The sequence below is a fragment of the Rhodopseudomonas sp. genome (assembly GCF_013377015.1).
In the GTDB taxonomy this organism is placed as follows: domain Bacteria; phylum Pseudomonadota; class Alphaproteobacteria; order Rhizobiales; family Xanthobacteraceae; genus JARJEH01.
In genome coordinates this window covers 669,228-725,730 of record NZ_JACABA010000002.1, presented here as the reverse complement: position 1 = coordinate 725,730, position 56,503 = coordinate 669,228, and the positions used below count along the sequence as shown (strand labels likewise).

At 64.0% G+C, this 56,503-nt stretch carries 52 protein-coding genes, 1 tRNA gene and 2 pseudogenes (1 of these 55 running past the window's edge); 42 read left to right on the top strand and 13 right to left on the bottom strand.

From position 1 onward, the window contains the following. The 6 genes from secY to rplQ form a co-directional block, all read left to right on the top strand. Window positions 1–1,202 carry the 3' portion of a preprotein translocase subunit SecY gene (secY, locus tag HXX15_RS11880; protein ID WP_296516258.1) on the top strand. Its footprint begins 130 nt before the window's first position, so the window shows 1,202 of its 1,332 coding nt (coding positions 131–1,332); its start codon lies beyond the left edge, outside the window; its stop codon occupies window positions 1,200–1,202. Next, window positions 1,199–2,110, top strand: a complete 912-nt coding sequence (locus HXX15_RS11875; RefSeq protein ID WP_296516257.1) for an adenylate kinase — start codon at window positions 1,199–1,201, stop codon at window positions 2,108–2,110. Before secY ends, HXX15_RS11875 begins: the two co-directional genes overlap by 4 nt. Before the next feature lie 181 nt (window positions 2,111–2,291). After that, the gene (rpsM, locus tag HXX15_RS11870; protein ID WP_296516256.1) at window positions 2,292–2,660 is read left to right on the top strand and encodes a 30S ribosomal protein S13; all 369 of its coding nucleotides are present in this window, start codon (window positions 2,292–2,294) and stop codon (window positions 2,658–2,660) included. 113 nt (window positions 2,661–2,773) lie between these two features. After that, entirely contained in the window at window positions 2,774–3,163 is a 390-nt protein-coding gene (gene rpsK / locus HXX15_RS11865) for a 30S ribosomal protein S11 (protein ID WP_006021048.1), read from the top strand. A 94-nt stretch (window positions 3,164–3,257) separates the two neighbouring features. Further along, the gene (locus tag HXX15_RS11860; RefSeq protein ID WP_296516254.1) at window positions 3,258–4,289 is read left to right on the top strand and encodes a DNA-directed RNA polymerase subunit alpha; all 1,032 of its coding nucleotides are present in this window, start codon (window positions 3,258–3,260) and stop codon (window positions 4,287–4,289) included. A 117-nt stretch (window positions 4,290–4,406) separates the two neighbouring features. Next, the gene (gene rplQ, locus HXX15_RS11855; protein ID WP_296516253.1) at window positions 4,407–4,820 is read left to right on the top strand and encodes a 50S ribosomal protein L17; all 414 of its coding nucleotides are present in this window, start codon (window positions 4,407–4,409) and stop codon (window positions 4,818–4,820) included. 194 nt (window positions 4,821–5,014) lie between these two features. On the opposite strand, the gene HXX15_RS11850 is transcribed toward rplQ, so the two are convergent. Then, window positions 5,015–6,028: a zinc-binding alcohol dehydrogenase family protein gene (locus HXX15_RS11850; protein ID WP_296516252.1), complete on the bottom strand. Its 1,014-nt coding sequence runs from the start codon at window positions 6,026–6,028 to the stop codon at window positions 5,015–5,017. Between the two features lie 217 nt (window positions 6,029–6,245). Here HXX15_RS11850 and HXX15_RS11845 point away from each other — a divergent pair, with 217 nt between their 5' ends. The 15 genes and pseudogenes from HXX15_RS11845 to blaOXA all read left to right on the top strand — a co-directional run bounded on the left by HXX15_RS11845 (window position 6,246) and on the right by blaOXA (window position 23,037). Further along, a complete protein-coding gene (locus HXX15_RS11845; protein WP_296516251.1) occupies window positions 6,246–7,640 on the top strand; it encodes a DegQ family serine endoprotease in 1,395 nt (464 codons plus the stop codon). After that, complete coding sequence (locus tag HXX15_RS11840) at window positions 7,637–8,962, top strand: replication-associated recombination protein A (RefSeq protein ID WP_296516250.1); 1,326 nt, start codon at window positions 7,637–7,639, stop codon at window positions 8,960–8,962. The genes HXX15_RS11845 and HXX15_RS11840 overlap by 4 nt, the downstream gene beginning before the upstream one ends. 365 nt (window positions 8,963–9,327) lie before the next feature. Further along, window positions 9,328–9,657, top strand: a pseudogene (locus HXX15_RS11835) (PAS domain-containing protein); the annotation flags it as partial. Window positions 9,658–9,783: 126 nt separating this feature from the next. Further along, window positions 9,784–11,487 (top strand): cache domain-containing protein, encoded by a 1,704-nt coding sequence (locus tag HXX15_RS11830; RefSeq protein WP_296516916.1) that lies wholly within the window; start codon window positions 9,784–9,786, stop codon window positions 11,485–11,487. A gap of 156 nt (window positions 11,488–11,643) precedes the next feature. After that, window positions 11,644–12,264, top strand: a complete 621-nt coding sequence (locus HXX15_RS11825; protein ID WP_296516249.1) for a hypothetical protein — start codon at window positions 11,644–11,646, stop codon at window positions 12,262–12,264. 10 nt (window positions 12,265–12,274) lie between these two features. Continuing rightward, on the top strand, window positions 12,275–12,694 hold the full coding sequence (locus tag HXX15_RS11820) for a secondary thiamine-phosphate synthase enzyme YjbQ (protein ID WP_296516248.1): 420 nt from the start codon (window positions 12,275–12,277) through the stop codon (window positions 12,692–12,694). A gap of 258 nt (window positions 12,695–12,952) precedes the next feature. Further along, complete coding sequence (locus tag HXX15_RS11815) at window positions 12,953–13,588, top strand: class I SAM-dependent methyltransferase (RefSeq protein WP_296516247.1); 636 nt, start codon at window positions 12,953–12,955, stop codon at window positions 13,586–13,588. A 277-nt stretch (window positions 13,589–13,865) separates the two neighbouring features. Further along, window positions 13,866–14,543, top strand: a pseudogene (locus HXX15_RS23175) (SIR2 family protein); the annotation flags it as partial. Window positions 14,544–14,579: 36 nt separating this feature from the next. After that, a complete protein-coding gene (locus HXX15_RS11810) occupies window positions 14,580–16,295 on the top strand; it encodes a hypothetical protein (RefSeq protein ID WP_296516246.1) in 1,716 nt (571 codons plus the stop codon). Window positions 16,296–16,901: 606 nt separating this feature from the next. Next, complete coding sequence (locus HXX15_RS11805) at window positions 16,902–18,515, top strand: RluA family pseudouridine synthase (RefSeq protein ID WP_296516245.1); 1,614 nt, start codon at window positions 16,902–16,904, stop codon at window positions 18,513–18,515. A 191-nt stretch (window positions 18,516–18,706) separates the two neighbouring features. After that, window positions 18,707–19,024 (top strand): hypothetical protein, encoded by a 318-nt coding sequence (locus tag HXX15_RS11800; protein ID WP_296516244.1) that lies wholly within the window; start codon window positions 18,707–18,709, stop codon window positions 19,022–19,024. Window positions 19,025–19,055: 31 nt separating this feature from the next. Further along, entirely contained in the window at window positions 19,056–19,841 is a 786-nt protein-coding gene (locus tag HXX15_RS11795) for an ATP12 family protein (RefSeq protein ID WP_296516243.1), read from the top strand. 59 nt (window positions 19,842–19,900) lie between these two features. After that, window positions 19,901–21,691, top strand: coding sequence for a flagellar hook-length control protein FliK (locus HXX15_RS11790; RefSeq protein ID WP_296516242.1), 1,791 nt, complete (start codon window positions 19,901–19,903; stop codon window positions 21,689–21,691). Continuing rightward, window positions 21,688–21,951: an EscU/YscU/HrcU family type III secretion system export apparatus switch protein gene (locus tag HXX15_RS11785; RefSeq protein ID WP_296516241.1), complete on the top strand. Its 264-nt coding sequence runs from the start codon at window positions 21,688–21,690 to the stop codon at window positions 21,949–21,951. Before HXX15_RS11790 ends, HXX15_RS11785 begins: the two co-directional genes overlap by 4 nt. A 267-nt stretch (window positions 21,952–22,218) precedes the next feature. Continuing rightward, a complete protein-coding gene (gene blaOXA, locus HXX15_RS11780; protein WP_296516240.1) occupies window positions 22,219–23,037 on the top strand; it encodes a class D beta-lactamase in 819 nt (272 codons plus the stop codon). A gap of 47 nt (window positions 23,038–23,084) precedes the next feature. On the opposite strand, the gene HXX15_RS11775 is transcribed toward blaOXA, so the two are convergent. Next, a complete protein-coding gene (locus tag HXX15_RS11775) occupies window positions 23,085–23,510 on the bottom strand; it encodes a DUF4260 domain-containing protein (protein WP_296516239.1) in 426 nt (141 codons plus the stop codon). 295 nt (window positions 23,511–23,805) lie between these two features. Here HXX15_RS11775 and HXX15_RS11770 point away from each other — a divergent pair, with 295 nt between their 5' ends. The 3 genes from HXX15_RS11770 (at window position 23,806) to HXX15_RS11760 (ending at window position 26,246) form a co-directional block, all read left to right on the top strand. Further along, entirely contained in the window at window positions 23,806–25,338 is a 1,533-nt protein-coding gene (locus HXX15_RS11770; protein WP_296516238.1) for an acyl-CoA carboxylase subunit beta, read from the top strand. Between the two features lie 62 nt (window positions 25,339–25,400). After that, complete coding sequence (locus HXX15_RS11765) at window positions 25,401–25,658, top strand: DUF2442 domain-containing protein (RefSeq protein WP_296516237.1); 258 nt, start codon at window positions 25,401–25,403, stop codon at window positions 25,656–25,658. A 423-nt stretch (window positions 25,659–26,081) separates the two neighbouring features. Beyond that, window positions 26,082–26,246 carry a Flp family type IVb pilin gene (locus tag HXX15_RS11760; RefSeq protein WP_296516236.1) on the top strand — a complete coding sequence of 55 codons (165 nt, stop codon included), beginning with the start codon at window positions 26,082–26,084 and terminating at the stop codon, window positions 26,244–26,246. Between the two features lie 92 nt (window positions 26,247–26,338). Here the strand turns inward: HXX15_RS11760 and HXX15_RS11755 are convergent, their stop codons facing one another. The 3 genes from HXX15_RS11755 to HXX15_RS11745 all read right to left on the bottom strand — a co-directional run bounded on the left by HXX15_RS11755 (window position 26,339) and on the right by HXX15_RS11745 (window position 29,267). Beyond that, window positions 26,339–26,641, bottom strand: coding sequence for a HigA family addiction module antitoxin (locus HXX15_RS11755; RefSeq protein ID WP_296516235.1), 303 nt, complete (start codon window positions 26,639–26,641; stop codon window positions 26,339–26,341). 154 nt (window positions 26,642–26,795) lie between these two features. Beyond that, on the bottom strand, window positions 26,796–27,656 hold the full coding sequence (locus HXX15_RS11750) for an SDR family oxidoreductase (RefSeq protein ID WP_296516234.1): 861 nt from the start codon (window positions 27,654–27,656) through the stop codon (window positions 26,796–26,798). A gap of 369 nt (window positions 27,657–28,025) precedes the next feature. Next, window positions 28,026–29,267 carry a glycerophosphodiester phosphodiesterase family protein gene (locus HXX15_RS11745; protein ID WP_296516233.1) on the bottom strand — a complete coding sequence of 414 codons (1,242 nt, stop codon included), beginning with the start codon at window positions 29,265–29,267 and terminating at the stop codon, window positions 28,026–28,028. A gap of 407 nt (window positions 29,268–29,674) precedes the next feature. On the opposite strand from HXX15_RS11745, the gene HXX15_RS11740 reads away from it, so the two are divergent. From HXX15_RS11740 to HXX15_RS11730, 3 genes are all read left to right on the top strand, one after another. Next, window positions 29,675–30,730, top strand: coding sequence for a lipase (locus HXX15_RS11740; protein WP_296516232.1), 1,056 nt, complete (start codon window positions 29,675–29,677; stop codon window positions 30,728–30,730). Between the two features lie 260 nt (window positions 30,731–30,990). After that, window positions 30,991–31,542, top strand: a complete 552-nt coding sequence (locus HXX15_RS11735) for a hypothetical protein (protein ID WP_296516231.1) — start codon at window positions 30,991–30,993, stop codon at window positions 31,540–31,542. 66 nt (window positions 31,543–31,608) lie between these two features. Beyond that, window positions 31,609–32,418 (top strand): DUF1295 domain-containing protein, encoded by an 810-nt coding sequence (locus HXX15_RS11730; protein WP_296516230.1) that lies wholly within the window; start codon window positions 31,609–31,611, stop codon window positions 32,416–32,418. An 85-nt stretch (window positions 32,419–32,503) separates the two neighbouring features. On the opposite strand, the gene HXX15_RS11725 is transcribed toward HXX15_RS11730, so the two are convergent. Beyond that, window positions 32,504–32,767 carry a hypothetical protein gene (locus HXX15_RS11725; protein WP_296516229.1) on the bottom strand — a complete coding sequence of 88 codons (264 nt, stop codon included), beginning with the start codon at window positions 32,765–32,767 and terminating at the stop codon, window positions 32,504–32,506. 283 nt (window positions 32,768–33,050) lie between these two features. Between HXX15_RS11725 and HXX15_RS11720 the strand changes: the two genes are divergently transcribed. The 11 genes from HXX15_RS11720 to HXX15_RS11670 all read left to right on the top strand — a co-directional run bounded on the left by HXX15_RS11720 (window position 33,051) and on the right by HXX15_RS11670 (window position 47,893). Further along, on the top strand, window positions 33,051–33,227 hold the full coding sequence (locus HXX15_RS11720; protein ID WP_296516228.1) for a hypothetical protein: 177 nt from the start codon (window positions 33,051–33,053) through the stop codon (window positions 33,225–33,227). 10 nt (window positions 33,228–33,237) lie between these two features. Continuing rightward, entirely contained in the window at window positions 33,238–36,726 is a 3,489-nt protein-coding gene (locus HXX15_RS11715) for an indolepyruvate ferredoxin oxidoreductase family protein (RefSeq protein ID WP_296516227.1), read from the top strand. Window positions 36,727–36,810: 84 nt separating this feature from the next. Then, entirely contained in the window at window positions 36,811–37,959 is a 1,149-nt protein-coding gene (locus HXX15_RS11710) for a thiolase domain-containing protein (RefSeq protein ID WP_296516226.1), read from the top strand. Continuing rightward, window positions 37,959–38,351, top strand: coding sequence for an OB-fold domain-containing protein (locus tag HXX15_RS11705; RefSeq protein WP_296516225.1), 393 nt, complete (start codon window positions 37,959–37,961; stop codon window positions 38,349–38,351). Before HXX15_RS11710 ends, HXX15_RS11705 begins: the two co-directional genes overlap by 1 nt. A gap of 63 nt (window positions 38,352–38,414) precedes the next feature. Beyond that, window positions 38,415–39,275, top strand: coding sequence for a MaoC/PaaZ C-terminal domain-containing protein (locus tag HXX15_RS11700; RefSeq protein WP_296516224.1), 861 nt, complete (start codon window positions 38,415–38,417; stop codon window positions 39,273–39,275). 10 nt (window positions 39,276–39,285) lie between these two features. Next, window positions 39,286–40,164 (top strand): SDR family oxidoreductase, encoded by an 879-nt coding sequence (locus HXX15_RS11695; RefSeq protein WP_296516223.1) that lies wholly within the window; start codon window positions 39,286–39,288, stop codon window positions 40,162–40,164. A gap of 80 nt (window positions 40,165–40,244) precedes the next feature. After that, window positions 40,245–41,195, top strand: coding sequence for a dihydrodipicolinate synthase family protein (locus HXX15_RS11690; protein WP_296516222.1), 951 nt, complete (start codon window positions 40,245–40,247; stop codon window positions 41,193–41,195). Window positions 41,196–41,346: 151 nt separating this feature from the next. Next, window positions 41,347–42,147, top strand: a complete 801-nt coding sequence (locus HXX15_RS11685; protein ID WP_296516221.1) for an NUDIX hydrolase — start codon at window positions 41,347–41,349, stop codon at window positions 42,145–42,147. Beyond that, window positions 42,144–43,037, top strand: coding sequence for a DMT family transporter (locus tag HXX15_RS11680; RefSeq protein ID WP_296516220.1), 894 nt, complete (start codon window positions 42,144–42,146; stop codon window positions 43,035–43,037). The genes HXX15_RS11685 and HXX15_RS11680 overlap by 4 nt, the downstream gene beginning before the upstream one ends. A gap of 163 nt (window positions 43,038–43,200) precedes the next feature. Further along, window positions 43,201–45,903, top strand: a complete 2,703-nt coding sequence (locus HXX15_RS11675; protein ID WP_296516219.1) for a PAS domain S-box protein — start codon at window positions 43,201–43,203, stop codon at window positions 45,901–45,903. Between the two features lie 304 nt (window positions 45,904–46,207). Further along, window positions 46,208–47,893 carry a cache domain-containing protein gene (locus tag HXX15_RS11670; RefSeq protein WP_296516218.1) on the top strand — a complete coding sequence of 562 codons (1,686 nt, stop codon included), beginning with the start codon at window positions 46,208–46,210 and terminating at the stop codon, window positions 47,891–47,893. A gap of 87 nt (window positions 47,894–47,980) precedes the next feature. On the opposite strand, the gene HXX15_RS11665 is transcribed toward HXX15_RS11670, so the two are convergent. The 3 genes from HXX15_RS11665 to HXX15_RS11655 all read right to left on the bottom strand — a co-directional run bounded on the left by HXX15_RS11665 (window position 47,981) and on the right by HXX15_RS11655 (window position 48,956). Further along, the gene (locus tag HXX15_RS11665; protein WP_296516217.1) at window positions 47,981–48,331 is read right to left on the bottom strand and encodes a GrlR family regulatory protein; all 351 of its coding nucleotides are present in this window, start codon (window positions 48,329–48,331) and stop codon (window positions 47,981–47,983) included. A gap of 116 nt (window positions 48,332–48,447) precedes the next feature. Beyond that, complete coding sequence (locus HXX15_RS11660; RefSeq protein ID WP_296516216.1) at window positions 48,448–48,696, bottom strand: hypothetical protein; 249 nt, start codon at window positions 48,694–48,696, stop codon at window positions 48,448–48,450. 11 nt (window positions 48,697–48,707) lie between these two features. After that, window positions 48,708–48,956 carry a hypothetical protein gene (locus HXX15_RS11655; RefSeq protein ID WP_296516215.1) on the bottom strand — a complete coding sequence of 83 codons (249 nt, stop codon included), beginning with the start codon at window positions 48,954–48,956 and terminating at the stop codon, window positions 48,708–48,710. Window positions 48,957–49,239: 283 nt separating this feature from the next. On the opposite strand from HXX15_RS11655, the gene HXX15_RS11650 reads away from it, so the two are divergent. After that, window positions 49,240–51,705, top strand: coding sequence for a hypothetical protein (locus HXX15_RS11650; protein ID WP_296516214.1), 2,466 nt, complete (start codon window positions 49,240–49,242; stop codon window positions 51,703–51,705). A 91-nt stretch (window positions 51,706–51,796) separates the two neighbouring features. Then, window positions 51,797–52,015, top strand: coding sequence for a hypothetical protein (locus HXX15_RS11645; RefSeq protein WP_296516213.1), 219 nt, complete (start codon window positions 51,797–51,799; stop codon window positions 52,013–52,015). Window positions 52,016–52,047: 32 nt separating this feature from the next. Here the strand turns inward: HXX15_RS11645 and HXX15_RS11640 are convergent, their stop codons facing one another. Further along, entirely contained in the window at window positions 52,048–52,758 is a 711-nt protein-coding gene (locus HXX15_RS11640; RefSeq protein ID WP_296516212.1) for a Crp/Fnr family transcriptional regulator, read from the bottom strand. 148 nt (window positions 52,759–52,906) lie between these two features. After that, a tRNA-Arg gene (locus HXX15_RS11635) sits at window positions 52,907–52,983 on the bottom strand. Window positions 52,984–53,203: 220 nt separating this feature from the next. Between HXX15_RS11635 and HXX15_RS11630 the strand changes: the two genes are divergently transcribed. After that, window positions 53,204–53,650, top strand: a complete 447-nt coding sequence (locus HXX15_RS11630) for a hypothetical protein (RefSeq protein WP_296516211.1) — start codon at window positions 53,204–53,206, stop codon at window positions 53,648–53,650. Between the two features lies 1 nt (window position 53,651). Here the strand turns inward: HXX15_RS11630 and HXX15_RS11625 are convergent, their stop codons facing one another. Together HXX15_RS11625 and HXX15_RS11620 are read right to left on the bottom strand one after the other, a co-directional pair. Continuing rightward, a complete protein-coding gene (locus HXX15_RS11625) occupies window positions 53,652–54,152 on the bottom strand; it encodes a hypothetical protein (protein ID WP_296516210.1) in 501 nt (166 codons plus the stop codon). A 64-nt stretch (window positions 54,153–54,216) separates the two neighbouring features. Beyond that, window positions 54,217–55,344 (bottom strand): S-(hydroxymethyl)glutathione dehydrogenase/class III alcohol dehydrogenase, encoded by a 1,128-nt coding sequence (locus HXX15_RS11620; RefSeq protein WP_296516209.1) that lies wholly within the window; start codon window positions 55,342–55,344, stop codon window positions 54,217–54,219. 101 nt (window positions 55,345–55,445) lie between these two features. Here HXX15_RS11620 and HXX15_RS11615 point away from each other — a divergent pair, with 101 nt between their 5' ends. Further along, window positions 55,446–56,321 (top strand): DMT family transporter, encoded by an 876-nt coding sequence (locus HXX15_RS11615; protein ID WP_296516208.1) that lies wholly within the window; start codon window positions 55,446–55,448, stop codon window positions 56,319–56,321. Window positions 56,322–56,503: the final 182 nt, after the last annotated feature.

Below are 56,503 nucleotides of genomic sequence, written 5' to 3'. Positions count from 1 at the left end.
CGCTGCCCGGCATCGATCCCAACATCTGGGAGCAAGTGTTCAAGTCGCAGGCCGGCGGCATTCTCGGCATGTTCAACATGTTCGCCGGCGGCGGCATCCACCGCATGGCGATCTTCGCGCTCAACATCATGCCGTACATCTCGGCATCGATCATCGTGCAGCTGCTGACCACGGTGTCGCCGCAGCTCGAGGCGCTGAAGAAAGAGGGCGAGTCGGGCCGGAAGACCCTCAACCAGTACACCCGCTATCTGACCGTGATTCTGGCCGCGTTCCAGTCTTACGGCATCGCCGTTGGCCTCGAAGGCGCCGGCAATGTCGTCGCCGATCCCGGCCTGTTCTTCCGGCTGTCGACCGCGATCACCCTGACCGGCGGCACCATGTTCCTGATGTGGCTCGGCGAGCAGATCACTTCGCGCGGCATCGGCAACGGCATCTCGCTGATCATTCTGGCCGGCATCGTCGCCGAATTGCCGTCGGCTCTCGCCAGCATGCTCGAGCTCGGCCGCCAGGGCGCGTTGTCCACCGGCCTGATTCTGATCGTGATCGCGATGTCGGTGGTGGTGATCGCCTTCATCGTGTTCATGGAGCGGGCGCAGCGCCGGTTGGTGATCCAGTATCCGAAGCGCCAGGTCGGCAACAAGATGTTCGAGGGCCAGTCCTCGCATCTGCCGCTGAAGCTGAACACCTCGGGCGTGATTCCGCCGATCTTCGCCTCGTCGCTGCTGCTGTTGCCGACCACGGTGGCGAACTTCAACGCCGGCAAGGGGCCGGAATGGTTTCAGTGGATCACCACCCAGCTCGGCCACGGCCGTCCGCTGTTCCTGATCATGTACCTGTCGCTGATCGTGTTCTTCGCGTTCTTCTATACGGCGATCGTGTTCAATCCGACCGAGACCGCCGACAATCTGAAGAAGCATGGCGGCTTCATCCCGGGCATTCGCCCCGGTGAGCGCACCGCGGAATATATCGACTATGTGCTGTCGCGAATCACGGTGCTCGGCGCGGGCTATCTGGCGATCGTCTGTCTGATCCCGGAGATCCTGATTTCCTACGCGTCGGTGCCGTTCTATTTCGGCGGAACTTCGCTCCTGATCGTCGTCAGCGTGACGATGGATACGGTGGCCCAGGTTCAGGGCTACCTGCTGGCGCATCAATATGAAGGGTTGATCAGGAAGTCGAAGTTGAGGGGCCGCAAGAAATGAGATTGATCCTTCTCGGGCCGCCGGGGGCGGGCAAGGGAACACAGGCGCAGCGTTTGGTCGAGCGATTCGGCATCGTCCAGCTCTCGACGGGAGATATGCTGCGAGCTGCGGTCGCCGCCGAAACGCCGGTCGGGCTGAAGGCCAAGGATGTCATGGCCAGCGGCGGGCTGGTGCCCGACGAGGTCGTGATCGGCATCATTTCCGACCGGATCGACCAGCCGGACGCCGCCAACGGATTCATCCTCGACGGCTTTCCGCGCACCGTGCCGCAGGCTGAGGCGCTCGATGCGCTGTTGAAGAAGAAGCACATCAAGCTCGACGCCGTGGTTGAATTGCGCGTCAACGAGAGCGCATTGCTGCAGCGGGTCGAGACCCGTGTCGCGGAGATGAAGGCGCGCGGCGCAGAGGTTCGCGCCGACGACAACGCCGAGGCGCTCGCGAAGCGGCTGGCGGCCTACCGCGCCCAGACCGAGCCGCTGATCAACTATTATTCGGAGCGGCGCAAGCTGTTGACGGTCGATGGCATGATGTCGATCGAAAACGTCACCAAAGAGATCAATCGGATTCTGTCGGCCGTCACGACGGCGGATGCCGCCAAGAAGGCCGCCGGCAAGACCCTGGCCGCCAAGCAGGCGTCGTCGGCGGTCAAGGGCGCCAAGAAGCCAGTCGCGCCGAAATCAGCCGGCAAGGCCGCCAAGAAGGCTGCGAAATCCGCTGTTGGCGCCAAAAAGACAGCAAAATCAGCCCGGAAAGCCGTCAAACCAGCGGCCAAGGCTGCGAAAAAGCCGTCAGATAAGACCGCGACCCGCAAGGTCGCCAAGGCTGCCAAAGTGAGCAAGGCGGCCAAGAGGCCCGGCAAGGTCGGAAAGAGCGCCAAAAAGGTCACGAAAAAGCGAGCTAAAGCCTAGAGTCGGTTGACGAAACGAGTTGGAATCCTTTAATAAGGCCGGTATCCCGTCGGATAGTTTTTGACGATGCCGGGCCCCAAGTGACCAAGGGGAAGGGCGTCGTGTTCGCGTTTGCGGACATGAGCCCCGAAAATTGCGACAAACAGCCGGCCAAAATGGTTCGGCGACAGGAGAGAAGTCCGTGGCCCGTATAGCCGGTGTGAACATTCCGACCAACAAGCGCGTGCTGATCGCGCTGCAATACATCCATGGCATCGGCCAGAAGAACGCGGCCGAGATCATCGAGAAGGTGAAGATTCCCGCGGAGCGCCGCGTCAATCAGCTCAGCGACCAGGAAGTCCTGCAGATTCGCGAAGTAATCGACCGCGACTACATGGTCGAAGGCGATTTGCGTCGCGAGACCGGCATGAACATCAAGCGCCTGATGGACCTCGGCTGCTATCGCGGCCTGCGTCATCGTCGCGGTCTGCCGGTGCGCGGCCAGCGTACCCATACCAATGCGCGCACGCGCAAGGGTCCGGCCAAATCGATCGCCGGCAAGAAGAAGTAATTTTGCGAACAGCGGATGGCGGGCGGCGAGGAATCGCCGCTCGCTATCTGCAATTCGTTTTGGTGTAGCCGCTGGCACTACGGCGGCGTTGAGATCACAGGAAAGGTTTTGAAATGGGCAAGGAAGCCACACGCGTCCGCCGTCGCGAGCGCAAGAACATTGCATCCGGCATCGCGCACGTGAATTCGTCGTTCAACAACACGACCATCACCATCACCGACGCGCAGGGCAACACCATTGCCTGGTCGTCGGCCGGCACGATGGGTTTCAAGGGTTCGCGCAAGTCGACTCCCTATGCGGCGCAGGTCGCAGCCGAGGACGTCTCCAAGAAGGCGCAGGAGCACGGCATGCGCACGCTGGAAGTCGAAGTCGCGGGTCCGGGTTCGGGCCGCGAATCGGCGCTGCGCGCTTTGCAGGCCGCGGGCTTCACGGTGACCTCGATTCGCGACGTCACCACGATCCCGCACAATGGCTGCCGTCCGCGCAAGCGCCGGCGCGTCTGATTTTTGTACCGCTGGCGGCGATTCCGCCGGCGCCTATTTCGATGCTATCGCGCGGACTGCTCCGCGATCTCCAAAGCCAGAGATTCCTATTGGCATGGGTGAAACAGTGACGATCCAGAAGAATTGGCAAGAGCTCATCCGACCGAACAAGCTCGTGGTCACCCCGGGCACCGATCCGACCCGCTTCGCGACCCTGGTCGCCGAGCCGCTCGAGCGCGGCTTCGGCCAGACGCTCGGCAATGCGCTGCGCCGCGTGCTGCTGTCGTCGCTGCAGGGCGCGGCGGTACAGTCGGTGCATATCGACGGCGTGCTGCACGAGTTCTCCTCGATCGCCGGCGTGCGTGAAGACGTCACCGACATCGTGCTGAACATCAAGGACATCTCGATCAAGATGCAGGGCGAAGGCCCGAAGCGCATGGTCGTGAAGAAGTCCGGCCCCGGCGCCGTGACCGCCGGCGACATCCAGACCGTCGGCGACGTCGTGGTGCTCAATCCCGACCTGCAGATCTGCACCCTCGACGAGGGCGCCGAGATCCGCATGGAATTCACCGTCGCGTCGGGCAAGGGCTACGTCGCCGCCGACCGCAACCGTCCGGAAGACGCGCCGATCGGCCTGATCCCGGTCGACAGCCTGTTCTCGCCAGTCCGCAAGGTCTCCTACAAGGTCGAGAACACCCGCGAGGGCCAGATCCTCGACTACGACAAGCTGACCATGACGATCGAGACCAACGGCGCGATCTCGCCGGATGACGCGGTGGCCTATGCCGCCCGCATCTTGCAGGATCAGCTCAACGTCTTCGTCAACTTCGAAGAGCCGCGCAAGGAAGTCACCCAGGAGATCATCCCGGATCTGGCCTTCAACCCGGCCTTCCTCAAGAAGGTCGACGAGCTCGAGCTGTCGGTGCGTTCGGCGAACTGCCTGAAGAACGACAACATCGTCTATATCGGCGATTTGGTGCAGAAGTCGGAAGCCGAAATGCTGCGGACCCCGAACTTCGGCCGCAAGTCGCTCAACGAAATCAAGGAAGTGCTGGCCCAGATGGGTCTGCATCTCGGCATGGAAGTGCCGGGCTGGCCGCCGGAGAATATCGACGAGCTCGCCAAGCGCTTCGAGGATCACTACTAGGCTTGAATTGCGCGATGGCCGGATCATCCGGCCGTTGCTACCGGGCGAACGCAGGCAGCCCACCTGAGCAAAAAGTCCGACGAACCGTCGCGACAGTTTGAATACGAGGATTTTATCATGCGTCACGGCAAGGTTCATCGGAAGCTCAACCGCACCGCGGAGCATCGCAAAGCGATGTTCGCCAACATGTGCGCGTCGCTGATCAAGCACGAGCAGATCGTCACCACGCTGCCGAAGGCCAAGGAGCTCCGCCCGATCGTGGAGAAGCTGGTCACGCTCGGCAAGAAGGGCGGTCTGCATTTGCGCCGTCAGGCGATCAGCGAAATGAAGGACCAGGATCAGGTCCGCAAGCTGTTCGACGTCATCGCCAAGCGCTACGCCGACCGCCAGGGCGGCTACACCCGGATCATCAAGGCCGGCTTCCGCTACGGCGACAACGCGCCGATGGCGGTGATCGAGTTCGTCGACCGCGACGTCGATGCCAAGGGCCTCGATTCCGGTCCGGCGCAGGGCAGCGCCGCTGCGGCGTAAGCTCCGCCTCTATCGAGTTTCTGAAAGAGCGGCGCCGCAAGCGCCGCTTTTTTGTTATTCAAGCGGATCCTCTGAATCGTCATCCCCGCGCAAGCGGGGATCCAGTATTCCAGAGCGTCAGCGATCGACCACCAGCGCTCTGCAAGACTGGGTCGCCCGGTCAAGCCGGGCGACGACGGCTTTGGTTTGTGGACCTACCAGCCTTCCAGCACGATCTTGCCGACCGACTTGCCGGTTTCCAGCAGCGCGTGGGCGCGCTTCAGATTTGCGGCGTTGATTATCCCAAAAGTCTGCTCCAGCGTGGTACGCAGCACGCCCTTGTCGATCAAGTCGGCGACATCGTTCAACAGATGATGCTGCGCGATCATGTCGGCGGTCTCAAACGTGCTGCGGGTGAACATCGCCTCCCAATGCAGCGAAGCGGCCTTGCCCTTCAGCAGCATCGCGTTCAGCGTCGCCGGATCGTCGATCAGCGCGACTTTGCCCTGCGGCGCAAGGATTTCCACCAGCGCCGGAAAATGCTGGTCGGTGCCGGTCAGGCTGGCGATCAGCGCCACCGGCGGCAGTTTCAGCGCTTCGATCTGCGGCTGCATTGGCATGGTGTGATCGATCACCGCATGGGCGCCGAGTTCGAGGCACCATTTGGTCGTCTCCGGCCGCGACGCGGTGGCGACGATGGAGAGCCCGGTGAGCCGTCGCGCCAGCTGGATCAGGATCGAGCCGACGCCGCCGGCGCCGCCGACGATCAGCAGCGTGCGCGGGTCATGGCTCTTGCCGGGCGCCACGCCGAGCCGGTCGAACAGCAACTCCCACGCGGTGATCGAGGTCAGCGGCAGGGCGGCGGCCTGCGCGAACGACAGCGATGTCGGCTTGCGGCCGACGATGCGCTCGTCGACCAGATGAAATTCCGCATTGGTGCCCGGGCGGTTGATCGCGCCGGCGTAGAACACCTCGTCGCCGGGCCGGAACAGCGTCACGTCGGAACCGACCGCGTCGACGATGCCGGCGGCGTCATAGCCGAGAATCTTGGTCTCGCCTTCGGGCGGCGCGGCGCGCTTGCGGACCTTGAAATCCACCGGATTGGCCGAGATCGCCTTCACCGCGACGCGGAGATCGCGGGCTCGCGGCTCCGGCTTTGCGGTCTCGATATCGATCAGCGCATCCGGCGCCTCGATCGGGAGCGATTTGGTATAGCCAACGGCCTTCATTCGGCGGTTCTCCTGAATACGGCGGCGGTCCGCCGCGCCGCCAATAGGTGTCGTTCCGCCGGCCAATTGCAAGCATCCGGCCGAACAAGATATGGTCGCGGCGAGGTGATTTGGCCGCCCGTTGGGGCGCAAAACGGCTACAATCCAGCCTTCGTAATTGCTTCCGGTCGCGCGCGGCGATCCCTATATCCATTCTGTCCCAATCCGGAATCCTGTCATGACAGTCCTACGAATCTTGTCGGCCATGGTGCTCACACTGGCGGCGTCGCTGTCCGCATCCGCGCAGGACCGCCGCGTTCCGGTCTCGCCGACCGAGCTGAAGCTCAGCTACGCGCCGATCGTGCAGCGGGTGCAGCCGGCGGTGGTCAACGTTTATGCCGCCAAGGTGATCCAGAATCGCAACCCGCTGCTGGAGGACCCGATCTTCCGCCGCTTCTTCGGCGGCGGTGGCATCCAGCCGGAACAGATGCAGCGCTCGCTCGGCTCCGGCGTGATGGTCGATCCGTCGGGTCTCGTCGTCACCAACAACCACGTCATCGAAGGCGCCGACCAGGTCAAGGTGTCGCTGTCCGACAAGCGCGAATTCGAGGCCGAGATCGTGCTGAAAGACAGCCGGACCGATCTGGCGATCCTGCGCCTGAAAGACAGCAAGGAGAAATTCCCGACGCTGGATTTTTCCAACTCGGATGAGTTGCTGGTCGGCGACGTGGTGCTGGCGATCGGCAATCCGTTCGGCGTCGGCCAGACCGTCACTCACGGCATCGTCTCGGCGCTGGCGCGCACGCAGGTCGGCATCACCGACTATCAGTTCTTTATCCAGACCGACGCCGCGATCAATCCGGGCAATTCCGGCGGCGCGCTGGTCGACATGACCGGCAGACTGGTCGGCATCAACACCGCGATCTTCTCGCGCTCCGGCGGCTCGCAGGGCATCGGCTTTGCGATTCCCGCCAACATGGTCCGCGTCGTCGTGGCCTCGGCGAAGAGCGGCGGCAAGGCGGTGAAGCGGCCATGGCTCGGCGCGCGGCTGCAGGCGGTGACGCCGGAGATCGCCGAAACGCTCGGCCTCAAGCTGCCGAGCGGCGCACTGGTCGCCAGCGTGACGGCGGGTAGCCCGTCGGCACGGGCCGGGCTGAAACTGAGCGACCTGATCGTGGCGATCGACGGCTTTCCGGTCGACGATCCGAATGCGTTCGACTATCGCTTTGCGACGAGGCCGCTCGGCGGCACAGCCGAGATCGACGTGCAGCGCGGCGGCAAGCCGATCAAGCTGGCGATTCCGCTGGAAACCGCGCCCGACAGCGATCGCAACGAGATCGTGCTGACATCGCGCTCGCCGTTCCAGGGCGCCAAGGTCGCCAATATCTCGCCGGCGGTCGCCGACGAGTTGCGGCTCGATCCCAGCGTCGAGGGCGTGGTAGTCACCGATCTCGCCGATGACGCCGCCGCCGCCTCCGTCGGCTTCCAGAAGGGCGATATCATTCTGGCGGTCAACAACCGGAAGATCGCCAGGACCAGCGATCTGGAGCGCGCCACCAGCGAAGCGGCGCGGATCTGGCGCATCACGCTGGTGCGTGGCGGCCAGCAGATCAACGTCACGCTCGGCGGATGAGCCCGAAACGCCCGCACGAATCCACCAACCTGTTCGCCGCCGCTGGCCTCGAGCGCGAGGCGCCGCATCCGCTGCCCGACCGGCTGCGCCCGCGGCAGCTGTCCGACGTGGTCGGCCAGGATCACATCCTCGGCCCCGACGGCGCGCTGACGCGAATGCTGGCAACCCGCACGCTCGGCTCGCTGATCTTCTGGGGCCCGCCCGGCACTGGCAAGACCACGGTGGCGCGGTTGCTGGCCGACGCCACCGAGCTGCACTTCGAGCAGATCTCCGCGGTGTTCTCCGGCGTCGCCGATCTGAAGAAAGTATTCGACGCCGCGCGCGCCCGCCGCGAGATGGGCAAGGGCACGCTGCTGTTCGTCGACGAGGTGCATCGCTTCAACCGCGCGCAGCAGGATTCGTTTCTGCCGGTGATGGAAGATGGCACCGTGGTGCTGGTCGGCGCCACCACCGAGAATCCGTCGTTCGAGCTCAACGCCGCTTTGCTGTCGCGTGCCCGGGTGCTGGTGTTTCATTCGCTCGACGCCGCCGCGATCGAAAAGCTCTATGCGCATGCCGAAGCGGTCGAGGGTCGCAAGCTGCCGCTCGATGACGAGGCGCGCAGCGTGCTGGTGCGGATGGCCGACGGCGACGGCCGCGCCGCGCTGACGCTGGCGGAAGAAGTCTGGCGCGCCGCGCGCGCGAACGAGATCTTCAATGCCGCGCAGCTACAGGAAATCCTGCAGCGCCGCGCCCCGATCTACGACAAGTCGGCCGACGGCCACTACAATCTGATCTCGGCGCTGCATAAATCGGTGCGCGGCGCCGATCCCGATGCCGCGTTGTACTATCTGTGCCGCATGCTGGATGCCGGCGAGGACCCGCTGTTCCTGGCCCGTCGCGTCGTCCGCATGGCGGTCGAGGATATCGGCCTCGCCGATCCGCAGGCGCTGGTGATCTGCAACGCCGCCAAGGACGCCTATGATTTTCTGGGCTCGCCGGAGGGCGAGCTGGCGATCGCGCAGGCGGTGATTTATCTGGCCACCGCGCCGAAATCCAACGCCGCCTACAAGGCCTATGGGGCGGCGATGCGCGCCGCGAAAGAGGGCGGTTCGCTGCTGCCGCCGAAGCACATTCTGAATTCGCCGACCCAACTGATGAAATCCGAAGGCTATGGCGGCGGCTATCAATACGACCACGACACCCCGGAGGGTTTTTCCGGGCAGGACTACTTCCCCGAAGCGCTGGGTCGCCAGACCTTTTACGATCCGCCCGATCGCGGTTTCGAACGCGAGATCCGCAAGCGGCTGGACTACTGGGCGAAGCTGCGCAGCAGCAAATAATTCGCCGCAGCGAGGCGGTATGCGAGAATCGGCTGCACCGTGCAGGAACGGATGTCGCTTCGGTCATTGGGGCTGCGCTTAGTACGCTGGCTGTTGAGAGAGTACCGTCGAAGTGATATCTTCCTGACTTTTCCCGTAGTACTACGTGGTCGTTGCTTAAGACCAGCTTAGAATGTGCGGCAGTAATTTGTGCCGCTGCATGCGTTCGCGACAGCCGGTGTTCAATCTCTGTGCCGCAGCGCCACCCGCGTCCTAATGCTTCGAGGCGGCGGAGCTGTAAGTCTCGTCGTCCTCGTCAGCAAACAACCATCCGTGTCGGTTCTCGATCTTCGGATGATTCCGCGAATTTCCTGAGGGATATCAAAATGCGCACGAATCTTCCGGTCACCAATATCGAATATCCGCTCGCCGACGGCGCCTTGATCGTCTCGAAGACCGACCCCAAAGGCAAGCTGGTCTATTTCAACAAGCAGTTCGTGGATGCCTCCGGCTTTTCCGAAGCGGAATTGATGGGACAGCCGCACAACATCGTGCGCCATCCCGACATGCCGCCGGAGGCGTTCGACGACCTCTGGGCCACGGTCAAGACCGGCATGCCGTGGTCCGGCGCGGTCAAGAACCGTCGCAAGAATGGCGACTTTTACTGGGTCCAGGCCGCCGTCACGCCGATCTGGGAAAACGGTGAGATCGTCGGCTACATGTCGATCCGCACCAAGCTGCCCGTCGAACAGCGCAGGGAAGCCGAGCATGTCTACGGGCTGATCCGCGCCAAGCAGGCGCAAAAATACACCGTCAAGGCTGGCCTCATTCGCAAGACCTCGCTGGCGGATTCGCTGCTGGGCCGGTTCAGGATGACCCTCAGCCGCAAGATCTATGCGCTGATCGGCCTCAGTTTCATCGGCGTCGTCGGAATCGCGCTGCTCGACTCGCGCGAACTGGCGTCAGGCCTCGAGCAGCAGAAGCAGATCGAACTGCAGCACATGACCGAGCTGGCGCTCGGCATCGTCAAGGAAGAACACGCGGCGGTGCAGACCGACGGCGTCGCGGACGCCGAGGCGCAAAAGCGGGCGCTGGCGCGGGTCGCGAAGCTGCGCTACGGCAACAACGATTACTTCTGGGTCAACGACATGCAGCCGCGGATGGTGATGCATCCGATGAAGCCGGAAATGAACGGCACCGATATCTCGACCTTCAAGGATCCGAACGGAAAGGCTCTCTTCAATGAGGCCGTCAACGTCGTGAAGAAGGACGGCGCGGGCTTCGTCGGCTACGAGTGGCCGAAGCCGGGTTTCGACAAGCCGCAGCCGAAACTGTCCTATGTGACCGGCTTCGCGCCGTGGGGCTGGGTGATCGGCACCGGCGTCTACATCGACGACCTCCGGGCGCAGAGCTGGGCTGCCGCGCAGCGCGGGCTGATCGCGGCCGGGCTGGTGCTGCTGATCACGCTGGCGGTGTCGATCGTGGTCGCCCGCCGTATCACCGGGCCGCTGCGGCAAATGACGACCACGATGAATGCGCTCGCGCGTGGCCGGCTCGACGCCAAGATCCCCGGCCTCGACCGCCACGACGAAGTCGGCGAGATGGCGAAAGCCGTCGAGGTGTTCAAGAGCAACGCGGTCGCCCGTCAGGCGCTGGAAGCCGAGGGCAGGGAGGCGGAGGAACGCGCCGTTGCCCGGCGTAAGGCCGACATGATCAAGATGGCGGATGATTTCGAGAGCGCGGTGGGCGAGATCGTGCAGACGGTGTCGTCGGCCTCGACCGAACTCGAAGCCTCCGCGGGCACGCTGACCGCGACCGCCGAACGCGCGCAGGAACTCACCATCATGGTGGCGGCGGCCTCCGAGGAGGCCTCCACCAACGTCCAGTCGGTGGCGTCCGCCACCGAGGAGATGGCCTCGTCGATCACCGAGATCAGCCGCCAGGTTCAGGAATCGGCGCGGATCGCCGCCGAGGCGGTCGATCAGGCGCGCAGCACCAACGATCGCGTCGGCGAATTGTCGAAGGCGGCCGCCCGGATCGGCGACGTCGTCGAACTGATCAACGCCATTGCCGGGCAGACCAATCTGCTGGCGCTCAACGCCACCATCGAGGCGGCGCGGGCCGGCGAAGCCGGCCGCGGCTTTGCCGTGGTGGCATCCGAAGTCAAGGCGCTGGCCGAGCAGACCGCGAAGGCCACCGGCGAGATCGGCCAGCAGATCAGCAGCATCCAGGGCGCGACCCAGGAATCGGTCGGCGCGATCCGGGAGATCAGCGGCACCATCGAACGGCTCTCGGAGATTTCCTCCGCGATCGCTGCGGCGGTGGAGCAGCAGGGCGCGGCGACCCAGGAGATTTCCCGCAACGTGCAGCAGGCCGCGCAAGGTACCCAGCAGGTCTCGACTCACATCACCGACGTGCAGCGCGGCGCCAGCGAAACCGGATCGGCGTCGTCCGAGGTTCTGGCGTCGGCGCAGTCGTTGTCCGGCGACAGCAACCGGCTCAAGCTCGAGGTCGGCAAATTCCTCGACTCGGTGCGCGCCGGCTGACGACAGCGTCCGGCTCCCGATCGCGCCGGACCAGCGGATGCCGCGGATCGCGGCCGCGCCGGAGGACCCGATGGCGCGTCACGCGTCCGGGCTCCGCTTGCTGGCGTTCGCTCGCTGCGACGTGTATAATTTCGGGGTATTTCGACGGTAGCCCGGATGTCGACCTTCGCAGCTAAATGCACGCTCGCCATGGCCGTCGCGGCACTGTGCCTGGGCGCGCAGGTGGCCCGCGCCCAGGTCGCGCCGGTGCGCTACTGGATCCCGGGCGGGCCATTCGGCTTCGGCGGCGGTGCGACCGAAACCGGCAGCGCGGAGATCTACAGCAATTTCCCCAGCTTCGACGCCGCCGATGGCCGCGGCGGCGATTGGCGCGCCAATTTTCCGACCGGCCTGTTTGTCCGCGGCGAAAGCGGCGGCATCGGCTTGAGCGGCCTCGGCCAGGCCGGCGCGTTCGGCAATGTCGGGTCGCTGTCCTATCAGGGCGCGCTGGCCGGCTACAATTTCAAGGGCGCCGGCGATCTGCCGGTCACGCTCTATGCCGGCTTCGACACCCTGAAGACCAACCCCGGCATCGGCGGCCCGCTGGCGCCGTTCAGCACCGACGCCGGCACCGCGGCCGGCTACAGCGCCCGCGCCGGCATCGCGTTTCAGCCGGCGCCCAATTTCAGTCTGTCGTTCGAGGCCGGCTACGTGCAGCAGCAGACCGGCCGCCTCGACAGCGACATCAATTCACCGCTGCTGCCCGGCCAGTCGCCGATCTTCATCGGCGGTCGCTAGGGCCGCGCCGATGAAGTCGTTCCGCAAGGAGCTGTGGTTCGAGACCCCTGGCCGCCGCGCCTTCATCAACATCACGCCGCAGGTCGAGGCCGCGCTGCGCGACAGCGGCGTGCGCGAGGGGCTGGTGCTGGTCAACGCCATGCACATCACCGCCTCGGTGTTCATCAACGACGACGAACGCGGCCTGCACGCCGACTACGAACTCTGGCTGGAAAAACTGGCGCCGCACGAGCCGGTTGCGTCCTATCGCCACAACCGCACCGGTGAAGACAATGCCGACGCCCATATGAAGCGCCAGATCATGGGCCGCGAAGTCGTCGTTGCCATCACCGACGGCCGCCTCGACTTCGGCCCGTGGGAGCAGATCTTCTACGGCGAATTCGACGGCGGCCGAAAGAAGCGCGTGCTGATCAAGATCATCGGCGAGTAGAGGGCTGCGCTCATGCGGGCTACGGTGGCAGCAACACCACCACTGTCATTCCGGGGCGTGCGCAGCGCCAGCTGCGCGCGAACCCGGAATCCCGCAGATGGTCGCGGCGTCGCAGCTTGGCGCCGGATTCCGGGTTCGCAGCTCGCGCGCCTGCGGCGCCCGAGCTGCGCCCCGGAATGACGACCTCCAGTGATTTGACCGGCATCAAACGCGATGTCCGCAACATCCATCACACTCCGCCATCGCGTGAGCGGGCCGATGCTGTTCTCCTGGGTGCAAAATCTTCTGACCGGGCGTGACCACAGCGATCACGCGGCGGCGGCCGAGTGGGACCGAAAATACGGCACCGAGACCGATGCGGGCGTGCCGCTCGACAATCTCACCATCCGCCACGCCAGCCGCCAATATGGCGAGCGCTATCAGGCGAGCGACCCGCGCGTGTTGCGCGATTGCGTCAAATTCATCGGCCTTGCGCCCGCCGGCTATCGCTTCGTCGATCTCGGCTGTGGCAAGGGAAGGATGCTGATCGTCGCCGCCGAGCTCGGTTTTCAATCCTGCACCGGCGTCGAATTCGCCGACGAGCTGGCGGCGGCGGCCGCCCGCAATGTCGCGGCCTCCGGCTTCCAAAATATCGGCATCGTCCATGGCGACGCCGGCGCCTATGCGTTCCGCGACGAGCCCTTCGTGCTGTATATGTTCAACCCGTTCTCCCGGCAGGTGATGGAGCGGGTGCGGGACAATCTCTTGAAACTGAGGCGGGCGAACTACTACATCATCTACAAGAACGCGCGCGAGCGTTCCCTGTTCGACAAGATGCCGACGCTGCGCTACCTCGGCTCACCGCGACAGCACCGGGGACTATGGGGCACGCATATCTGGGTGCCACGGGGGTGAGGAATGCGTCTGGCTCGCGTTGCAAAGGCGTTCGTCAACAAGGCGATCGGCAACAGCCCGTATGAACTCGTAGCCCGCATGGGCGCAGCGATATGCGGGCTACGATTGCTGATGAGATGCCATTGCGCCAGTGCGCGACTCTGGTACGATACGTTCATTATCATGCAGTGGGATCGCGTCTAAATAGAGAAATATAGAAGGGAAGCGCAGACTCCCCGTCGTTCTTGCTATTATATTGATTTGTTGATTTTTGTTCTTTGCAACATGAGTGGTAGCGATGACTTTGCCCTGGGACAAGATCGGTGACGCTGTTAAGTCAGGGAGATACAATCTCCTAATCGGGGCAGGCGCTAGCCTCGATAGCGAATCGGGGTATCCCAAGGTGAAATGCCCCTCGACCTTCGGGCTAATGGAGGCACTTCAAGATGCCCTTCCAGATGTTCGCAAAGGTTCATCTCTCAATCGTCTTTACCGATCGATGCGGCCAAGTCAAGTTGATGAACTAATCACTAGACGATTTGCAAATTGCATTCCTGGAGACACTGTAAATGCTATCGCACGCTTCCGATGGAAGCGGATTTTTACGCTCAACGTGGATGACGCTTTAGAGGGAGCTTACGAAAGGACAAGTCTTCCCGTACAGTCACATAAGCCCATAAATTACAATCAACCTTATGAGAGCATCAGAGATCTTCGCATCCTTCCTATTGTGCATTTACATGGGTGGTCCAGGCGTTCTGAAGACAGCTACGTTTTTGATATAAAATCATACATGCGCACAGTGGCTCAGAATAATATTTGGGCCCACGTCTTGGGGGATTTGATCCGAACCGAACCGTTCATTGTGCTAGGCACGTCTCTTGAGGAGCCCGACCTAAGTTTCTTTCTATCTGACAGGGCCAATGTGATCGCGCGTGCAGATCGTCCTCCATCCCTAATTATTGAACCTGCTCCCGACGCTGGAACGGCTCAAGATTGTAAGGAGTACGATATGGCTCTTTACGAGGGTACTGCTCTGCAATTCCTTTCCGAGATTGATTCTCGGTTTCCAGTTCGTCCTTCGGTGACCGACGCGATTGAGGATAACTTAGGTGATCTATCAAAATTAGATGTCAAGCCCATTGAACTTGCAGAATTCCATTCCGATTTTGAACGCGTCCCTGACCATTTACCCTCTGGCGGCGATGGCGGCACAAACTTCGCTTATGGACATGCTGCAACATGGCAAGACATTCAGAATGACCGGGATTTGGCTCGAACGCAGACGTCCGATTGGCAGTCGCGGGTGCTTCGCTCCACCACGTCGACTTTCATAATTGACGGAGCAGCTGGAGCAGGAAAATCCACCACTCTACGTCGTATGGCATGGAATATCGCTCAATCGGGTCATCTATGCTTTTGGCTTAGGTCGGTTGGACGCATTCGAATAAATTCCGCTGCGAACATTTTTAAGGCCATCCGAGGCCGCTGCTTTGTTTTTATCGACAATTTTGCGGATCACGTTGGTGAGGTTTCGACACTACGCGAGCTTTTGAAGTCAAACCCCATAACCTTCGTTGGAGCTGAAAGAAACTATCGATTAAGCCACGTCGAGCGTGTGTTTGGAAAGACTTTCCTTCAAAGCGAGGCGCTTACGCCAATTGGCGAAAGTCTGGCGCAAGACTTGGTCAAGGCTTATACAAACTACGGTCTTGCTGCCTCGCGAGGAACTGATTCAAATCGCTTCCCTTTGAAGGAGGAGCTGATCGCGATCGCATGCTGCCGAATACTAAATAACTTTGAGCCGCTGGCGACGATAGTCGATCGTTCGGTAGCTGATGCGACACCAAAGGATGCCGATTGCTATATTTTTGCTGCGCTTGCTGCTCATTGTTATCGGCAGGGAATTGAATATGACTTAATTAGCAGGCAGTTTCCCGAATACCAGGTTGATATTCAAACTGAGGGCGACCAGCCGCTTCCGCTTAAGTTGGAAGTTGTCTCGGATTCTGAATTTGTAACTCCGCTGAACGAGGCGGTGTCGGACACGCTTTTAAAGCGATTTGCGGGCCAAAAACCAGAACGTGTTCTTCGGGCCTTTAGGAGGCTTGCGGAGGCCATTCGGCCAAGAGTGAGCGTTCCTGCTATTGTGCGAGGGGATCCTTGCTGCCGTATCGCGTCGAGACTATTTGATTTTGACGATGTCGTGAAACCTTTGTTGGGAATGAAGGGTGCGGAAGAATTTTATGCAGAGGCGAAGAAGGATTGGGAATGGAATTCGCGGTACTGGCATCAGATTGCGCAATTTCGTTTGGAATGCGCGAACGAATCCGCCGATGGAAACGAACGAAGAAAGCTTGCAGAACTCGCCGTACAGCACGCTCGTTTTGCTAAGACTATTGAGCCAGACCATCAGTTCACGACGACAACTATCGGTCGTATATTATTTGGAAAGATGCGTGTATTAAGACAGGTTCACGCAAGGGAATTGGACGAGGCAATAGATAGTCTGTGCCGAGCCAGTGAAATCGAGCGCACCAAGAATCGTGCATCTGTTCACCCCTTTATGATTTTATTTCAGGGATTGGCTGAGGCTTGTAGGAATAACGCCGTTCTTTCGAACGATCAGAAGCGCAAAATAGGTTCTCAAGTTGATCGGGCCTTAGCGGCATTTCCAAGGGATGTTGGCCTCATAGAGGAGGCACGCAACATTCGCCGACTCATATGAGGTGAGAATTCCATGCGCGTCCCCGGCTACTTGGTTTAGCGGAGCGGGTATCGGGTTCTGCACAATAACACTCTTGACAATATTCCTATAGGACCATATACCCAGCCCCACCTCGCTCACCGAGGGGCGTTTCATGAGACGTCTTGGGGCGGAGCGGGGTGCGGCGCCTGCGGGCGGGCGGTGGACGTCACCGCGCGCACTCGGGACGCCCTGGGTCGCCGTCCGGCCCCACTACGGGGGTCTGCCACTTGTTAGTTGGCTGGACGCGGCACAGGTGAACGGCGGGAAATCCGCCGGGATCAGCGGGTCAATGGGCTCGCGCCTGTGCCCGGAAGCACGGCCCCGGGGCGAAAAGACGCCGCGGTGGAGCGCCGGCAGGCGTTTCCGCGGCCTCTGGGTCCCGGCGTTCCGGGATTCATGCTGCGGCCACTCGATCCAGGCGCGCCGGTCGGCGCTCCGCCGCCCCTCGACGGGTCGAGGGACGGAACTATCGCAAAACTCGGGCGCCAGGCGCCGCGAGGCGGGCTTTGCTCGCCCGTTGGGGGCGATAAACCGTGACCCTGAGCGGCTTTTGCGCTACGCACACGCTTCCTCCGGAGCCAGACCATGGGCCGTCGCGTCAAGAAACCTCTCGCTAAACGCGGCTCCGGCGGCGACCGCGGCAAAAGCGACCGCAGCAAAGGCGAGCGCGGCGCCAAGCCGGCGCACGCCAAGGGCAAGACCGCGCGTTCCGCCGGCGAGCGTCCGTCGTTCGGCGCCAAGCCGGGCCGCGGCGATCGGCCGGTGGCGGCGCGGCCGCCGCGCGAGCGCAGCTCCGAGCGGTTCGAGCGCGCCGAACGGCCGCAACGCGCCGAGCGCCCGGAGCGGTTCGAACGCTCGGAGCGTCCCAGCGCCGATCGCCCCTTTGGCGATCGCCCCAAGGCGGCGCGGGCGTCGTTCGGCGATCGCGCCAAGGCAGGGCGCACCAATTCCGACCGGCCGATGAGCGCACGGCCGCCGCGCGCGCGGGCCGGCGAGCGGCCGGACCGCACTGAGCGGCCGGAGCGTTTCGACCGCGCCGAGCGCGCGCCGCGCCAAGAACGGTCCGCCGGCTTCCGCGGCAAGCCGCTGCGCGAGGGTGCGGCGCCGCGCGCGCCCCGGCGCGAGCCCAAGCGTGAGCGTCCGCCGTTCGATCCCGAGACTTTCGTGCCGGAGCCGAAGATCGTCGCCGAGCCGGCGCCGCTGCCGACCAAGGTCGAGACCGTGCTGGTGACGCCGGACGAGAACGGCATGCGGGTCGATCGCTTCCTCGAGGGCCGCTTTCCCGGCCTGTCGTTCTCCCACATCCAGCGCATCGTCCGGAAGGGCGAGCTGCGCGTCAACGGCAAGCGCGCTGACTCCAAGGACCGGCTGGAAGAAGGTCAGAGCGTGCGGATTCCGCCGCTCAAGCTCGATACCCCGAAGGCCGGCGGCGGCGAACTCTCCGAGGCCGCGCAAAAGACGCTCGACGCGCTGAAGGCGATGATCCTCTACGAGGACGCCGACGTCATGGTGCTGAACAAGCCGGCCGGCCTCGCGGTGCAGGGCGGCAGCGGCACCACGCGCCATGTCGACATGATGCTGGAGGTGATGCGCGACGCCAAGGGCCAGAAGCCGCGCCTGGTTCATCGTCTCGACAAGGAAACCGCCGGCTGCCTGTTGATCGCCAAGACCCGCTTCGCCGCGACCAAACTCACCGGCTCGTTCCGCGAACGCTCGGCGCGAAAAATCTACTGGGCGCTAGTCGCCGGGGTGCCGAAGCCGAAGCAGGGCCGGATCTCGACCTACCTCGCCAAGGAGGAGAGCGAGGACGACACCATCATGCGGGTCGCCCAGCATGGCGACGAGGGCGCCAGCCACGCAGTGACCTACTACGCGGTGGTGGAAACCTCGGCGCAGAAGCTGGCCTGGGTGTCGCTGAAACCGGTGACCGGCCGCACCCATCAGCTGCGCGCCCACATGGCCCATATCGGCCACGCCATCGTCGGCGATCCGAAATATTTCAACAAGGAAAACTGGCAGTTGCCCGGCGGTTTGCAGAATCGACTGCATCTGCTGGCGCGCCGCATCGTGATCCCGCATCCGCGCGGCGGCACCATCGACGTCACCGCGCCGCTGCCGCCGCACATGCTGCAAAGCTGGAACCTGCTCGGCCTCGAAGCCGACCGGTTCGACCCGATCGACAATGCGCCGGAGGAGTGATCGCCTTGCGCTTGCCGCGCGCGATGCCGACATGTCTTTCGTCATTGCGAGCCGAGGGCGGCGCGAAGCGGCGCCCGACAGTGAAGCAATCCAGGGGCAATTCGTGCCGGCATCGCGTTCGACCCTGGATTGCTTCGTCGCTTCGCTCCTCGCAATGACGAACTCAAGCGGTTTGATGTCTTGAACGCATGATGAGTCAGACTCTGATGATGCGACACGTGGTGATGGCGATCGGGGTGTGCTTCTGGCTGGCGCTTCCGGTCGGCGCCAGCGCGCAGATTCTGGTGCCGCCGCCGACCGCGATGCCGCCGCCGCCCGCGCCGCCGCCGCCGAAGATCGAGGTGCCGGTGGTGCCGCAGCTGGATGCGCCGCCGCAGCGCCCGAGCGCGCGTCTGCAAAAGCGCGGTTCGTTCGGCGACCGGGTCAGCAAATGCCTGGACGATGGCGCCGCTGCCGGATGGGATCCAGCCGACCGCGCGACCCATTCGCGCGCCTGCGCCAATCAGTGACCCGTACCAACAGCGAGTTGTGAGCAAGACCATGCGTGAATTGTTCGACGAGGTCGCCGGCAAATCGATGCTCGATCCCGAGGAGATGGTGCGGCGCTCGACGCGCGGCCCGCAGCTCAAGCGGTTCTACAGCACGGCCGGTGTGGCCGAGACCGAATCCGGCTTTGCCATTACGCTCGATGGCAAGACGGTGCGCACGCCGTCGCGGCGCGCCCTTGCGGCGCCCGACCGCAGCATCGCCGAGGCGATCGCCGCGGAATGGCAGGCGCAGCCCGAGCTGATCAATCCGACCACGATGCCGCTGACGCGGTTGGCCAACAGCGTGGTCGACGCGGTGGTCGAGCGCGTTGACGCGGTGACGGACGACGTCGCCAGATATTTCGAATCCGATCTGTTGTTCTATCGCGCCAGCCATCCCGAGGCGCTGGTGGCGCGCGAGGCCAAGCTGTGGGACCCGGTGCTGTTCTGGGCCGCCGATACGCTGGGCGCGCACTTCATTCTCGCCGAAGGCATCGTCCATGTCCGCCAGCCGGAGCCCGCGGTCGCCGGCGCGCGCGCGGCGTTGCCGAGCGATCCGTGGTCGATCGCGGCGTTCCATGTGGTGACGACCATCACCGGCTCGGCGCTGCTGGGGCTGGCGCTGACCCATGGCGTGCTCGATCCCGACCAGGTCTGGGCCGCGGCCCATGTCGACGAGGACTGGAACATCGCCCAATGGGGCATCGACGAGGAGGTGGCGGCCCGCCGCGCCGCCAAACAGGTCGATTTCGCCGCCGCGGCGCGGGTGCTGAAGACGCTGGGCGCGCGCATCGGTTAACGAGAGGTTTACGACAAGGGATTAGGCTGGCCGAACCTCGCGCGGCGAAGTGAAAATCGATGCCGATTTCCATCAATCCGAACCTGACGATCACCGCTCCGCAGGGGGTGGCGACCGACGTCGTGCTGCAGCCGGGATCGGTGATCCAGGCCAAGGTTCTGGCGCTGCTCGGCAATGACCAGGTGCGGATCGCGATCGGCGGCCAGACGCTCGAGGTCGGCTCGCAAATCCCGCTTCAGGCCGGCCAGACCTTGCAGCTCGCGGTGTCGCAGGCACCGGACGGCAACGGCATTCGCCTTGCGGTGGTCAACCAGCAGAGCAGCGCGGCGGTCAATCCGGCCCTCGCCAATGCCGGCGCGGCGCTCGACAGCGTCACGCTGGGGCCGCAGGCCGTCGTCATCACCACCGCGCTGGCCGCGCCGAGTATCGTTCCGACGGCCAATCAGCTGACGCCGCAGCAGGCCGTCGCGGTCACTGTCGCTGCGCAGACCGCCGCGACCCAGCAGACCAGCCTGGCGCCGCTGTTTGCCAATCTCGACGTCGCCGCTTCATTGAGCGGCCTGCCGCCGAAACTGCAACAGGCGGTGGCGCAATTGCTGGTGCAGCGCCCGAGCCTCGACAGCAATCTCAGCGGCGCGGACATCAAGCGCGCGTTCCAGAGTTCCGGCCTGTTTCTCGAGGCCTCATTGGCCTCCGGATCGGTGCCGTCGGCTTCGATCCCCGATCTGAAGGCTGCGCTGATCGTGCTGCGTCAGGTGCTGACGACCTCACTGAACGGCATCGCCGCGCCGTCGGTCGCAACGCCGTCGCCGACCGCGGCGGCGCTGGCGAACGCGATCACGGGGAAGGCTGCGCCATCGGTTGCTGCTGCGCCAGCGGCGTTGCCAGGGGCAACCGTTGTGCCGGAGGTTATTGTAGCGCCCGAACTACCGACCACTGCGTCACCAACGCTGGCGCCGCTGGCTGCTGCCACGACCGCGGCATCCGGCGCATCGATTCAAGCGGTGTTGAGCGCGCTCGAACAGATCGGCGTCTCCAATCCGGCGAGCCAGGTGATGTCGCCGGCGCCGCCGCCGGCCGATGCTGCCGCTCGCACGGCGGCGAGTAGCGCGGCGCTGAGCCAGTTGCAGGAGGCGATCCAGGCCAATCCGCAGGCGGCCGGAACCCTGTCGCGGTTGGTGCTCAACAATGGTCTGATGCTGTCGCTGCTGCCCGGTGTGGCCGGGGCGCGGATGGCCAAAGCCGACGATTCCGATGTCGCCCGCACCAACATTCCGCCGCCGCCGATCGCCGGCGCGCTGCCGACTGCGCAGCCGGTGATGCCGGCGACGCTGGTGGCGCATTCGCCGCTCGAGGCGACGCTGCACCATCTGCTGACCGAAACCGACGGTGCGCTGGCGCGGCAGACCTTGCTGCAAGTGGCGTCATTGCCGGATCGTGGCGAGGCCGCACAGCCGCGGCTGGAACTGTCGCAGCCGCGCTGGAGTTTCGAGATCCCGTTCGCGACGCCGCACGGCACCGCGATCGCGCAATTCGAGATTGCGCGCGACAAGGACGACAGCGGCAAGGACGGCGGCGCCGCCAAGCCGGTGTGGCGCGCGCGGTTCTCGCTCGATGTCGAGCCAGCCGGCCCGGTGCATGCGCTGGTCGCGCTGATCGGCGACAAGACTTCGGTGCGGATCTGGGCCGAGCGGCCCGCCACCGCGGCGCAATTGCGCGACGGCGCCGCGCAACTCAGCCAGGCGCTCGTCCGCGCCGACTTGCAGCCCGGCGATATCGTGATCCGCGACGGCGCGCCGACCCAGGCCGCGCCGGCCCCGGCCGGCCATTTCCTGGACCGCGCGCTATGACCGTGGACAAGAATCAACTCGCGGTCGCGCTGCACTACGATCACTCCGGCGCGCCGCGCGTCGTCGCCAAGGGCAAAGGCACGATCGGCGCCAAGATCATCGAAGTGGCGAAGGCGCACGACATTCCGATCGAGGAAAACGAGGTGCTGGCCGGCGCGCTGTCCAATGTCGAGCTCGGCGACGAAATCCCGGCCGAGCTGTACAAGGCGGTGGCAGAAGTGCTGGTGTTCGTACTGCGGCTGTCGGGGCGGGCGCGGTAGATCATCGTTGCAGTGAGTTGTGCGCGCGACACCAAGTACGGCGTCATTCCGGGGCGCGAACAGCTCCGCTGTGAGCGAACCCGGAATCTCGCTGAAGCGCTTGGCCTTGCCGCAAGATTCCGGGTTCGCTCGCCCGGTGGGCTCGCGCCCCGGAATGACATCGAGCGTGATAGGTTAGCGACACGCCCGAAGTTCAGTTAGCGGCGTCATCGTTTCACCACGATGCCTCGCGACATCCTCAATCTCCTCACAACGCACGGTGCCACGATGATCACTCGCCGTCACGCTCTCGGGCTCTGCGCTGCGGCCGCGCTGCTGCCGTCGCGGCTTGTCGCCGAGGTGGCGCCACCGCGCAGCGAGATTCGCGGCAGTCTCGCCAAGCGGTTTGCCGACGAAGGCACCGTCGGCACTTTCGTCGGCTATAAGACCGACGACTATCTGATCATCGCCAGCGACACCGAGCGGTCGGGGCAGGGGTTTCTGCCGGCCTCGACCTTCAAGATTCCGAACTCGCTGATCGCGCTGGAAACTGGCGTGGTCGGCGATCCTGACAAGGACGTGTTCAAGTGGGACGGCGTCACGCGCAGTATCGAAGCGTGGAATCGCGACCACACGCTGCGCAGCGCGATCGCCGCCTCAGCGGTGCCGGTGTATCAGGAGATCGCGCGCCGGATCGGCCCCGAGCGGATGCAGAAATATGTCGAGCTTCTGGACTACGGCAATCGCCGCATCGGCGGCGGCATCGATCAGTTCTGGCTCACCGGCGATTTGCGGATCGATCCGATCCAGCAGATCGATTTCCTCGACCGGTTGCGGCGCGGCGCGCTGCCGATCTCCAAACGCAGCCAGGATCTGGTGCGCGACATCCTGCCGGTGACCAAGGTCGGCGACGCGATCATCCGCGCCAAGAGCGGGTTGCTCGGCGCCGAGCTCGGCAAACCGTCGCTGGGCTGGCTGGTCGGCTGGGCCGAGAAGGGCAAGGAGCAGACCGTGTTCGCGCTCAACCTCGACGTCCGCGAACCGAGCCATATCGGCTTGCGGATGACGCTGGCGCAGCAATGCCTCGCCGAGATCGGCGCGCTGTGAGTGAGGGCATAATCCCGAAAAGTGCTTGCCGGTTTTCGGGATCATGCTCAATCAGAATGCGAGTTCCCCATGTCCCTGCCGAGTCGGCCGAGATGGGTGAGCTTGAAGCCGGCGGCATATTTCAGGCCGAAGCCGAACACCCGGTCGAAGCCGATATGCGCCAGCCAGATCAGCGCGATCGGGCCGGCACTCGGCCACAGCAGGATCACGCCGGCGGCCGCCAGCAGCAGCGGGCCGATGGTGGAATGCAGCGCATTGTAGGTGATCGCGCCGGTCCGCGGGCCGATCAGATAGCCGAGCAGGCCGAGGTCCGGGGCGAAGAACAGCAGCGCGTACAGCTCCCAGGGCGCATCCGAGATCAGATAGAACAGCGACGGGCCGAAGAACAACGCCGCGCCTTCCAGCCGCATCAGCGTGCGGACGCCGCCGCTGACCGCGCCGGCACTGGTCGGGATTGTCGGGTTGGCGATCATGCGTGGTCCTCCTGCGCGGACTTGCGATATAGGGCGCATCGCTGCGCTGCGCCATGGCGTTGGCGCAGCGATGCGATGCAGTTTTGAAAGGCACGGCCTGCCGCGCCGCGCCGCGGTGTCCGGTGACCGCGAAGCCGTCGCAGCAATCGGCCGAATTGGCTATCCGGGACGGCCGCAACAGCGTTTCCACACTTGAATACCCCGTGTTAGAAAGCCTTGATTGTTGCGGCGAACCCGGCAAAACCGGGGCACGCATGCGGCGGGACAAACGACACCAATAGCGCGGCTGGAGCACATGAAACACATCCTGGAAGCACTCGACGATCGGCGGGCGGCGGCGAAACTCGGCGGCGGTGAGAAGCGCATCGACGCGCAGCACAACCGCGGCAGGCTGACCGCGCGCGAGCGCATTGACCTGCTGCTCGACAAGCACTCGTTCGAAGAGATGGACATGTTCGTTCAGCATCGCTCGACCGAATTCGGAATGGAGAACTCCAAGATCCCCGGCGACGGCGTCGTCACCGGCTGGGGCACCGTCAACGGCCGCAAGACCTTCGTGTTCGCGAAAGACTTCACAGTGTTCGGCGGCTCGCTGTCGGAGACCCATGCCGCCAAGATCACCAAGATCCAGGACATGGCGCTGAAGGCGCGGGCGCCGATCATCGGCCTGTATGACGCCGGCGGCGCGCGGATCCAGGAGGGCGTCGCGGCGCTCGCGGGCTATTCCTACGTGTTCCGCCGGGTGGTGCAGGCCTCGGGCGTGATCCCGCAGATCAGCGTCATCATGGGCCCCTGCGCCGGCGGCGACGTCTACGCGCCGGCGATGACCGACTTCATCTTCATGGTGAAGAACACCAGCTACATGTTCGTCACCGGTCCCGACGTGGTGAAGACCGTCACCAACGAAGTGGTCACCGCGGAAGAGCTCGGCGGCGCCTCGATTCACGCCACCCGCTCGTCGATTGCCGACGGTGCCTTCGAAAACGACGTCGAGACCCTGCTGCAGATGCGGCGCCTGCTGGATTTCCTGCCGTCGAACTCGACCGACGGCGTGCCGGAATGGCCGAGCTTCGACGACATCGAGCGTGAGGATTTTTCGCTCGACACCCTGATCCCGGACAATCCGAACAAGCCCTACGACATGAAGGAGCTGATCCTGAAAGTCGTCGACGAGGGCGACTTCTTCGAATTGTCGGAATCCTTCGCCAAGAACATCGTCACCGGCTTCGGCCGCATCGCCGGCCGCACCGTCGGCTTCGTCGCCAACCAGCCGATGGTGCTGGCCGGCGTTCTCGATAGCGACGCCTCACGCAAGGCGGCGCGGTTTGTCCGCTTCTGCGACGCCTTCAATATTCCGATCGTCACTTTCGTCGACGTGCCGGGCTTCCTGCCGGGCACCGCGCAGGAATATGGCGGGTTGATTAAGCACGGCGCAAAATTGTTGTTCGCGTTCTCGCAGTGCACCGTGCCGCTGGTCACGGTGATCACGCGCAAGGCCTATGGCGGTGCATTCGACGTGATGGCCTCGAAGGAAATCGGCGCCGACATCAACTACGCCTGGCCGACCGCGCAGATCGCCGTGATGGGCGCCAAGGGCGCGGTGGAAATCATCTTCCGCCAGGACATCGGCGACGCCGACAAGATCGCCGCCCGCACCAAGGAATACGAGGACCGCTTCCTCTCGCCCTTCATCGCCGCGGAGCGCGGCTATATCGACGACGTGATCATGCCGCACGCGACGCGGCGAAGGATCGCGCGGGCCTTGGCGATGCTAAGGGACAAGCACGTCGAGGTGCCGTTCAAGAAGCACGACAATATGCCGTTGTAGCGCGTCGATCGGTCAGGGGCGCGCGGGGAGACATCGTCAAGCAGACCGGATGGGATGCCTGAATGAGCACCTTGGAAATTGATGTCGGCGATCTGCGCGCGCAATCAGTCGAATGCACGGCGACCGAATTGATCGTGACCTTGCGCGACGGCCGCAGGATCGCCACGCCGCTCGCCTGGTATCCGCGCCTCGCTCAGGCGACACCCGCGCAGCGCGCCAACTACGACATCATGCCGATGGGAATTCACTGGCCGGACATCGACGAAGATTTGAGCATTGCGAGCATGCTGCAGGGCAAGTCGGCGCGTTCGAAATTTTAGTCACAAAGGAAATCGTCGACGACGCCGTCGCGTAGCACTTCACCACACTGGTTGGATAACTCCGTCCTGGGACTTCCGGATCGTTTGCGTCTGCAGGTTTATCCAGAACGCCGGCTTAGCACCATGTATTGGACAGCCGAAGCGCGGTGTCGGCGTTGCGCGGGTCCTGTTCGAGCGCAAGCCTTGCGCGGCGCGACCGCGGTGCAATTCGGGTGCTGCGAGATACATTTGCCGAGGCAATTTCTGCCGCTAGTCCGCGATCGTCTCGGCATTTGATTCCGCTCGCGCTCGCGCAAGCAATCCTTAACCATCTAAGCCGCTGCGATCGCTGAGATGCGATTTGGCACGGGCCTTGCGACTTCATCGGCGTCTTTCGTTCCCGCCGCGCGGCGGGGGATTTGCCAACAGGACTGGAGTTGCGTCATGACCCACCTCATCAAGGCATTCGTCGCGGACGAATCCGGTGCCACCGCGATCGAATACGGCCTGATCGCCGCGGGCATTTCGTTGGCGATCATTTCGGCGGTGAACGGGCTCGGCACCAAGCTCAACACCAGATTTGCCTCGATCAACAGTTCGCTGAAATGACGGTGTCAGCTCGGAAGCAGCGAACCTAAGAGCCAACTACGCTGACACAGATCTTCGCATTGCGTTGCAATAAATCGGGCCGCACGGCCCTATCAGGCAGGACTTCGCCTCACCGGCTTGATGCCCTTCAGATTAGTGGCGGTGCCGTCCTCTGTGACTTCCAGATCGAATTGCGTCTGCAGAATCATCCAGAACGCCGGCGTGGTGCCGAAATATTTCGCCAGCCGCACCGCGGTGTCGGCAGTGACTGGAGTCTCTTCGTGGCGCGTTCTGATCCGGGTACGCGGCACGGCGCACGCGCGCGTCACTGCATAGGGCGACAGCGCCATCGGCAGCAGGAATTCCTCGCGCAGGATTTCGCCGGGATGAACGGATGGTAACTTCTTGCGTCGCACCTGCTCCGCCCAGGATGCTGAGTCTTGCGCGGGCTTGACCCGCGTTCCAGCTCTGAAGGATCCACGATCCGACGACCGCAATTCGCGTCACGCGGGCTGCGGCTGGTTCGGTCGTGCCGCCCATCGCAGCTCGACTGCGCAAGCATTCGCTGTCTCAGGCCTCGACCATGACGTTGCCGCCACAGACCGGCACGCGAACGCCGGTGATGAACGCGGCGAGGTCCGAGGCCAGGAACGCGGTCAGATTGGCGACGTCCTGATCATAGCCGCGTCGCCTGAGCGCAACACCCCGCTCGTACTCAGGCTGCACCTCGTCGCGATCGCGGCGGTCGCGGTCGGTGATCATCCATCCGGGCGCGACCTGGTTGACGGTGATGCCGTGCTCGCCGAGCTCGCGCGCCAGCGACCGCATCATGCCGTCCATCGCGCATTTCGCCGCCGTATAGGGCGCACGGTTGATCAGCGCCTGGCTGGTCACCTCGGTGCCGAGCGAAATGATCCGACCCCAGCCTTGGTCCTTCATCGGCTGCGAAAACACCCGTGCGGTGGCCCAGACCTGCAGAACCGACGAGCGGAACACGCGATCGAACTGGTCGGCGTCCTGGTCCACGACAGGTCCTTCCTCGAACCAGGTGACGGCATTGTTGATCACGATATCGACCGATCCCAGCGTCGCCTCGATCTGGTCCCGCATTGCTTCGACAGCCTTGATGTCGGCTATGTCGCCCTGCACCACGCAGGCATCGGCGCCGCTGGCCGTGAGCTGATCGCAGAGCTGCTGCGCCGCATCGCCCGAGCGATAATAGTGAATGGCAACCTTTGCTCCGCATGCCGCAAGGGTGCGGGTCATCGAGCGGCCGAGTTCGCCGGTTGCGCCTGTCACCAGCGCGACCCGGCGCGACAGATCGATCGAAACCGGCGAACGACGGCGAGCGAACCGCGCGGGATCGTCTGGCAACGGTCCGAACATATGACGACGGAATCTCCGCGCGGCGCCGGCAATGATACGGGTCATGGTGTATCCGTAAATATGCAAAGTCTGATCTCGTGGTTCCGAATTTCCGGATGCCGATCTAGCCAATCGAGTGAACCGCCGGCTTTGCTTCGGAGCACGCCGTTCGATGCGCCGACCATGGCGACGGCATTCTTGACTTTGAGAAATAGCGCAAGCTGCCAGCGAGAATGGAGCGTGAGACACTGCGACTGGAATATGGCGATCATCCCCAATGATTGCGGACAATCTGGTTGAATCGATCCGCCGTCAACGCATTCGCTGTCTTAACTTTAACGCCACAGCGGCAGCGATGGAGCCCCCGCATCGTTCCGGATGCGGAGGGCGCAGCGAGCGATCGCCGTTAGGCCTGATCGGGCCCCGGCGACGCGGCTACTTCAATCCCATGCAATTCGCATAAAACGTCGTCGTCGCCGGCCAGTCCGAAAACATGGCGCGGATGCCGACCTGGCGGGCCAGCACGTCGAGCACGGTCAGGGTATCGCCGTCGCGGTCGATCGCCGCCTTGACCGAGGAGTGATAGAAACCGCCGCCCTTCTGTAGCGGGCCGTCGCGTTCCAGCGACCAGCCGATCAGGTCGAGCCCGGCGGCCTTCGCCGCTTTGGCGTAGTCCGACGGCACGATCTCGCCGGCTGCGTTGAGCGCCAGCATCAGATAGATCGGCGGCGCCAGGATCTTGACGCCCTGCGCCTTCAGCTCGGCCATCGAGGGCTTCCAGCTTTCCGGTTTGTTCGGATCGAGGCCCTTGGTCTCGTAGCGGTCCTCGAGATAGACCGCCTGCGCCGCGAATTCCGGCTCGGTTTTGATCCAGAACAGGATGTCGGCGAGCGAAAAACTCTGCGCGAACACGTCCTGCGGCGGAATCCCCGCGGCCTTGTACTCCGCCAGCATCTGCGTCGCGTAGGCCTGTTGGGTGTAGTCGCCGTCAAACGGCATCGGCACCTCGGGGGCTTTCAGCTCAGGGGTGAATTTGGCGCCGAGGCTCTTGATCAGCGCGATGCTCTCGGCATGGGTCATCAGCGTGGCAGAACTTGCATAGAGGTCGGTGCGCCAGCGCGGCGTGGCGTTCTGATAATCGGCGACAGTGGTGGCGTTGGGATTGGATGCGTCCATCTTCGCCGTCAGCGTCTTGAATTCGGCCAGCGTGATGTCGGTGGTGCAGCATTTCGCCGACGCCTTCTTGCCGGTCGCGGGATCGGCCGGGCTGAACGGCTGCGTGCACTTCGCCGCCAGCGCCGGCATCGACAGGATGTTGGTGGTGGTGTGCAGATCGCATTGCGAATGTCGGCACACCAATTGGCGATCCTTGGTGAAGGTGACGTCGCATTCGATCACGCCGGCGCCCATCCGCGCCGCCGCTTGATAGGATTCGCGGCTGTGCTCGGGAAACTGCAGCGCCGCGCCGCGGTGGCCGATCGAAAACACGGTCGGACGGAACGGGCCGTTGCACTGGCTGAGCTTGGTCTTCAGCGGTCCGTCCTTCATCTTGTCGACCAGATAGAACGGGCGCGGACCGAGTTGCGCCTCGGCGGTTTGCGCCTGGGCCGATCCGATCTGGATCAGTCCCAGCGCGAGCAGCAGGGAACAGCGTTTCAGCGAGAGGGCAACAGGCATGGCGGGCTCCCAGCAGTGGCGGACATCGCGGAGCGTATATCACACCGCAGCATGACGGCTGCGTGGCAGCACGGGCACGGCCCGCTTATGCCGACCTGGTGTTGAAATACCCGGGCATTGCGCTGCAACCGTTCGCCGCCGTCAGCGATGGCGCTCGGCGCCACGGCATCGGCGGTTAGTTGTATGGCTTGCGCGCCACAATTGGCTGGTAACGCCCACCGAAGCGCGCGACACTGTTACCTTGAGTCTGACGTCGGACGCCTCGACTACGATCACCAAGCGATGACGACGCGGAGGAGAGGCCGAGTCTGCGGCGATGCAGGCCGGCAAGGGCCGCCAAGTCGAATCGCGATGTCAAATCACCACGTCGAGTCTGACGATCGGAATCGTGCACGCAGGAGGGGCTGATGATCCGGGTCCTGATCATTGTTGGTTGTCTCGTGGCTGTCGCGCTGGGGTGGTGGCTGTATCGCCATGGGTCGTTCGACAGCTTCGCGCAGAAGCCCGGTGAGGTGTTCATTCGGGTCGGCGATTACTCCGAACCGCATCTGCCGGCGCAGGCCTATGCCGGCCACTATCTTCCCTATGCGTTGTTCGCGGTGTGGGCCTACGACAGGGCGGTCGCTGGTTCGCCACGGCTCGACGGCCTGCTGAAGTTGCCGGCGGGCGGCAACATCGTCAGGCCGATCACCGCCGAACTGCTCGATAGCTGGCGCGCCGATTGGGTGGTGCGGGAACAGGTGGACGGGCCGTTGCCGTGTCCAGAGGGCGAAGGCAATTGCGGCGGACGGGCGTTGGGCGGGCTCGGCTACAAGGTGTTCAGCAGTGCGTCGCGCAACGAGATCGTGGTGGCGTTTCGCGGCACGGATTTCCATGAGGCCGACGACTGGATTTCGAATTTCCGCTGGGTGACGCGGTTCCTGCCGTATTACGATCAGTACGAACAGGTGCAGCGCCATATCGGGCCGATTCTCGACCGCGCGCTGGCAGCGCACGGCCAGAGCAATCCGAGAATCGTCGCCACCGGTCATTCGCTCGGCGGCGGCCTGGCGCAGCAGGCAGCCTACAAGGATGGGCGTATCCGCGCGGTCTATGCGTTCGATCCGTCCACCGTCACCGGCTATTATGATCCTGGTGTCAGGGGCAAGGAGAATTCGGTTGGATTGCTGATCGACCGGGTGTTCCAGCGCGGCGAGATCCTGGCCTATCTGCGGTTCTTCATGACGCAGCTGTATCCGGTGTCGGCGTTCGACCCGCAGACTCGAACGGTGCGCTTCAGCTTCGGCGCGCACGGCAACATCGTCGCCAAGCACAGCATCGACGATCTCGCCGCCGGCCTGCTCGGCGTCGCTGGCTCCGCCGGCGAATGGGCCAGCCGGGCCAAGCCGCTGCCGAACGCGCCGGGCGAGAATCCCGGCGAAAACTGGATCTACCGTCTGATCGCCTGGGTGAACCGCAAATAGCGACGCTGCGACTGGGCGGCGACGAGACCGCAACGACCGCCGAACCGATGGTGAAGCCCTGCCGCAAGCGGGCTGCACCACCGCGCGCACCGACGCCGGACTTCACAAAAACGTCGTCAGCCCGTATCGCTCGTCGGCTACCGGGATCGCCCGACAGGATTGCATTCCGACCCGTCTGCGCCCGGATTGATTGACGGCGGGGGGGTGAACCAATTTATATCCCGGGAGCCGATGTCCCGACCTCCTGCACAAGGGCCGCTATGCTCCGTCTCATCCTGCTCTGCCTGACCGCCATTGTCGTCGCCGCAGCGCCCGCCGCCGCGGTGGAGAACGAGCTCTTGCTGCTGAAGCCGCCGAAGGGGTTCAAGGTCGGCTTGGAGAACAAGACCGACAAGGAAATGAAGACCGTGCTGCTGCCGGACGGCCAGAGGCTCGACAGCTGGACCGAGAAGCTCACAGCTGAGACCTTCTACAAGATGAACGACGTCGCGCCGGCGGCCTACCGTGACCGGCTCGACAAGGCGTTCGCCGAGGGTTGCCCGGGCGCGACCTTCGAGAAGGTCAAGGACGGCACCGAGAACCTATATCCGATGGTGATCTGGACTCAGACCTGTCCGCAGACCAAGCCAACCGGCAAGCCGGAATTCACCTGGCTGAAGGCGGTGCAGGGCCGCGACAATTTCTACCTGCTGCAAATGTCCCACACCGTCGCGCCGGCGGCCAAGCAGGTCAAGAAACTGCTCACGTTTCTCGACGCCACCAAGGTTTGCGACACGCGGGTGCCGGGCCAGCGCTGCAAGCTCGGCAAATGAGCGCGATGGCGGCGGCCCGATGAGTTGTCGTCTGATTGATTCCCCGTCGATTGCAGCGAACGCCGGATGAGCATGCCGTGGCACATCATCGGGCTTGCCTTCGCGGTCTGCCTCGCGGTCGCGGCGCCTGGCTTTCGCCGGGTGTATTATTTCGTCAGCCTTTGCTACGCGGGCGCGATCACGGCGCAGAGCGTGGTGATCGGCCTGGTGCATCGCGACAGCATCGCGGGCTGGGTGCTGATCCAGTTGTTGCTGCTGCTGGCCTATGGCTTGCGGCTCGGCCTGTTCCTGGCGCTGCGCGAGCGCAATCCCGGTTACCAGAAGGAACTGGCGGTCGCGGAGCGGCGCACCGCCGAGGTGACGCGGCTGCAGAAGACGGTGATCTGGCTTGGCGTCAGCGTGCTGTTCGTGCTGCTGTTCCTGCCGGCGTTGCTCAATCTGTCGGCGCAAGCGCAGGGGCTGGCGCTGCATGCGGTGCCGATCGGCGTCGCGGTCATGCTGATCGGGCTCGCTTTGGAATCCTGGGCCGATTGGCAGAAATATCGATTCAAGACCGCCAACCCGGAGCAGTATTGCGACGTCGGCCTGTATCGCCGGGTGCGATGTCCAAATTATCTTGGCGAGATGCTGTTCTGGTTCGGCGTCTGGCTGTCAGGCGTCTCGGCCTACGGCACCACGCTGGCGTGGTTACTGGCGACGATGGGGATGCTCTACATCGAGGTGCTGATGGTCGCAGCGGCCGCCGGGCTGGAGCGTAAGCAGGACGAACGCTACGGGGCGGACCAGCGCTACAAGGACTATGTGCGAACGGTGCCGATCCTGCTTCCCTGGGTGCCGCTGTATTCGCTGCGCCGGCTAAGGATCGCAATCCGATAGAAGCGACTGCGGTTGGCGCATGGCGGCAATCGATGCGCTAAGAAACCCCGCTTGCGCGGGGCTTTCAATGTCGGACGTGCCGGATTTAATAACCGCGGCAGCGGCCATAGCGGAACACGAAGCCGGGCGGGCAGATCCGGGCGGGACGCACCACAATTGCGGGACCACCACGATACATCGGCCGGCAACGCCCCATCGGGCCACGCGCCCAGCCCGGGCCACAACCTTGGGCGACCTGGATGACGGCCGCGCTATCGGCGGCAGCGAGCGGCGCCAGCGGCATGGCGTTGGCCGCGCCGAAACCCGCGATGGTTGCGGCGAACACGGCGGCGGCAAGGATTGTCTTCATGGCTTCTTCCTTCTTTGGCCGCGACGCGCGGCTTGAATTGGTAGTGACGCTACTGACGAGTTGGTCCTGACGCCGCCGCTTGCGTTCGAATTCTGCGCGGATCGTTCCTGACGCCAGCGGAGATAGCCGATTCGGCCTGAACGCGTGATGAATGCTGAAATCGATCTCTGGAGCTGGGCAAGACGGATTCGACATCGCCGCAACCGTTCCAATTCGCGGTCGGATTCCCGATCAGGTTCCGTGACGGGATTCGCTGCAGATCGGGCTTGCGACAGATTTGTTCGTGATTGCGGCGCTCATCGCACTGCACTGCGCAACAACTCACGCGATTTTCGCAACGAAGTTGCGCGCGGCGACGCGCAGCACCAATGCCGTTTTTTATGATGCGTTGCGCGTGGAAACCGACATAGACTGGTTCCAGATTTCGATGCGGCGGAACGGCCGCGCGGACAATGGCTAATGAGGGCGGAATGGGAATCGACCAAGGTCCGATCAGTCTCGATCAGAAATATACGCAGACGTCGGGGCATATCTTTCTCACCGGGATTCAGGCGCTGGTCCGGTTGCCGATGGCGCAGGTCCGGCGCGATCGCGCCAACGGGCTGAATACTGCGGGCTTCGTCACCGGCTATCGCGGCTCTCCGCTCGGTGGCTACGACCAGCAGCTAACGGCGGCGCGGCGCCATCTCGAACAATACGGCGTGAAATTCCAGCCCGGCGTCAACGAGGACCTCGCCGCCACCGCGATCTGGGGCACCCAGCAGCTCAATCTGTCGCCCGGCGCGAAATACGACGGCGTCACCGGAATCTGGTACGGCAAGGGCCCGGGCGTCGACCGCTGCGGCGACGTCTTCCGCCATGCCAACGCCGCGGGCTCGGCCAAGAACGGCGGCGTGCTGTGCCTGGCCGGCGACGACCATGGCGCCAAATCCTCCACCGTGCCGCATCAGTCCGACCATGCCTTCATCGCCGCGCTGATGCCATATCTGTATCCGTCCAGCATTCACGAAATCATCGAGATGGGCCTGTTGGGCATCGCAATGTCGCGTTATTCCGGCTGCTGGGTCGGGATGAAGGTGATCACCGAGACGGTCGAGACCACCGCCGAGATCAATCTCGCCGACGAGATGACACCGTTCGTGATTCCGGCGGATTTCGAGATGCCGTCGGGCGGGCTTAATCTGCGGTGGCCCGACGATCGCTACGATCAGGACCGCAGGCTGCAGGATTACAAGGGCTTCGCCGCGATCGCCTTCGCGCGCGCCAACAAGGTCAACCGCATCACCATGGATTCGCCGAACGCTCGGTTCGGCATCATGGCCTCGGGCAAGAGCTATGAGGATGTCCGTCAGGCGCTGCGCGAACTCGGCATCACCGAGCAGGTCGCGGCAAAGATCGGATTGCGGCTGTACAAGATCGGCATGCCGTGGCCGCTGGAGCCGGAGGGCGTGCGCGAATTCGCCCGCGGACTCGAGGAAATCTTCGTCATCGAGGAACGCCGCGAGATCGTCGAGAACCAGGTCAAGCAGCAATTGTTCAACGTGCGCGACGGCGTCCGCCCGCGCATCGTCGGCAAGATGGACGACCACAATCATCGCTTCCTGCCGTTCGCCGAGGAACTGAGCGTCGCCAAGGTCGCAACCTCGCTGGTCGACCGCTTGCTGGCGATGGAGATCGATCCGGAAATCGCCGCATTGCTGCGCGCCAAGGCGGACTGGTTTCACGGCCGCGACGCCTCGCAGGTGCAGGCGGTGGTGCCGATCACCCGCACGCCGTATTTCTGCTCGGGCTGTCCACACAACACCTCGACCAAGGTGCCGGAAGGCAGCCGTGCGCTGGCCGGGATCGGCTGCCACTTCATGTCGCTGTGGATGGACCGCAACACCGAGACCTTCACCCATATGGGCGGCGAGGGCGTGCCGTGGGTCGGCATTGCGCCGTTCACTGCGGAGAAGCACATCTTCGCCAATATTGGCGACGGCACTTACTTCCATTCCGGCAGCCTGGCGATCCGCCAGTCGATCGCCTCCAAGGCTAACATCACCTACAAGATTCTTTACAACGACGCGGTGGCGATGACCGGCGGGCAGCGTCATGACGGCGATCTGTCGCCGCAGCAGATCACCTTCCAGTTGCATAGCGAAGGCATCCGCGACATCTATCTGGTGTCGGAGACGCCCGACGCCTATCCGGCCGATTCGATCGCGCCCGGCACCCATCTGCGTCATCGTGACGAACTCGACGCGGTGATGAAAGAATGCCGCGAAATCGCGGGCGCGTCGGCGATCGTGTTCGTGCAGACCTGCGCCGCCGAAAAGCGCCGCCGCCGCAAGCGCGGCACGCTGGAGGATCCACAGCGCCGCGTTCTGATCAACGCTGCTGTCTGCGAAGGCTGCGGCGACTGCTCGGTGCAGTCGAACTGCATTTCGGTGGAGCCGCTGGAGACCGCGCTCGGTCGCAAGCGCGCCATCAACCAGTCGAGCTGCAACAAGGACTACTCCTGCCTGAAGGGCTTCTGTCCGTCCTTCGTCACCATCGACGGCGGCAAGCTGCGCCGCCGCGCGCCGGTCGATTTCGGCACCATCGACAATCTGCCGGAGCCGACGTCGCGGCCCGGCCTCGAGCGGCCCTACAACATCGCCGTCGGCGGCGTCGGCGGCACCGGCGTGCTGACGATCGGCGCGCTACTCGGGATGGCCGCGCATATCGAGGGCAAAGCCTCGATGATCCTCGACATGTCGGGGCTGGCGCAGAAGGGCGGCGCGGTGCTTAGCCACGTCCGGCTGTCGGGCCAGCCCGAGGACGTCACCTGTTCGCGGATCGTCACCGGCAGCGCCGATTTGTTGATCGTCGCCGACGAGGTGATGGCAATTTCCAAGGAGACGATCTCGCTTTGCGAATCCGGGCGCACCCACGGCGTGGTCAACACCCACCTGATTCCGATCGCGGATTTCATCCGCAACCGCGATTTCGATTTCCAGACCCGCAAGGTCAACAGCGTGCTGGAAGGCGCGCTGCGCAAGGATTCGGCGTTCCTCGATTTCACCAAGGCGGCTGAAGCCCTGCTGGGCGATTCGATCGCCACCAACATGATGATGATGGGCTTCGCCTATCAGCAGGGCTTGCTGCCGTTGAAAGCCGAATCGATCGAGCAGGCGATCGAACTGAACGGCGTCTCGATCAAGATGAATACCCAGGCATTTCAGCTCGGCCGGCTGGCCGCGGCCGATCCGGCGCGGCTGGCCGTGCTGTTGAAGGGCGCCGGCGAGACGGTCGCGGTGAAGACCCAGGGCGAAATGTCGCTCGACGAGATCATCGCGCATCGCAGCGCGATGCTGACCGACTACCAGAGCAACAAGCTGGCGGCACGTTATCAGGGCCTGGTGGCGAAGGTGCGCGCTGCGGCCGATGCGGGTGGCTATGGCGACGAGCTGCCCCGCGCGGTGGCGATCAACTACGCCAAGCTGCTGGCCTACAAGGACGAGTACGAGGTCGCGCGGCTGTTGACCGATCCGGCCTTCGAACAGCAGATCCGCGACACCTTCGAGGGCGACTACAAGGTCAATTTCAATCTGGCTCCGCCGATGCTGCCGGGAATCGATGCCTCCGGGCGGCCGAAGAAACGGCAGTTCGGGCAGGCGATCCGGCCGCTGTTCCGGACGCTAGCGGCGCTGCGTGTGCTGCGCGGCACGCCGCTCGACCTGTTCGGGCTGCATCCCGAGCGCAAGCTGGAGCGCGACCTGATTGCCGGCTACGAGAAGGACGTCGCCACGGTGCTCGAACAGCTGTCGCCGCGCAATGTCGCGACCGCCGTCGAAATCCTGTCGCTGCCGGACAAGATTCGCGGCTACGGCCCGATCAAGGAGAAGTCGGTGCAGGAGGCGAAAATCCGCTACGCGGAATTAGCCCGCGAGCTCGCCAATCCGCCGACACTGCCGCGGCAGATCGCGGCGGAGTAGGGATTGGCATGCGCATTGAAGCGCTTGCCAATCCATCCGTGACGGGCGAAGACATCCGCAGGGAAAAAACCAGCGGAGACTGTGTTGAGCATCAAAGGCAAGGCCTACCTCGCCGGGATCTATGAACATCCCACCCGCTACGCGCCGGACAAGTCCATCGCGCAACTGCACGCCGAAGTCGCCAAGGGGGCGCTGCAGGATGCCGGCCTGACCAAGGCCGACATCGACGGTTATTTCTGCGCCGGCGACGCGCCGGGCGGGGTGATGGCGATGGCCGACTATATGGGCCTGAAAGTTCGTCATCTCGATTCCACCGATACCGGCGGTTGTTCCTATCTGATCCATCTCGGTCACGCCGCGGAGGCGATCGCCGCGGGCCGCTGCTCGATCGCGCTGATCACGCTGGCCGGCAAGCCGCGCACCGGCGCGCTGCCGCCGCGCGCCGTCGGTGCAGAACTCGATTTCGAGGCCGCCTACAACGCCACCACCCACAATATCTACGGCATGTGCGCGATGCGCCACATGCACGACTACGGCACCACCAGCGAGCAGCTGGCCTGGATCAAGGTCGCGGCGTCGCATCACGCCCAATACAACGTACACGCGATGCTGCGCGACGTCGTCACCGTCGAGGACGTGATCAATTCGCCGATGATCTCCGATCCGTTGCACCGGATGGATTGCTGCGTCGTCTCCGACGGCGGCGGCGCGCTGATCGTCACCACGGAAGAGATCGCACGCAGCCTGAAGCGGCCGTTGGTCCGGATGATCGGCGCCGGCGAGGCGCTGAAAGGTCCTCGCGGCGGCAAGGATCTCGATCTGACCTATTCGGCCGGGGTCTGGTCCGGTCCCGTCGCCTTCGCCGAAGCCGGCGTCACGCCGAAGGACATTAAGTACGCCTCGATCTATGACAGCTTCACCATCACCGTGCTGATGCAGCTCGAGGACCTCGGCTTCTGCAAGAAGGGCGAGGGCGGCAAGTTCGTTTCCGACGGCAATCTGATTTCCGGCGTCGGCAAGCTGCCGTTCAACACCGACGGCGGCGGGCTGTGCAACAACCATCCGGTCAATCGCGGCGGCATGACCAAGATCATCGAGGCGGTACGGCAATTGCGCGGCGAGGCGCACCCGAAGGTGCAGGTGCCGAATTGCGATCTGGCGCTGGCGCACGGTACCGGCGGCCTGCTCGGCGTTCGCCATGCCGCATCGACTTGCATTCTGGAGCGTGTGTGATGGACTCGACCGTGAAATACCCGACCCCGCAGGGCAATCCCGAAACCAAGGTGTTCTGGGACGCTGCCGCCGAAGGCAAATTTCTGATCAAGCGCTGCAACGGCTGCGGCGAGCCGCATTATTTTCCGCGCACGCTGTGCCCGTTCTGTTTCTCCGATCAGACGGTGTGGGAGGAAAGCTCGGGCGAGGGCGAGATCTACACCTTCAGCCTGATGCGCAAATCCGCCGCCGGCCCCTATGCGATCGGCTACGTCACCCTGAAGGAAGGCCCGTCGCTGCTGACCAATTTCGTCGACTGCGACTTGCACGCGCTGAAGATCGGACAGAAGGTGCGGGTCGTGTTCAAGCCGACCGACGACGGCCCGCCGCTGCCGTTCTTCACGCCGGTGTGACGGCCGGCATCGGTGTTGTCCGGCATTGAACTAACAAGAACAAGAATCGGGAGAGAGACACCCATGTCGGCCAGATATGACGAGTTGATGGCGCTGAGGAATCTCGGCCAGAACTACGCCTACACCGACCGCGACGTTATGCTCTACGCCTACGGCATCGGCATGGGCGCCGATCCGATGGACGAGAACGAACTCGGCTTCGTCAACGAGGCGACCTACACCCACCGGCCGCTGAAAGTGGTGCCGACCTTCGCCTCGGTGGCGGCGTGGGGCGCGGGGCCGGGCGAGATGAATCTCAATCGCCTGCTGGTAGTCGACGGCGAACGCGACATCACCTTTCACCGGCCGCTGCCGGTGGCCGCGAAGATCACCGCCGACTCCAGCGTGCTCGACGTGTTCGACAAGGGCAAGGACAAGGGCGTAGTGATCCGGCACAAGACCGTGCTGCGCAACGAGGCTGGCGAGGAGCTGGCGACCTTGCTGGCGTCGCGCTTTGCCCGCGGCGATGGCGGCTTCGGCGGCCCCTCCGAAGGCCAGCCCGAACCGCACCAGATGCCTGGTCGCGCGCCGGACCGCACCGTCGACATCACCACGCGTCCGGATCAGGCGCTGGTCTATCGGCTGTGCGGCGATCGCAACCCGCTGCATTCCGATCCGGAATTCGCCAGGCGCGCCGGCTTTCCGCGCCCGATCCTGCACGGCATGTGCACTTACGGCATCACCTGCCGCGGCGTGCTGCAGACCTATACCGACTACGATCCAACGGCGTTCAGGCAGCACGCGGTACGGTTCTCGTCGCCGGTCTATCCGGGCGAGACCGTCACCATGGAAATGTGGAAGGACGGCGGGTTGATTTCGTTCGAGGCCAAGGTCAAGGCGCGCGACGTCACTGTGATCAAGAGCGGCAGGACCATGCTGGGTTGAGGAGACGATCATGGGACTACTCGACGGAAAGGTCGCGCTGATCACGGGCGCCGGCGGCGGGCTGGGTGAGGCCTATGCGAGGCTGTTCGCGCGCGAGGGCGCCGCGGTGGTGGTGAACGACCTCGGCGGGCCGCGCGACGGCTCGGGCTCCGATCTGTCGATGGCGCAGCAGGTGGTCGATGCGATTGTCGCCGAAGGCGGACGCGCGGTCGCCAATGGCGCCGACATCTCGACCATGGCGGGTGGCCAGTCGGTGTTCGACGACGCGATCAAGCATTTCGGCCGCGCCGACATTCTGGTCAACAATGCCGGCATCCTGCTCGACCAGACCTTTGCGAAAGCCACCGAGGCGGCGTGGGACAAGGTGATCAAGGTACATCTGAAGGGCACCTTCTGCGTCACGCAACCGGTCTTCAGGTGGATGAAGGACAATGGCGGCGGTGTCATCGTCAACACCTCGTCGACTTCCGGCCTGATCGGCAATTTCGGCCAGAGCAATTACGGCGCCGCCAAGGGCGCGATCTTCGGCCTCAGCAACGTGCTGGCGATCGAGGGCCGTAAATACAACATCCGGATCTGGACGCTGGCGCCTGGCGCGCTGACTCGGATGACCGCGGACCTGCCGCGCTATATCGAGAATCCCGGCATGGCGCTCGGCCCCGACGGCATCGCGCCGTCGGTGCTGTACATGGTCTCGGCGCTGTCGGGGAACCAGACCGGAAAAATCCTCGGCGTCTCCGGCCCGCGCGGCGTGCGCGAGATGCGGATGATGGAAATGGACGGCTGGAAGCCGCCGCATACCGGCTGGAAGGCGCAGGATATCGTCGATCACGCCAAGGAGATTTTCTTTTCGGACGAGGACGTCAAGATATCGGCGCGGCGGTTCTAGCGGTGAAATATGCTAGCTTGCCATTGTGGGGCGTGCGCGCGCAGATCCCGCAATGGCAATGTTGAATTGAGGCGGATTTGATGAAACTGACCCACGAAGCCGCAGGCACCTTCGCCATCGCGCCGACGCCGTTTCATGACGACGGCCGGATCGACGACGCGTCGATCGACCGCCTGACCGAGTTCTACGCCGAGGTCGGCTGCGAGGGTGTCACGGTGCTCGGCATTCTGGGCGAGGCGCCGAAACTGGAGGCCGCCGAGGCTGAGGCGGTGGCGACGCGCTTCATCAAGCGCGCCACCAAGATTCAGGTGATCGTCGGCGTCTCGGCGCCCGGCTTCGCGGCGATGCGTTCGCTGGCTCGAGCCTCGATGGACGCCGGCGCCGCCGGGGTGATGATCGCGCCGCCGCCGAATCTGCGCACCGACGCGCAGATCACCGGCTATTTCCGGCAGGCGGTGGAGGCGATTGGCGACGACATTCCGTGGGTGCTGCAGGACTATCCGCTGACGTTGACGGTGGTGATGACGCCGGCGGTGATCCGCAGCATCGTGACGGACAATCCGTCCTGTGTGATGCTGAAGCACGAGGACTGGCCAGGGCTGGAAAAGATCTCGACGCTGCGCGAGTTCCAAAAGGAGGGCTCGCTGAAGCCGTTGTCGATCCTGACCGGCAATGGCGGATTGTTTCTCGACTTCGAGATGGAGCGCGGCGCCGACGGCGCGATGACCGGCTACGCCTTTCCGGAATTGCTGATCGACGTGGTCAAGCTCTCGAAGGCCGGACTGCGCGATCTCGCGCACAATCTGTTCGACGCGCACCTGCCGCTGATCCGCTACGAGCAGCAGCCCGGCGTCGGGCTCGCGGTGCGCAAATACGTGCTGCAGAAGCGCGGCGTGATCGCCTGCAGCGCGCAGCGCAAGCCGGCGGCGGCGATCAGCGCTACCGCCAGGGCCGAAGTGGACTATCTGTTGTCGCGGGTGGCGCGGGTCGACAAGCGCGCCGACCTCGCGCCGAAATCCAGCGCGGCGTAAATCGGACTTCGAGTTCGTCATTGCGAGGAGCTCTTGCGACGAAGCAATCCAGGCTTTGTTGATGCTTGCTGGATTGCTTCGCCTTCGGCCGGCGCTGCGCGCCGACCTGGTCTCGCAATGACGATGATGAACGCATAACGAGGAGTGAACCATGACCACCGAAGCCGCGGCGCGTCCCGCATCCACCGTGCTGTTGCTGCGCGACGGCGCCGCCGCCGAGATCGAGGTGTTCATGATGGTGCGGCACTATCAGATCGAGTTTCAGTCCGGCGCGCTGGTGTTTCCCGGCGGTAGTGTCGACCCCGGCGACCGGGACATCATCGCCAACCCGGCGCTCTACGCCAATGCCGACGGCCATGACGACGTCACGCTGAATTTCCGCATCGCCGGGATCCGCGAGACTTTCGAAGAGAGCGGCATCCTGCTGGCGCGGCCGCGCGGCGGCAGCGAGCTGATCGCGGCCTCGCGCGCCGCCGAAATTGAGGCCGCGCACCGTACCGCGTTGTGCGAAGGCAAGGCGTCGTTCGCGCAGGTGCTGGCCGACAACGAACTGGTGCTGGCGCTCGACTTGATGGTGCCTTACGCGCACTGGATCACGCCGACCGGATTGCCGAAGCGGTTCGACACTTGGTTCTTTCTGGCGGCGGCGCCGCCAGATCAGCTCGGCACGCATGACGGCAAGGAATCTACCGATTCGATCTGGCTGTCGCCGCGCGAGGCGCTGGAGGGCGGCGCCAGCGGACGGTTCACATTGCCGTTTCCGACCACCCGCAACCTGATCAAGCTCGGCAAGCAGCCCGATGTGCGTTCCGCGCTCGAGGATGCGCGCGGCCGGCCGATCGTCACGGTGATGCCGGTGGTGACCCGAAACGGCGACAAGCGCACGCTGCGGATTCCGGCGGAGGCCGGCTATGACGGCGATGTGTTCGAGATTTCGTCCGCGGCGCCATGAACCCGCGAGCGACCGGATATCTCTATTGTGCGGTGGCGATGATCACGGTGGGGAGCACCGTGGTTGCAAGCAAGATCATCGCGGCCGGCCTGCCGCCGTTCACCGCGACCGCGTTGCGCTTCGCGGTCGCGTTCCCGATCTTCGTGGTCCTGATGCGGATGACGCGAACGCAATGGCCGGCGCCGGAACGTCGCGACGGGCTGTTGTTGCTTTTGCAGGCGGGCGCCGGAAGCGTCGGCTACACGGTGTTGCTGATCAGCGGCGTCGCGCTGGCGTCGGCGGCGGACGCCGGCATCGTGGCCGGCACGCTGCCGGCGGTCGCGGCTGCGATCGCCGTGCTGGCTTTGGGCGAGCGGCCCGATCGCGGCTTGCTCGCCGCCGTTGCGCTGGCGACGGCGGGCGTGCTGGTCATCGTGCTGCGGTTCGACGGCGTCGGCGTGAGCCTGTCGTGGCGCGCCTTGCTCGGCAACGCGCTGGTGTTCGCCGCAGTGGTCTGCGAAGCCATCTTCATCTTGCTCAACAAGAAGCTGCGGATTCCGGTGGCGCCGTTGCCGCTGTCGGCGACGATGTCGGGAATCGGCTTGGTGCTGGCCTTGCTGCCGGCGCTATTCGAGCATCCGTGGACCCTCGGCATCGACGCCGGCGCGCTGCTGGCCGTGCTGTATTATGCGCTGGTGCCGACCGTCGGCGGTTTTCTGTTGTGGTACGCCGGTTCGGCACGGATCAGCGGCACCGAGGCGGCACTGTTCACGGCGCTGCTGCCGGTTTCGGCGGTGGCGCTGTCCGCGCTGGTTCTGCACGAGACGATCGGCGCGGCCCAGTTGATCGGCATCGCCTGCGTGCTGGGCGCCATCGTCATCGCCGCCACCGGCGGCCGCAAGGCGGCGTAGCCGCCGTCGTCGGCATGGTGTCGACCGCCAGGTCCAGTCCTGCGGGCGAAGCGCATTCCGACGCGACGTAGCTTTGCCGGCCCCGGCGGGAATCCAAGCGGGTTCCCTCAAGGGCGGAAGTGTATGTATATAGCGGCGTTGATTGGAGCCCGGTCAAACCCCCATGCCAGCCGTAGTCGCAGCGATCCGTCGACGCCTTGGGTCGATCACGTTGTCGATCGGGCAGCTGACGTTCGGCAGCTTCCTGCTGTTGCTGACAATCATCACCATGACCAGCGTCGGCAGCGTGGTTGCGATCCGGCATATCGACAACACCTTCGCCGAATTGCAGCGGCTGCAAAGCGTCGGCGACCTCGCCGAGGAGATCGAACGGCGGATGGGCGACCTGCGATTCGCTGCCCGGCAGGTCGTGAACGACCCGGAAACCCGGCCGGACCGAGTGTTCGAGGCCGCCTCGGCGCTGACCGAGTTGCTGAAGAAAACGCGCCTGGAGCTCGCGCCGGACCAGCTCGACATGATCGACGGCGTCACAGTGCGGCTGTCGAACTACCGTGACGGGCTCGAACGCATCACGGCGCTGATCCCGCGCCGCGGCGCGCTAATCGCGACTATGCCGCCATTGCGCGAGCAGTTCGACGCCGCCGTGGCCGGCCTGTCCGATCGCAGCTTCGCCGGGGCGCTTTACCGCGAGCAGAGCCGGATCGCCGCCATGCTGCTGGCGCGGGATCTGTCCGGCGCCGAGCGGTCGGCGCGGCGGCTGCGCGACTTGCCGAGCGGCGATCCGGCGGCCGCGGCCGCGATCCGGGACTATGCCGACGCGATCGTCTCGTCGGCGGCGATGGAGCGGGAGATCGCCGAACTGGACAAGGAGGTGCTCGGCACCGAAGGCCGCCTGATCGGGCGCGTCACTGAATTGCTGCGCGACGTCAGCGCCCGCCGCGGTCGCGTGCTGGCGCGCGACCTGGCTCGAACGCTCGCCGAGGACAAATGGCAGAGTATCGTGCTGGGCACCGCCGGCGTGCTGGTAGGGCTGATGGCAGCGCTGTTCGTGGTGCGGCGCACCGTCGGTCCGCTGGCGAAGATCGCCGCGGCGATCCGCTCGCTGGCGGCCGGCGAGCAGCACACCGCGATCCCGGCCACCGAGGTGAAGAACGAAATCGGCGACATCGCGCGCGCCGCCGAAGTGTTCCGCCGCACCCTTGTCGAAGCGGACAATGCCCGGGAGGCCGCGGTTCGCGCGCTGGCCGAACAGCGGCTGGCCGAGGAAAGCTACCGCAAGCTGTTCGAAGGCTCGATCGACGGAATCTATGTCACGACGCCGGAGGGCGCCCTAGTCAACGCCAATCCGGCATTGGCGCGAATGATGGGATATGAGACGCCCGAAGACCTGATCCACCGGATCGGCGATATTTCGGATTCGATCTACATCGATCCAGCTGCGCGAACCGAGTATTGCGCGCTGATGGAGCGCGACGGCATGGTCCGCGAATTCGAGTATCAGGCCCGCAAGCGCAACGGCGACATCCTGTGGCTGTCCGACAGCGCCACCGCGGTGCGCGATGAGTCCGGAAAGGTGGTGCGCTACGAGGGCGCGGTGCGCGACATCACCGATCAGAAGCGCGCCGAACACGCGGTGGCCGAAGGCCGCCGGTTGCTGCAGCAGGTGATCGACACCGTTCCGGCGGTGATCAACGTCAAGGACCGACAGCTGCGCTACATCCTGATGAACCGCTACATGGCCGGCATCTTCGGGATCGAGCCGCGGGACGCGATTGGCCGCACCACCGGCGATCTGATGTCGCGCTACGGCGCGCAGAAGACCGACGAGAACGACAAGCGCGTGCTGGCGGCCGGCAAGGATCTCGGCTTTTACGAAGAGGAATATGTCGATTCTACCGGCACGATGCGGCAATGGCTGGTCAACAAGCTACCGCTGCTCGGCGCCGATGGCGAGATTGAGCGCATCGTCACGGTGGCGCTCGACATCGGCGATCGCAAGCGCGGCGAACAGGAAATGCGCAAGGCCAAGGACGCGGCCGAGGCGGCGTTGCGCAATCTGAAGGAGACCCAGCAATCGCTGATCGAGGCCGAAAAGCTCGCGGCACTCGGCCGGCTGGTGGCCGGCGTCGCCCACGAGGTCAACAATCCGGTCGGGATCAGCCTCACCGTGGCGTCGTCGTTGGAGCGGAAGACCGCGATGTTCGCGGCCGAGGTCGGGCGCGGCGATTTGAAGCGGTCGAGCTTGACGGAATTCCTCGAGACCAGTCGCGACGCGTCCTCGCAGCTGGTGGCCAATCTCAACCGCGCGGCGGAGTTAATCCAGTCGTTCAAGCAGGTCGCCGCTGATCGCAATTATTCGGACCAGCGCAGCTTTGACCTCGGCGATCTCACCGAGCAGGTGGTGATGAGTTTGCGGCCGGGGCTGCGCAAGCAAAATCTGGCGCTGAATGTCGAGTGTCAGCCGGGGCTGATGATGAACAGCTATCCGGGGCCGTATGGGCAGGTGCTGACCAATCTGTTCCTGAACTCGGTGGCGCACGCGTTTCCGAACGGCAGGGCCGGCAACGTCGACATCAAGGTCCGAGAATCCGGCAAGGACAATGTCGAGATCCTGTATTCCGACGACGGCTGCGGCATGAGTCTCGACGTCCGCCGTCGCGCCTTCGACCCGTTCTTCACCACGCGGCGCGATCAGGGCGGCACCGGGCTCGGCCTGCATATCGTCTATAACATCGTCACCAATCGGCTGGGCGGGCGGCTCGACCTCGACTCTGAACCCGGCGGCGGCACCCGCATTCAGATCATCTTGCCGCGAGTCGCGCCGCGCGAACTGGCGCCGATCGGACCGGTTACCGCGTCCGCCTGACCGCGCCGTCGCGGTGCCAGCGAGACGCCCCAAGACGGAGTGTCAGACCGGTATCGACCCGCGACTCGCACGACGCCTGCGCCGATCGCTCGGCATCGGAAATGTTGCGGTGTCGAAATACCAAAGGATGCAAGGTATGACGGGAACCTGGGAATCCTACGGGGCCGCTCATTAATATTTAGCAAAGCGTTATCCGCGATCCTGCCAATGCTTGACATTGGAATCGCGAGCATGGTCGCTCGGTACTGGCCATGTCGAGTGTTCGAAGTCTGTCTGATCGCTTTGCTACTCACGGAGGCTGAAAATGTCGCTGGTCAAGATGACCATCGGTCGGAAGATTTATGCGCTGATCGGTCTAGCCTCCGCGGGGCTGCTGGGTCTCACCGTCCTCGACTCCCGGGAAATGGGCTCCGGGCTGAAGCAGCAGAAGCAGATCGAGCTCAAGCACATGACCGAGCTGGCGCTGTCCATCGTCAAGCAGGAACAGGCGGCACAGGGCGACGGCGCGGCGGTGGCCGAGGCGCAGAAGCGAGCCCTGACCAGGATCGCTGCCTTGCGTTATGGCAACAACGATTACTTCTTCGTCACCGACATGCAGAGCCGGATGGTGATGCACCCGATGTCGCCGAAGCTCGACGGCACCGATCAGTCCACGAGCAAGGATGCGAACGGCAAGTTGATCTTCGCCGAGATATCCGACACGGTCCGGCGCAGTGGCAGCGGATTTGTCGACTACTACTGGGCGAAGCCGGGCTCCGAGCGGCCGGCGCCGAAGCTGAGTTATGTCGAGGGTTTCGCGCCCTGGGGCTGGATCCTCGGCACCGGCGTTTATATCGACGATCTCGACGCCCAGACCTGGGCCGCCACCCAGCGTTCGTTGATTGCCTCCGGCATCGTTTTGCTGATCACGCTGGTGGCGTCGACTATGATGGCGCGGCGGATCACCAGCCCGATCATTGCCATGACCGGCGCGATGAAGGACCTCGCCGGCGGACGAATCGAAATCGCGGTGCCGGGTATCGGTCGCGACGATGAAATCGGCGAAATGGCCGAGGCGGTCGAGGTCTTCAAGACCAATGCCGTCGCGCGCAGGCAGTTGGAGGCGGAGCAGAAGCAGCAAGAGGCCCGCGCGCTAGCCCAGCGCAAGGCCGATACCAACCAGCTTGCCAATGAGTTCGAGGGCGCGATCGGCGAGATTGTCGAGACCGTGTCGTCGTCGTCGACCGAGCTGGAAGCATCCGCCAATTCGCTGACCGCGACCGCCGAACGATCGCAGCAACTGGCGATCGCGGTCGCGTCGGCATCGAATGAAGCCTCGACCAACGTGCAATCGGTGGCCTCGGCGACCGAGGAAATGGCGTCGTCGGTCAACGAGATCAGCCGTCAGGTTCAGGACTCGGCGCGGATCGCTAGCGAGGCGGTCGATCAGGCCCGCAAAACCAACGACCGGGTCGGCGAATTGTCGAAGGCGGCGGCGCGGATCGGCGACGTTGTCGAACTGATCAACACCATTGCGGGCCAGACCAACCTGCTGGCGCTCAACGCCACCATCGAGGCGGCTCGGGCTGGGGAAGCTGGTCGCGGTTTCGCGGTCGTTGCCTCGGAAGTGAAGGCGCTGGCCGAGCAGACCGCCAAGGCCACCGGCGAGATCGGGCAGCAGATCACCGGGATCCAGGCGGCGACGCAGGATTCGGTCGCTGCAATCAAGGAAATCAGCGACACCATCGGCCGGATGTCGGAAATTGCCTCGACCATCGCTTCGGCGGTGGAAGAGCAGGGCGCCGCGACCCAGGAGATCGCGCGCAATGTCCAGCTGGCCGCCCAAGGCACAACGCAGGTCAGCACCAACATCGCCGACGTCCAGCATGGCGCGTCCGATACCGGATCGGCGTCGTCGGAGGTGCTGTCGGCGGCTCAGTCGCTGTCGCGCGACAGCAACCGACTTAAGCTGGAAGTCAGCAAGTTCCTGGCGACGGTACGCGCCGCCTGACGCCCGACTTCGCACCGCCGGTGGCGGTGCGCGGATCGTACTGCAACAACAAACCGAGGCGGGGTGACGAGCCGAAATCGTCCCGCTTCAGTCGGTATCGGCTAGTTTGCGCAGCGTGGCCTTGAAAATCAGACTGGCCTTGCCGACCAGCGCTGTTCCGCTCATCACCGCCGCGGTCTCGGTGGAAGTGCCGGACACGCCGATCCCGACCGGATTTTTCTGGCCGCCGAACAGCGGATTGGCGTCGGGGCTGGGAGTATGCTGGCTGACCAGAACCTCACCCTTGAAGGCGTCGCCGGTCACGACATAGCTGCCCGTGTAGAACAGGTAGGCGTCGCCGCCCAGGATCTTGCCATCCCGGAACATCACTACGCCACTGCCTTTGCCCGACCGCCCGTCGAGCAGATCGACATGGATCGAATACAGCCCGTTTCTCATGATGTCCCGGTGGTCGTCGTGTCCCGCGAAATGCGCGATCCAGTTATGCCAAAGTCGGTCGGCCGACGTCAACGCAACAGACCGACCAGAAATCACCGTCCGGCCAAAACCGTGGGTCACAGCCCATTGAGATCGTCCGGCACCTCGCCGAACTTTCGCAACACCGTGGCGTCGTGGAATTCGCCGATATTGGGATCGCCGGTTCGGCTGAACGCCACCGCGCCGACGTGACCCGCGATCCGCGACAGCGCCTCGGCGCGCCGGATCGCGGCAACCGGGTTGAAGCATTCGGTCGGCTCGCCCGGCGCGATCCCGTCATCGGAGGCGACAAACGGCAAGGCGACAAAATAGGTGACGTCGGCCATCGGGGCAGGCCTCAATCGTACCAGTCGGCACGGTTGCGCGGCACCGCTTCGGTGCCCTGGTTCGCCGCCGGCTCATGCCTGCCGCGACCAAACCCCTTCGACACTGCGGCCTGCAGTTCCTGCAACTCGGCCTCGAGATATTCGTTCGCCATGATCAACGCCTTGATCGCGCCGCGCGTGCTGCCATTGCACATCGCAATGGCCTGGTCGCAGGCCTGCTCGTAATGGTCGGATGGCAGCTGCTGGGCGGGTTCGGACATGGCAAGGAACTCCGGTAAGGCGGCGCGCGGTGGACACTGCATTGATGGCAGAATGTTCTCTTTTTGTTCTTTTGGAGTCAAGTGGCGCCGTCGGAGCGTTTTGGACTATCCCGGACTAAATTCACCGCCGCCATGGATAGCGGGCAAATCCGGGCCGGCCGCTGAGCAAACATTAACAAACACGGCGTAGGGGTGGAACGGACTGTTGGCGATGCGACGCTGGCGCGACTGCCGGCCGCTGCATGGCGCCGATTGGGCTGAAGCTGTCATTGGAGACGCGACATTGCAGGCATTCCCGAAAATCCCCGGCCGCTATTATCTTGCAATGTTCGTGCTGGCCTCGGCCACGCTGTCCTACCAGATCCTGATTACCCGCTTCTTCAGCGTGATGCTGTATTATCACTTCGCGTTCGCAGCGATTTCGCTTGCCATGCTGGGGCTCACCCGCGGCGCGATGGAAGTCTACAACAAGCCGCTGCGCTACGCGCCGGACCGGGTGGCGGCGGAATTCGCCCACCATGCTTCGTGGTTCGCGATCACCGGCGTCGGCGCCATGATCGCCTTCCTGTGCGTGCCGCTGCTGATCCCCGCGAACTACGTGGCGATCACGCTGGCGGTCGCGACCGTTGGCTTCGTCATGCCGTTCGGTGAGAGCGGCGTCTGCATCACACTGCTGCTGACCCGGCTGCCCTATCGCGGCGGCTGGCTTTATGCCGCCGACCTGTCCGGCGCGGCGCTCGGCTGCCTCGGCGTCATCTTCGTGTTGCTGGTGGTCGATCCGGTCAGCGCCACGCTGTGGATCGGAGCCTTTGCGGCTGCCGCCGGGTGGATGGTGGCGCGCGGCAGTGGCGAGCGTCACGTGCTGCGGCTGAGCGGCGCGGTGGCGTTGACGCTGGCTGCGGCAGCCGCCGTGCATACCGGGCTTGATCTGTCCGGCAGGAGCCATCTCGGCGTCTACTGGGCCAAGGGCGCGCAACAGACCGGAACGCTGTTCGAGCGCTGGAACACCTATTCGCGGGTGCGGGTCACCAAGCAACAGCAGGACACCCCGTTCGGCTGGGGCTTCGCGCACGACCAGACCATGACGATCGAGCAGAACCGCCTCGACATCGACGCCGATGCCGGCACCGTAATCACCCGCTTTAATGGCGATCTCGGCAAGCTCGGCTATCTCAAGGACGACGTCATCAACGCCGCCTATCTGGTGCAGCCGTCGGCCGAGGTCGCTGTGGTCGGTGTCGGCGGCGGACGTGACGTGCTGTCGGCGCTGTATTTCGGCGCCAAGCAGATCCACGGCATCGAGATCAATCCGGCGATCTTCGAGGTCCTCACCGACAAGTTCGCCGATTTCTCCGGCCATCTCGACCGCCAGCCCGGCGTGTCGCTGGTCAATGCCGAAGCCCGCAGCTACATCAACCATTCCACCGATCGCTACGACCTGGTGCAGATTTCGCTGATCGACACCTGGGCAGCGACCGCAGCCGGCGGACTGACACTCACCGAAAATCGACTTTACACCATCGAGGCGTGGGAGGATTTCTACCGGGCGCTGAAGCCGGGCGGGCTGCTGTCGGTCTCGCGCTGGTACGAGCCGGAGCATCACCGCGGCGAATTCTATCGCCTGGTGGCGATCGCCGCGAGCGCGCTGCAGAACAAGGGCGTGGCCGCGGCCGAGCTGCCGCGCCATATCGTCGCGCTGAATGTCGGCAATATCGTCACCGTGATCACCCGGCCCGACGCCTTCACCGACGCGCAATGGCAGGGCGCGCGCGACCGGCTCACCGCGCAGGGCTTCAAGATCCTGCTGGGACCGGATGTCGGGTTCGACGCCGTCACCTCGACGCTGCTGTCCGGCAAGGCGGACAAAGCATTCTTCGACTCCTTGCCGGAAAACATCGCGCCCTCGACCGACGACAATCCGTTCTTTTTCTATACGTCGCGGTTCGGCGATTTTGTCGCCAAACCGGCGACCGTGAGTGCCAACAACAACGCGGCGATCAGCACCACGCTCTTGCTGGTGATCATCGCGCTATGCGCCTGCCTGTATTACATAGTCAGTCCGTTCCTGCGCCTCGCCAAGCAGATGCCGCTGTCGACGCTGACACCGCCGGTGGTGTATTTCAGCGCCATCGGCATGGGCTTCATGCTGATCGAGATTTCGCAGATGCAGCGGCTGATGGTGTTTCTCGGCCATCCGGTCTACGGGCTGGCGGTGGTGCTGTTCACCATTCTGCTGTTCGGCGGGATCGGCAGCACCACGGTCGGCGCCAATCCGCCGCGGCTGGGGGCGGTGATCTCCCGGGTGATCGCTCTGCTGACGACGCTGGTGGTGGCGGGGTTGCTGACGCCTGAACTGACGACATGGGCGCGCGCGGAAGCCACCGAGATGCGGATCCTGGTCTCGATCGCACTGCTGGCGCCTCCGGCTTTCTGCATGGGGATGATGTTCCCGCTCGGGCTCAGCCTGTGGCGTCGGCATTCGGAACTGCTGCCGTTCTTCTGGAGCGTGAACGGCATCACCTCGATGCTAGCCTCGGTGCTTGGCATGGCGCTGTCGATCGAATTCGGCATCGCCAAAACCTACGCGCTCGGCGCCTGCTTCTACGTGCTGTGCGCGGTCATGATCGTCGCCAGCCGGCAATTCGGCCGGACCGGCGTGTTCGTCAGGCCGGCGCGAAAGCCGGATCTGATCGGCGAAGGGGGCATTGCGTCCGCCGCCGGCCCCAGCAAATCCCTAATGATCGAATAAGGAATTTCGGATAGGTTATCTCATTGGCTGGCGCGCATCGCGCACCGGCTCGGTTTGCAACCGAAACTGACCCCAACACGGCGGATAGCAAATGCCGTATCGATCCATCATGGTTGTTCTCGCCGCGCTGACGCTGGCGTCGTGCTCGTCCGAAGAAGATGTGACCGGATCAATATCGAGCTGCGCGGCCGGGCTCTACAGCGCCTACAATCCGAAGGACATGGAGCAGTGCGTCAAGGTCTGCAAGGTCTGCAAACACGGCGCCACCACCACCTGCACGACGTCCTGCACGCTCAGGGGCGCGCACTAATGGCGGCGCGCTCGCGTTGACCTGCCACTTGCTCAGAGGCCCCTTGACGGCCCAAGCAGGCGGTCGAATTCCCGTTTGCTGACCGCGTAACACTCGCAGGAATACTGTTCGAGCCCGGGACGATCAAGAATGGTGACGCGACCGCGCACATAGTCGATCAGCTTCTTGCTCTTCAATTTCCGGGCAACGTCGGTGACACCGGTGCGTCGGACGCCCAGCATCATCGCCAGGAATTCCTGGGTCAGCAGGAAATTGTCGGTCTGCATCCGGTCGTGGGTCATCAACATCCAGCGGCAGCAGCGCTGTTCGATGTTGTGGCAGGTGTTGCACGCCGCCGACTGCGCCACCTGATTGAAGAACGCGTGGACATAATGCAGCATCAAGGTGCGCGAGGCCGTGCTGGCCGTCAGCAAGTCCTTTAGGATCTCGGACTTCACCTTGAAGCCGAAGCCGGGAACCTGGACGTAGACGTTGAGCGGGCCCACGTTGTCGCCGAGAATCGCCGGGATGCCGACGACGCCTTCATTGCCGATGGTGCCAACCTCGGCTGACCTGCCATCGGCCATCGCATTGACCAGCGAGGCGACGCCCTCGGCCGGGAAATAGATGTCGTTGATCGGCTTGTGGGCCTCATAGAGCGGCATCCGGTAGTCCAGCGTCACCTTGTGCAGATGCGGCCGCAACCGCTCGAAGTCGCCGGACGGCATCATCGTCAACAGTCGGTTTTCCCGCGATTGTGTCATTCGGTGTCCTTTGCCGGGCACATTTGCACCGACTCGCGATCAATACAAACCGGCGTGCGACGGATCGCGAGACTCCGGGCCGGATCGCCGGAAATGCCGCGCCAAAGGGGCCGCGCTGATCCTGAATCGGGAGGGCGTCGCGGACTGTTGGCGCACTCGGAGAGATTCGAACTCCCGACCCTCGGAATCGAAATCCGATGCTCTATCCAGCTGAGCTACGAGTGCGTTGGCCGCACCATACCCCGCAAAACCGCGAAAGCCAGCCCGACCGAGCCTGAATTCCGCATTTTTATGCGCATTTTCAACGGGCTGGGATTTCCCGCATTTTCGCCGGATTGCGATGCTTAACGAAATCCAAACACTGTGACGCCAGAGTTCGGCGGTTGGCGCGGCGGCTTCGGCCGGCGCACCGGCCGAGCGTCAATTCCGGGTATCAGATCGATCCATGCCAAAGCTGCTCTGCTGTCTTCTGCTGCCCTTGCTGCTGGCCATTTCGCCGGCCCGCGCCGATCTGCGGATCACCCGCGACCACGGCGGCTATGTCACCGAATACAAGGCGAAGTACGAGCGGATCCGCGACCGCCGCGAACGCGTCATCATCGACGGCATCTGCAATTCCGCCTGCACCATGGTGTTCGGGATCGTGCCGATGAACAAGATCTGCGTGACGCCGCGCGCCAGCCTCGGCTTTCACCAGGCCTATTACGACAAGGCTTTCACCTTCGGCATCAAGGTCACCAGCACGCAGGGGACCTCGGACCTAATGTCGTATTATCCGCAGCCGGTGAAGGACTGGATCAGCCGCAATGGCGGCCTTACGCCCGAGATGAAGAAGATCAAGAACGGCGCCGATCTGTGGACGATCGTCGATCCCTGTCCGGAAGAGTTCTGATTCAGCCCGCGCCCTCGACGGCGACGCTCGGCGGATAGGATTTCTGCCGGTTATCCAGTCCCCGAATAATGATGTAGATGCCGGCCACAGTCGCGAAAAGACCCTTGGTCCGCGATTCCGGCGTGAGCGCCGCGTAAAGCTCGTTGGCCGCATAGACCGACGCAAACAATCCGAACAGGATTTCGAGGTTGGCATAAAGCCGCAGTCGGCGCGTGCGGAGCTTGAACAGCGCGGCGGCTATTGCGCCGATCATGACAATGAACAGGCTCTGGAACACCAAGGAGGCGAGATATTGCTGCGCCACCTGCTGAAGGGCGCGGACAATGCCGCCGATGTGGTCGCTCAGGATCGCGGCGGAAACGCCCATCGCGAGGCCGATCAAAGAATAGATCCGGTCGCGTGCCTTGGGGGAGAGCGTCACGGCTGGCTCCTCGGGTGAATCTTTTCTCTCCCGCCAAATATTCCCCCGACGCGACGCCGAGGCAAGCGGGCGGCGGCTCAATCTCCGCGCCTGCCGCCCTGCCGGCACCTCAATCGGCGACGGCTGGGTCCGATCGTCCGCGCTCCTAGAACGTCACCACGCCGCGGATCGATTGGCCTGACTTCATCAGCTCGAACGCCTTGTTGATCTCGGCGAGCGGCATCACGTGAGTGATCATCGGATCGATCTGGATCTTGCCCTGCATGTACCAATCGACGATCTTTGGCACGTCGGTGCGGCCGCGCGCGCCGCCGAACGCCGAGCCCTTCCAGACCCGGCCGGTGACGAGCTGGAACGGCCGCGTCGAAATCTCGGCGCCGGCCGGCGCCACGCCGATCACGATCGACTGACCCCAGCCGCGATGGCAGGCTTCGAGCGCTTGCCGCATCACCGTGACATTGCCGGTGCAGTCGAAGGTGTAATCGGCGCCGCCGATCTGGTCGGCGCCCTGCTTGGTCATGTTGACGAGGTAGGGCACCAGATCCTTGCCGTGGTCGGTCGGGTTGACGAAATGCGTCATGCCGAAGCGTTCGCCCCAGGCCTTGCGGTCGTTGTTGAGATCGACGCCGATGATCATGTCGGCGCCGGCCAGCCGCAGGCCCTGCAGCACGTTGAGCCCGATGCCGCCGAGCCCGAACACGATCGCCTTGGCGCCTTGCTCGACCTTGGCGGTGTTGATCACGGCGCCGATCCCGGTGGTGACGCCGCAGCCGATGTAGCAGACCTTGTCGAACGGCGCGTCCTCGCGGATCTTTGCCACCGCGATTTCCGGCAGCACGGTGTAATTCGCGAATGTCGATGTGCCCATATAGTGATGGATCGGCTTGCCGCCGAGCGAGAACCGCGAGGTGCCATCGGGCATCAGGCCCTGGCCCTGGGTGGCGCGGATCGCGGTGCACAAATTGGTCTTGCGCGACAGGCAGGACGGGCACTGCCGGCATTCTGGCGTGTACAGCGGGATGACGTGATCGCCCTTTTTCACGCTGGTGACGCCTTTGCCGATATCGACCACGACACCGGCGCCCTCGTGGCCGAGAATCGCAGGGAACAGGCCTTCCGGATCGGCGCCCGACAGGGTGAATTCGTCGGTGTGGCAGACCCCGGTGGCCTTGATCTCGACCAGCACTTCGCCTTCGCGCGGACCTTCGAGTTGAACGGTGGTTACCTCAAGCGGTTTGCCGGCGGCGATGGCGACAGCGGCGCGAACGTCCATGACGGTTCCTTCCTGATGGCCGGCGCCTTGCGATGTGATTCGAGCAGGGCGCCGCAATTCGTCGTTGCCCGGCAACATACGATCAGGCACTCAGGGTGACAATGAATCGCAATGCAGAAAATGTCGCCGCGCGCGCGGCGCCGGTGATCTTCGTGGTGCTGTGGAGCACCGGATTTGTCGGCACCAAATATGCGCTGAGCGGCGCCGAGCCGCTGACCTATCTGGCGATCCGGATGGTGCTGGTGGTGACGCTGATGGCGATCATCGCGGCGATCGCGCGGCCGCGCTGGCCCGACCTGGCCGGCCTCGGCCACAGCGTGGTCGCCGGCATCCTGGTGCACGGCATCTACCTCGCCGGCACCGCGATCGCGATCGCGCATTCGATTCCGGCCGGACTGTCGGCGCTGATCCCGGGGCTGCAGCCGATCCTGACCTCGACCCTGGCGAACCGTTGGCTTGGCGAGCGGGTCACGCCATTGCAATGGGCGGGGCTGCTGCTTGGGCTCGGCGGCGCCCTGATGATCCTGCACAACCGCTCGATCAGCGGCGACGCCGGCTGGGGTTGGCTGGCGTCAGCCTGCTCGCTGGTCAGCATCACCATCGGCACGCTGTATCAGAAACGTTTTTGCAGCGGCATCGACTGGCGCGCCGGCAATGTCGTGCAATATCTCGCGGCGCTGGCGTTCTTCGCGGCCGGGGCCTGGCTGTTCGAGACCCGCGAGGTGCGCTGGACCAGCGAGTTCGTGCTTGCGGTGATCTGGCTCGCGGTGGTGCTGTCGATCGGATCGATCGGGCTGTTGTACTGGCTGATCCGGCGCTCCGCCACGACCTCGGTGGCCAGCCTGTTCTATCTGGTTCCGGCGGTCACCGCGGTGATGGCCTATGTGCTGTTCGGCGAACAGCTCGATGCAATCGCGATCGCCGGCATGGTGACCTGCGCCGCCGCAGTGGTTCTGGTGATCCGCGCGCCGGCGTAGCGTGCGGGCAGGCGGGCAGCAAAAAGCCTCCAGAGATCCTCTGGAAGCTCCCGCTTGCCGTATGTCGAGCGCTCAGCGCTTCGACTTCTTGGCCTTCTTTGCCTTCTTCGGCGCGACCTTCTTGGCAGCCTTCTTCGCCGTCTTCTTGGTGGCCTTCTTTGCAGTCTTCTTCACGGCGGCCT

Excerpts from the sequence above, each read along its gene's own strand:
- HXX15_RS11875 (WP_296516257.1), top strand. The coding sequence starts at position 1,199 with ATGAGATTGATCCTTCTCGGGCCGCCGGGGGCGGGCAAGGGAACACAG.
- rpsK (WP_006021048.1), top strand. The coding sequence starts at position 2,774 with ATGGGCAAGGAAGCCACACGCGTCCGCCGTCGCGAGCGCAAGAACATT.
- HXX15_RS11860 (WP_296516254.1), top strand. The coding sequence starts at position 3,258 with ATGGGTGAAACAGTGACGATCCAGAAGAATTGGCAAGAGCTCATCCGA.
- rplQ (WP_296516253.1), top strand. The coding sequence starts at position 4,407 with ATGCGTCACGGCAAGGTTCATCGGAAGCTCAACCGCACCGCGGAGCAT.
- HXX15_RS11850 (WP_296516252.1), bottom strand. The coding sequence starts at position 6,028 with ATGAAGGCCGTTGGCTATACCAAATCGCTCCCGATCGAGGCGCCGGAT.
- HXX15_RS11845 (WP_296516251.1), top strand. The coding sequence starts at position 6,246 with ATGACAGTCCTACGAATCTTGTCGGCCATGGTGCTCACACTGGCGGCG.
- HXX15_RS11840 (WP_296516250.1), top strand. The coding sequence starts at position 7,637 with ATGAGCCCGAAACGCCCGCACGAATCCACCAACCTGTTCGCCGCCGCT.
- HXX15_RS11825 (WP_296516249.1), top strand. The coding sequence starts at position 11,644 with ATGTCGACCTTCGCAGCTAAATGCACGCTCGCCATGGCCGTCGCGGCA.
- HXX15_RS11820 (WP_296516248.1), top strand. The coding sequence starts at position 12,275 with ATGAAGTCGTTCCGCAAGGAGCTGTGGTTCGAGACCCCTGGCCGCCGC.
- HXX15_RS11815 (WP_296516247.1), top strand. The coding sequence starts at position 12,953 with ATGCTGTTCTCCTGGGTGCAAAATCTTCTGACCGGGCGTGACCACAGC.
- HXX15_RS11810 (WP_296516246.1), top strand. The coding sequence starts at position 14,580 with ATGGCTCTTTACGAGGGTACTGCTCTGCAATTCCTTTCCGAGATTGAT.
- HXX15_RS11805 (WP_296516245.1), top strand. The coding sequence starts at position 16,902 with ATGGGCCGTCGCGTCAAGAAACCTCTCGCTAAACGCGGCTCCGGCGGC.
- HXX15_RS11800 (WP_296516244.1), top strand. The coding sequence starts at position 18,707 with ATGAGTCAGACTCTGATGATGCGACACGTGGTGATGGCGATCGGGGTG.
- HXX15_RS11795 (WP_296516243.1), top strand. The coding sequence starts at position 19,056 with ATGCGTGAATTGTTCGACGAGGTCGCCGGCAAATCGATGCTCGATCCC.
- HXX15_RS11790 (WP_296516242.1), top strand. The coding sequence starts at position 19,901 with ATGCCGATTTCCATCAATCCGAACCTGACGATCACCGCTCCGCAGGGG.
- HXX15_RS11785 (WP_296516241.1), top strand. The coding sequence starts at position 21,688 with ATGACCGTGGACAAGAATCAACTCGCGGTCGCGCTGCACTACGATCAC.
- blaOXA (WP_296516240.1), top strand. The coding sequence starts at position 22,219 with ATGATCACTCGCCGTCACGCTCTCGGGCTCTGCGCTGCGGCCGCGCTG.
- HXX15_RS11775 (WP_296516239.1), bottom strand. The coding sequence starts at position 23,510 with ATGATCGCCAACCCGACAATCCCGACCAGTGCCGGCGCGGTCAGCGGC.
- HXX15_RS11770 (WP_296516238.1), top strand. The coding sequence starts at position 23,806 with ATGAAACACATCCTGGAAGCACTCGACGATCGGCGGGCGGCGGCGAAA.
- HXX15_RS11765 (WP_296516237.1), top strand. The coding sequence starts at position 25,401 with ATGAGCACCTTGGAAATTGATGTCGGCGATCTGCGCGCGCAATCAGTC.
- HXX15_RS11760 (WP_296516236.1), top strand. The coding sequence starts at position 26,082 with ATGACCCACCTCATCAAGGCATTCGTCGCGGACGAATCCGGTGCCACC.
- HXX15_RS11750 (WP_296516234.1), bottom strand. The coding sequence starts at position 27,656 with ATGACCCGTATCATTGCCGGCGCCGCGCGGAGATTCCGTCGTCATATG.
- HXX15_RS11745 (WP_296516233.1), bottom strand. The coding sequence starts at position 29,267 with ATGCCTGTTGCCCTCTCGCTGAAACGCTGTTCCCTGCTGCTCGCGCTG.
- HXX15_RS11740 (WP_296516232.1), top strand. The coding sequence starts at position 29,675 with ATGATCCGGGTCCTGATCATTGTTGGTTGTCTCGTGGCTGTCGCGCTG.
- HXX15_RS11735 (WP_296516231.1), top strand. The coding sequence starts at position 30,991 with ATGCTCCGTCTCATCCTGCTCTGCCTGACCGCCATTGTCGTCGCCGCA.
- HXX15_RS11730 (WP_296516230.1), top strand. The coding sequence starts at position 31,609 with ATGAGCATGCCGTGGCACATCATCGGGCTTGCCTTCGCGGTCTGCCTC.
- HXX15_RS11725 (WP_296516229.1), bottom strand. The coding sequence starts at position 32,767 with ATGAAGACAATCCTTGCCGCCGCCGTGTTCGCCGCAACCATCGCGGGT.
- HXX15_RS11715 (WP_296516227.1), top strand. The coding sequence starts at position 33,238 with ATGGGAATCGACCAAGGTCCGATCAGTCTCGATCAGAAATATACGCAG.
- HXX15_RS11705 (WP_296516225.1), top strand. The coding sequence starts at position 37,959 with ATGGACTCGACCGTGAAATACCCGACCCCGCAGGGCAATCCCGAAACC.
- HXX15_RS11700 (WP_296516224.1), top strand. The coding sequence starts at position 38,415 with ATGTCGGCCAGATATGACGAGTTGATGGCGCTGAGGAATCTCGGCCAG.
- HXX15_RS11695 (WP_296516223.1), top strand. The coding sequence starts at position 39,286 with ATGGGACTACTCGACGGAAAGGTCGCGCTGATCACGGGCGCCGGCGGC.
- HXX15_RS11690 (WP_296516222.1), top strand. The coding sequence starts at position 40,245 with ATGAAACTGACCCACGAAGCCGCAGGCACCTTCGCCATCGCGCCGACG.
- HXX15_RS11685 (WP_296516221.1), top strand. The coding sequence starts at position 41,347 with ATGACCACCGAAGCCGCGGCGCGTCCCGCATCCACCGTGCTGTTGCTG.
- HXX15_RS11680 (WP_296516220.1), top strand. The coding sequence starts at position 42,144 with ATGAACCCGCGAGCGACCGGATATCTCTATTGTGCGGTGGCGATGATC.
- HXX15_RS11675 (WP_296516219.1), top strand. The coding sequence starts at position 43,201 with ATGCCAGCCGTAGTCGCAGCGATCCGTCGACGCCTTGGGTCGATCACG.
- HXX15_RS11670 (WP_296516218.1), top strand. The coding sequence starts at position 46,208 with ATGTCGCTGGTCAAGATGACCATCGGTCGGAAGATTTATGCGCTGATC.
- HXX15_RS11665 (WP_296516217.1), bottom strand. The coding sequence starts at position 48,331 with ATGAGAAACGGGCTGTATTCGATCCATGTCGATCTGCTCGACGGGCGG.
- HXX15_RS11660 (WP_296516216.1), bottom strand. The coding sequence starts at position 48,696 with ATGGCCGACGTCACCTATTTTGTCGCCTTGCCGTTTGTCGCCTCCGAT.
- HXX15_RS11655 (WP_296516215.1), bottom strand. The coding sequence starts at position 48,956 with ATGTCCGAACCCGCCCAGCAGCTGCCATCCGACCATTACGAGCAGGCC.
- HXX15_RS11645 (WP_296516213.1), top strand. The coding sequence starts at position 51,797 with ATGCCGTATCGATCCATCATGGTTGTTCTCGCCGCGCTGACGCTGGCG.
- HXX15_RS11640 (WP_296516212.1), bottom strand. The coding sequence starts at position 52,758 with ATGACACAATCGCGGGAAAACCGACTGTTGACGATGATGCCGTCCGGC.
- HXX15_RS11630 (WP_296516211.1), top strand. The coding sequence starts at position 53,204 with ATGCCAAAGCTGCTCTGCTGTCTTCTGCTGCCCTTGCTGCTGGCCATT.
- HXX15_RS11620 (WP_296516209.1), bottom strand. The coding sequence starts at position 55,344 with ATGGACGTTCGCGCCGCTGTCGCCATCGCCGCCGGCAAACCGCTTGAG.
- HXX15_RS11615 (WP_296516208.1), top strand. The coding sequence starts at position 55,446 with ATGAATCGCAATGCAGAAAATGTCGCCGCGCGCGCGGCGCCGGTGATC.